Source organism: Streptomyces sp. NPDC046203, from assembly GCF_040646255.1.
Classification (GTDB): Bacteria; Actinomycetota; Actinomycetes; order Streptomycetales; family Streptomycetaceae; genus Streptomyces.
The window spans coordinates 57,465-114,781 of sequence record NZ_JBEYZX010000001.1 but is presented as its reverse complement, the minus strand read 5'-3'; the positions used below and the strand labels follow the sequence as shown (position 1 = coordinate 114,781).

Below are 57,317 nucleotides of genomic sequence, written 5' to 3'. Positions count from 1 at the left end.
GGCGCGCAGCTGGCTGCGCATCAGGGAGCGCACATAGGTGTGACCGAGGGTGGTCTGCTCGCTGATCTCGGAACGGGCGGGCGGATGCTGCGGCCGGGGGCGGGGCCGGGGCTGGGGTTGAGGTTGTACGGGTCCGGCGCCGACGGCCGAGGCGTAGGTGACGGTCTCGCGGCGGGGCCGGCGCGGGACGTGGTGCTCGGACATCGGCGTCCGCTCCCTCACGGTCGGGTGGGCCCGTGGAGTCTACGCAGCGGCAGGCCGGGGCGGTAGGCATGGCAACGAGGAGGGTGCCGACGGGACTTGGGACGGGCAGCCGCAGGGCCCGCCGGGTCTAACCCGGGCCGGCGGATCCGGCCGGGTGAGCCAGGTCGGCGGCTCCGGGCGGGGCATCCGGGCCGGGCCGTCCAGAGCCGCGCCTCCGGGCCGGCGCACCAACGTCAGCCGGCGGGGCGGCGCATGAGCAGGTCCCGCAGTTCGCGGGCGTGGCGGCGGGAGACGGCGAGTTCGGCGGCGCCGACCCGGACGGAGGTCGCGCCGCTGTCGACCCGGAGTTCGTCGATCCGGCCGAGGGCGACGAGGTGGCTGCGGTGGATCCGTACGAACCCCCGGGCCGCCCAGCGCTCCTCCAGCGTGGACAGCGGGATGCGAACGAGGTGGCTGCCCTGGTCGGTGTGAAGTCGGGCGTAGTCGCCCTGGGCCTCCACGTACGCGATGTCGTCGACGGGCACGAAGCGGGTGACACCGCCGAGTTCGACGGGAATCTGCTCCGGGGTCCGGTCCGGCCGCGCGGCCCCGGCGGTCGCTGTGGGCACGGTGGGCGCGGTGGACCGGCCCGCGGCCTGGACGAGGTCGTGGACCCGGCGGATGGCCTCCGCCAGGCGTTCGCGCCGTACCGGCTTGAGGACGTAGTCGACCGCTTCCAGGTCGAATGCCTGGACGGCGAAGCCCTCGTGGGCGGTGACGAACACGATCAGCGGGGGCCGGACGGAGCCGCCGAGCAGCCGGGCCAGGTCGAGTCCGCCGAGACCGGGCATGTGGATGTCGAGAAACACGACATCCACGACGTCCACGGCAGCCGCCTCATCGCCGCCGCCCGGACCACCGTCCGGCCCTGCGCCCACCGCCCGGCCGATCCGGCGCAGCGCCTCGGCGGCGTCACTCGCGCCCTCGGCGGAGCGCACACGCGGGTCGGCCCGCAGCAGATACAGGAGTTCCCCGAGGGCCGGCGCCTCGTCGTCGACGGCCAGTACGCGCAGCATGCGCGGGATTCTATGCCGACCCGACAACGGCGCACGGGCGCGAAGGGGCGAAGGAACGGCAGGGCGAAGGGGCAGTGGGGCGGGGCTACTTCAGGAGCCGGGACATCCGGCGGTCGGTGAGCGGGCGGCCGCCGGTCTGGCAGGTGGGGCAGTACTGGAGCGAGGAGTCGCTGAAGGACACCTCGCGGATGGTGTCGCCGCAGACCGGGCAGGGCTCGCCGGTGCGGCCGTGCACACGCAGGCCGCTCTTCTTCTCGGCCTTGAGCCGGCCGGCGGCGAGACCGTGCGAGCGGGCGACGGCGTCGGTGAGCGTGGTGCGCATCGCCGTGTACAGGACTTCGGTCTCCTCCGCCGTGAGGCCGCCGGCCGGTTTGTACGGGGACATCCTGGCCGCGTGCAGGATCTCGTCGCTGTAGGCGTTGCCGATGCCGGCGATCAGGCTCTGGTCGCGCAGGGCACCCTTGATCCGGCGCCGTTCCCCGGCGAGCAGGGCGGTGAAGGCGGCGAGGTCGAAGTCCTCGGCGAGCGGATCGGGGCCGAGCCGGGCGATGCCGGGGACGTCGGCGGGGTCGCGCACCACGTACACCGCGAGGCGTTTGGTGGTGCCCGCCTCGGTGAGGTCGAAGCCGTCACCGCCGGTGAGCGCGACCCGCAGGGCGAGCGGCCCCTTGCCCGGCCGGGGCGGACCGGAGGGCAGTACGTCCTTCCACTGGAGCCAGCCCGCCCGGGCGAGATGGGTGACCAGGTGCAGCGGGCCCGCCGCGCCGTCGGTGCCGAGGTCCAGGAACTTGCCGTGCCGGGCGACGGCGGTGACGCGCGCGCCGTCCAGGATGTCCGGGGGCGGGTCGTACGTCTTGAGCACGCTGATCGCGACGGGCAGCACGCGGGCGATCTCCTTGCCCACGAGACGGCCGTCGAGGAACTCGCGCAGGGCTTCGACCTCGGGCAGCTCGGGCATGTCCCTACCCTGCCGCAACGGGCCCGGCCACGCCTGCCGGGCGACGGAGCCGGCTCAGTCCTCGGGGCGCCGGCCGGGGTCGACGGCCCGGGCGGCCTGCCCACCCTCGCCGGCCTCCTCGCCCTCGCCGCCCTCGTCGCCCCCATCGCCCGTGGCCGGTCGGGCCGCCCCCTCCGTCTCCGCGAGGTCGTCGAGATCGGCCGGGTCGAGGAACGCGGCCATCGCGGCCTCGGCGGCCTCGGCCGAGGTGGCCGACTCCCCGGCCGCCCCGGGTGGTCCGTTCCCCTCACTCCCCCCGGGCTCCCCGTCCCCGTCCCCCGGCTCCCCCGTATCTCCCGGCTCCGCCCCGCCCTCCGCCCGGGTGGCGAACTCGCACCACACACTCTTGCCGTTGCCGCGCGGCTCCACTCCCCACTGGTCGGAGATCTGCTCCACGAGCAGCAGGCCCCGGCCCGAGACCCCCGAATCACCGGCTTCGCGCCGGCGCGGCAGCACGCTGGAGCCGTCCTCGACCTCGACGCGCAGCCGCCGCTCGGAGCCGGGCAGCATCCGGAGGGTCACGATGGCCCCGCCGTCGGTGTGCATGAGGGCGTTCGTCACCAGTTCGTCGGCGACCAGCTCGATCTCGTCCGAGCGGCCCTCGGCGCCCCAGGCCCGTACGGCCGCGCGGATCATGTGCCGCGAGGAGCGCAGCGCCTCCGGGTCGTCCTGCCCGACGTGCTGCTGGAGCCGGCCCGCGGAGCCGGACTCGCGGCTGATGTCGCGGCGCAGCAGGAGGATCGCCACATCGTCGTCGCCGCCGCGTTCGTCGACGACGTCACAGAGCTGGTCGGCGAGTTCGTCGAGCTCCCGGGGACCTCGCTTGACCAGGGAGGACAGCCATTGGAGTCCTTCGTCGAGGTCGGATCCCGGCTTCTCGACGAGTCCGTCGGTATAGAGCAGCAGCGTCTCGCCGGGGTCGAGTTCGACGGTGGTGACGGGGTAGTCGAGGTGGTCGAACTCGGCGGACAGGCCGAGCGGCAGACCGCCCTCGACGGGCAGCCGGCGCGGTGTGCCGGTGGGGTCCTGGACGAGCGGGTCGACATGCCCCGCGCGGACGATCTGCACGAGCCCGGTGGCCGGGTCGGCCTCAGCGTACGTACAGGTGGCGAAGCGGTCGGTGTCGAGTTCGTGGAGGAAGACGGAGGCGCGGGCCATCACCGTGGCGGGGGTGTGCCCCTCGGCGGCGTACGCGCGCAGCACGATCCGCAGTTGCCCCATCACGGCCGCGGCCTGGGTGTCGTGCCCCTGTACATCGCCGATGACCGCGCCGACCCGGTCGCCGGGCAGCTGGACGACGTCGTACCAGTCGCCGCCGATGTCCCGGCCGAGCCGGGCCGCGCGGTAGCGGACCGCTATCTGCGCGCCGGGAATCTCGGGGATACGGCGGGGCAGCATCGCCTGCTGGAGCCCCTCGGCCAGGTCGTGCTCCTGCTCGTAGAGCATGGCCCGCTGGAGGCTCTGGGCGATGGAGCTGCCCAGGGCGACGAGCAGATTGCGCTCGTCGGCGCTGAAGCCGGTCCGGTCGCGGTAGAGCAGGCCGAGGGCGCCGATGGGGCGGGCCTGGGCGATCAGCGGGAGATAGGCGGCGGAGGAGATGCCGAGGTCGGAGACGTGCGGCCACAGGACCGGATACTCGGCGGCGAACTCCTCGGCGGTGTCGATGAAACGGGGCCGCAGGGTACGGATGACCTCGCCCATCGGGTACGGCTCGTCCACCCGGGTGTAGCGGGTGCCGGGGACGAAGGTCCCGGTGGGCCCCTCGGCCACCAGGTGGATGCGGCCGCCCTCCATCAGGCCCATGACGAGGCTGGCGGCACCGAAGTACTCCAGGCCCTGGGCGTCGCCGAGCATGTCGGTGATGTCCTGGATGGTCCGGGCGTGGGCGAGGGCGGCGGTGGTGGCCTCGACGACGCTGGTGCGATCGCGGCGGCCCTCGTCGAGGCCGAGCCGGGTGGCGGACTCGGAGAGCTCCTCGGAGGCGTCGCGGACGACGCCGAGGATCCTGACCGGCCGGCCGGTCGCGTCCCGGCGGACCAGGCCCTGGGTGTGGGTCCAGCGCTGTGTGCCGGACCGGTCGCGGAGCCGGAAGTAGGCGCCGTAGCGGTCGTTGCCCTCCTTGAGGGCCTGGGCGACCAGGGCGTCGAGACGGCGGGCCTCGTCGGCGAGGACCCGCACGCCGAGCGACTCGGGGACGCCGTCGTACTCGCCGGGGGCCATGTCGAAGACGGCGAGCGCGGTGTCGTCCATCTCCAGACGGCCGGTGACCAGGTCCCAGTCGAAACTGCCCATCCGGAACTCCCGGCCCAGCTCCTGGAAGAAGCAGTCGGCCGGTTCGGACGATCCCGTCGCGCGGCGGCACCAGCCGGCCGCCGCGGCATCGCCGCCCCCGCTGCCCGCACTCATGGGGCCACGCTAAGCACAGCGCGGCGGGAGCGCACGGCGGGAAGCCGAGGGGCCGCGCCAGGGGCCTGAACAGGCGGTACGCCGCCCGGCCCGGCGGGCCCCCGCACCCGCGCCCGTACCGCCACTCTTGGGGCTCACCCGTGATCGGGGGCGGGGGCGGGGGCGGACGCGGGGTCGGATCCGGGCTCGGATCCGATCTCGGGCTGCCACACCGTGTCGCCGCCGGGGGACGTGCTGTCGGGGGACGTCGGACCGTCGGGCGCGCCCGGGCCGTCCGGGAGGCCGGGCCCGCCGGGGGCGACACGTACATCCGGGCTGTCCATCCCGCCGGGTGCCGCGCCGTCCGGCAGCGCGGGACCGTCGGGTACGCCGGGTACGCCGGGTACGCCGGGCAGGCCGGATCCGGCTCCGGGCCCTGCCTCCGCACCCTCCGCGCCCGGTCCGTCGGGCATCGGGACGTCCGGCATCGGGACGTCGGACGCGGCCCCGCCGGATGTCCCGGGCCCCTCCGGAGCGGGCGGAGGCCCGGGGACGGAGGAACCGGTGGACCCGGTGGGCCCGGTCGGGCCGGTGGACCCCGCCCCGGCCGTGGAATCGGCGGGGTCCGCCGGGGACACCGGCGGACCTCCCGAGTCCGGCGGGGGCGCGGGCGGCGCGTCGAGAAGGTCGCAGCCGGCCGGGTCGCACGAGGGGGGCGTGTCCGGGCTGCGGTCCGCCTCGCCGCCGCTGCCGGTGGGCCGTTCGATCCAGGTGTTGCCGGCGCTGTCCGCCAGGATCAGGCTGCGTACGACGGCGCTGGTCGGGGTGATCGCGACGACCCGGTCGGGGCGGTAGCCCGGCCACGGCCGGCCCTTGTGCGGGACACCGGGCGCGGGGGCCGGGGAGCGCAGCGGGTTTCCGCCGGCGCAGCGGACGCGCGGGGTCGCGTACTCGTCCACGAGGACGGCGGTGCCCGTCTGGAGGACGGACTGGAAGGGCGTGGCGCGGCCGTCCTTGAGGCCGTGACTGGTGACCCGGGCGTCGGCGCGCAGCAGGACGGGGGTGAGGCCGCGCAGCCAGTCGGCGAGGCGGGCCTCGGGGATCCCGGCGGCCTCGGCGAAGGCACGGGCCCGGACGGGTTCGCCGGTGAGCTGGGCGACCTGTTGTTCGATGTTGCAGCTGGCGGTGGAGCGGGTGCCGCCGTAGAGGCCGGGAGTGGCGCCGGTGAGCGCGCGGCCGGCCGGGGCAGCGGTGCCGGTGGCGCCGCCGGGCGCCGATCCGGCGGGGCCCGCCGCGGGGGCGCCGTCCGATGGGGCGGGGGCGCCTTCCTGCACGGTGGACGGGCCGAACGGCGTGGGCCCCTGGGCGTCGGCCGGTTCGAGCAGCACCTCGCGGGCGACGGTGGCGGCATTCCGTTGGACGCCGGGCCCGACCTCGGTGTTCCGGGAACAGCCCGTGATCAGCAGGGCGGGGGCCAGCGCGGCGACCGCCCAGATCCCGGTGCGCACGGCCGCCCGGCCGCCGGGCGCGCCACCGGACCCCGTACCAGCGGGTCCGAAGGCCGATCCCATGGCCGGCAACACGGCCGGTCCGCCGGGCACGGTGTCGAGCGGAGGACCGTCCGGGACGCGGGGCCGGCCGGGCCGGGTGCCGGACGGCGGCGTGCCGGGGCGTGAGAGCCGTCGTCTGGATGCGTCGCGCACTGGGTCTCCCGCTGGTTCGGCCCGGATCGTTCCCTCCTGTCTGCCGCAGCGCCGGGGTGGCCGCAATCCGGGTACGGCCATCCGCCGCGGGGCCCCCGTGCGCCCGGGTCCCTCGACGCCCCCTCGACGCTCCGGGCGGGGGCCGGCCGGCGGGTCCGCCGGGGCGTCCGGCCCGGGCGGCGGGGTTACGCTCCTTGTGTACTCATCCGCACGCTCCGAGGAGGCGGCCATGAGTCAGTACGACGAGTACACCAGCCCCTCGCAGGCCGAGGGCGAACGCCTCGACGAGGACATGGACGCGGCGCAGAAGCGCGAGCGGCACCCGATGCCGACCCGTGCCACCCCGTCGCAGGCGGAGGGCGAGCGGACCGCGAACGACGGCACCGACGCCGCCGCCGAAGCGAAGCACCCCGGCGGAGGCACCACGGGCACGCGCTGACCGGCCCGGCCCCGGCCCTGACCGGATCGTGAACCGGATCCCGTACCGGACCTCGGCCCGGACCTCGAACCGGAACTTGAACCGGAACTTGAACCGGAACTTGAACCGATGCAGTGGTTCACCGCACCCGACTACTGGCTGAGCCGGATCGTCTTCCAGCGCGGGCTCGCCGCGCTGTACGTGGTCGCCTTCGTGTCGGCGGCCCTCCAGTTCCGCGCGCTCATCGGCGAGCGCGGCATGCTGCCCGTACCCGCGTTCGTACGCCGGGTCCCGGCCCGCCGCGCGCCGAGCCTCTTCCAGTGGCGCTACTCCGACCGGCTGTTCGCGGGCGTCGCCTGGGGCGGCGCCGGGCTCGCCCTCGCGCTGGTGGCGGGCGCCGGGGACGCGGTGCCGCTGCCCGTGTCGATGCTGCTGTGGCTGCTGCTGTGGGCGCTGTATCTGTCGATCGTGAACGTGGGGCAGACCTGGTACTCCTTCGGCTGGGAGTCCCTGCTCCTCGAGACGGGTTTCCTCGCCGTCCTGCTCGGCAACGCCGACACCGGGCCGCCGGTGCTCGTGCTGTTCCTGCTGCGCTGGCTGCTGTTCCGGGTGGAGTTCGGCGCCGGGCTGATCAAGATCCGCGGCGATCCGTGCTGGCGGAACCTGACCTGTCTCTACCACCATCACGAGACCCAGCCGATGCCCGGCCCGCTGAGCTGGTTCTTCCACCGGCTGCCGAAGCCGCTGCACAAGGCCGAGTGCGCCGCCAACCATGTCGTCCAGCTCGGCGTTCCGGTGCTGCTGTTCGCGCCGCAGCCGGTGGCGACGATCGCGGCGGGCCTGATGGTGGCGACCCAGCTGTGGCTGGTGCTCTCGGGCAACTTCGCCTGGCTGAACTGGCTCACCATCCTGCTCGGGCTGTCCGCGATGGACGGCTCGCCGCTGCCCGGCGGGCAGGATCACCCGCGGCCCGGCGCGCCGCTCTGGTACGTGGTCGTGGTGTGCGCGGCCACAGCGCTGATCCTCGTCCAGAGCCGCCACCCGGTGCGCAATCTGCTCTCGCGGCGGCAGGCGATGAACCGCTCGTTCGATCCGCTGCACCTGGTCAACACGTACGGCGCGTTCGGCAGTGTCAGCCGGGTCCGGGACGAGATCGTGATCGAGGGCACCGACGATCCGGCGCCGGGTCCGGACACGGTGTGGCGGGAGTACGGCTTCCGCGGCAAACCGGGCGATCCGCGGCGGCTGCCGCGCCAGTTCGCCCCGTACCATCTGCGGCTCGACTGGCTGATGTGGTTCGCGGCGCTCTCCCCCGGTTACGCCGAAGACTGGTTCGGGCCGTTCGTGGAGCGCCTGCTCGCCGGGGACCGGGACACCCTGCGGCTGCTGCGCCACAACCCGTTCCCGAACGCGCCGCCGGCCCGGGTGCGGGCGCTGCTCTACCGCTATCGGTTCACCACCTGGCGCGAGTTGCGGGAGACGGGGGCGTGGTGGCACCGCACGCTGGTGCGGGAGTACCTGCCGCCGGTACGGCTGCGCGAGCCGGCCGACCGTACCCCGTGACCGGCGCCGACGTCGGCGCCGACGCCGCCCGGGCCCCGCCTGTCGCCACGTACCTCCCCGAAGCCTCCGAAGGCTCTCCGAAGCCGCCCGGACCTGTCGGGGCACCCCTGGAATCCCGCCCCCGGACGCACCGGTGCCCCCGGCCGGGAGAAGTGGCCGGGGGCACGCGGCGAAGCGCTGCTTGCGGTTCGGTTCAGTCGATGCCGGGCAGGATGTGGGGCTCCGCGAGGTCGTCCTCGTATCCGGCGAGCCGGATCGGGGCCGAGCGGGCCCAGACTTCGAGGTTGCCCAGCTCTCCGGGCCGACGGCGGGTCGGCTCGATCGTGCCGATCGGGGCGATCGGCTCAGCGGGGCGCTGCTTCTCCTGCGTGGTCGATTCCGGTGTCACCGCGCACTCCTTCGTGTCGCGTATCAGGGGGACAGGGGCCGTCCGGTCGCGGTGGCGCCGTTCTGGGGGCGGGACCGCGGCCATTCGGTGACAGGCCAGCCCCCGGCCGGGATGGGGAGGTTCGGTGAAACCTCTGTCGCCCGGCCGTGTACACCAGATTAACCAAATGAGCGCGCCTGCGCTCTATGGGGCACGAAATTGTGACGCGTTCGAGTGAACTCGACTCAATATCCGTACCCCGCCCCTGTCACCCGTTTACCACTTGCCCGGCGCGTAGTCCTTCAGGAAGACGCCGTACACGTCCTCGCCGTGCTCGCCGAGCACGATCGGGTCGTAGACCCGGGCCGCGCCGTCGACCAGGTCGAGCGGGGCGTGGAAACCCTCCTCCGCGAGCCGCAGCTTGTCGAAGTGCGGGCGCTCGTCGGTGATCCAGCCGGTGTCGACCGAGGTCATGAGGATGCCGTCGGCGTCGAACATCTCCTGGGCGCTGGTCCGCGTCACCATGTTCATGGCGGCCTTGGCGGCGTTGGTGTTCGGGTGCCCGGCGCCCTTGTAGCCGCGGCCGAAGACGCCCTCCATGGCGGAGACGTTGACGACGTACGCGCGCTTGCTCGAGGCCAGCGCCGCGGCCCGGGCCATCGCCGGGCGCAGCTTGCTGATCAGGATGAAGGGCGAGGTGTAGTTGCAGAGCTGGGTCTCCAGCAGCTCCACCGGGGAGATCTGCTCGATGGTCTGGACCCAGGTGTTGCTCTCGACGACGTCCGGCACCAGGCCGCCCGCGTCGATGGCGGTGCCGTCGAGGTGCCGGGCGACGCTGGCGTTGCCGGCGACCAGGGCGAGGTCGGCGACCTTCTGGGCGTCGAGCCCGCTGACGCCGACGGGCAGCGCGGCGAGGCCGTCGACCGCGCCGGAGTTGAAGGCGCCGATGACGTGGTGGGCGGGCAGCTCGCCGGCCGGCAGCGGGGCGGTCTCGCCCTCGACGAGCGCGGCGTACGCGGAGGGCAGCCGGCGCACGGTCTGCGTCGCGTTGTTCACCAGGATGTCCAGCGGGCCGGCCTCGGAGACCTGGTCGGCGAGGGCGACGGCCTGGGCCGGGTCGCGCAGGTCGATGCCGACGACCTCCAGGCGGTGCAGCCAGTCCGCGGAGTCCTCCATCGCCTTGAAGCGGCGGATGGCGTCCTTGGGGAAGCGGGTGGTGACGGTGGTGTGGGCGCCGTCGCGCAGCAGCCGCAGCGCGATGTACATGCCGATCTTGGCCCGGCCGCCGGTGAGCAGCGCGCGCTTGCCGGTGAGGTCGGCGCGGGCGTCGCGCTTGGCCCGGTTCAGGCCGGCGCACTCCGGGCAGAGCTGGTGGTAGAAGTAGTCGACCTCGACGTACCGCGTCTTGCAGGTGTAGCAGGAGCGGGGGCGCTGGAGTATGCCCGCGATCCGGCCGGCCTCGGTGACCGAGGAGGGCAGGATGCCCTCGGTCTCGTCGTCGATGCGCTGCGCGGAGCCGGTGGCGGTGGCCTCGGTGACGGCCTTGTCGTGGGCGGTCTTGGCGGCCCGGCGCTCCTGGCGGCGGCGCTGCTTCACGGTCCGGTAGACGCCGGCGGTGGCCCGGCGGACGGCGACCGCGTCGGGGTGGTCGACCTCCAGCTCGTCCAGCTCGTCGAGCACCGCCAGGCAGACGGCCAGGCGCTCGGGGTCGATGCCCGGCCCGTACTCCTGGATTTCTTCAGTCACCGTCATGGCCTTGGCCGTCCTCGATCGCTCGTGCCGTCGTCGCTCGTCGCCGCTGGTCACCGCCCACCGTCACCGGTGGTCACCGGTAAGTCGCTGGTCGACGGCGCGTTTCAGGGCCTCGAAGAGGCAACTTTACGGAGCCGGGGGCCGCCGCTCCAAACCCGTACGGGGTGGGTGGTCGAACACACAGTCGCCGCACAGCCCTCCGGCCGGACAGCGGTAGTAGAGGCAGCAGGTGGTACGGCGCAGGGCGGGGCCGCGGACGGTGCCGGCCAGGTCGGGGTGGTCGAGCAGGCCCTGGACGAGCGTGACCGCGCGGGCGGCGGCCTCGGGGCGGTGGTGGGCGCGGGCCCAGCGCACGAGTTCGCGCAGCGCGCCGGCGAGCGCGGAGCCCGCGTTGCCCCACAGCAGCCTCGGGGAGATCCGGCCGTCCCGGACGAAGGCCGCGTGCAGCGGGACGAGGTGGGCCTCGTGGACGGCGGCGCGCAGCGCGTCGACGGTGGCGGGGCGGGTGGCCGTGCCGGACCACCACAGGTCGTCGGGCGCGCCGAGGGTGCCGTCCCAGTGGAGGGTGGCGGGCGTGAGGTCGGGGAAGCGGCCATGCAGGGCGGCCGGGCCGAGGGTGGTGGACCAGAGCCGGGCGGCGAGGCCCAGATGGGCCGCCGAGGCGGCGACGCGGCGCTCGCGCGCGCCGAGCCCGGTGGCGACCCGGTCGACACGGACGGTGAGCGGGGAGTCGTCGCGGCCCGCGTACAGCTCGGCGAGCGGGCGGTGCCCGCCTCGGCGAGCGGCGTCGGCACCGGCGCCGGTGGGGCATGTGCCGGTGGCGCCTGTGCCGATGATACCCGTGCCGGTGGGGCCGGGCCCTGGCGGCGGGGCGGTGCGCAGCACGAAGAAGCCGCCCACCCGCGCGGCGCTCACGTCGCCGCCGTCGCGGGCGTGGGAGCGGCCGGGCCGGTTGTCGTCGCTGCCGTCGGGTTCCGTCTGGGGGTCCACCGGTGCATCCTGCCATCGGTCGCGGCCCGGGCGGTCCGGAGCGGGAAATTTCGGGGTCTTCGACCGGGGGTGTCCGCTTCGGAGTGGCGGCGGGCCGGGTCCCGTGCTTCCGGCCGTCACCTGCGCGGGCTACGCCGCGAGGTGTACGGGGCCGCCTCGTACTCCATTCGCGGTACGACGGATCGGGTTCCCTGGGACGACGACGTGAACGTCCGGAAGCGGGATCGTGGAGGTATGAGTTCCCTCGCGCTGTCCGTACTCCTCGCGCTGGTCTCCGCGGTCGCCTACGCGGCCGCGGCGATCGTGCAGGAGCGGGTGGCGGCCTCGGCCGCCGTTCCCCGCTACGCGCCGCTGCGCCGCCCGGCCTGGTGGGGCGCGGTCCTGCTCAACGGGGTGGGCGCGGCCCTGCACGTGGCGGCCCTGGCGTTGGGGCCGCTGAGTCTGGTCCAGCCGATGGGCGCGCTGACGATCGTCTTCGCGCTGCCGCTGGCGGCGCTGTTCGTGGGCCGCCGGGCGGGCCGGACGGCCTGGCGGGGCGCGCTGATGGCGACGGTGGGTCTGGCCGGGCTGCTGAGTCTTGCCGGGGGCACGGCGGAGCAGCCGCTGGCGAGCGGCGAGCGGCGGCTCCTCGCCCTCGTCACGTTCGGCGCGGTGGCGGCGCTGTTCACCGTCGCGCATCTGGTGCGGCGCCCCGCGCTGCGCAGCATGGCCCTGGCCGCTGCGGCGGGCGTGGCCTTCGGTATCGCCTCGGTCTTCACGAAGACGGTGGCGATGGACTTCCGCTTCGCCGCGCCGCTCGCCGAGTGGGCGAGTCTGCTGGTGCTGTCCGCGCTGGCGGTGACGGGGCTGCTGCTGTCCCAGGCCGCGTACCGGGGTGCCGGGCTCGCCGCGCCGCTGGCGATGGTGACGGTGGTGAATCCGGTGATCGCGGCGACCGTCGGGCTGACCCTGTTCGGGGAGTCGTTCCGGTACGGGGCGGCCGGCGGGGCCGGGGCGCTGGCCTGCGGCGCGGTGACGGCGGGCGGGCTGGTCCTGCTCACCCTGGAGCGGCTGGGCACCGGGGCGGTGGTCGTGGACACCCAGGACGCACCGGAGGCATCGGACGCACCGGAGACGGCGGAGGGGCCCGGTGGGCGGCCGGTCGGGCGGAGAGACGGGCAGAGGGACGCGGGCGGGCGCGGGGTGCCGGACGCGCGCGAGACGTCGGACCGGCGCGGGAGGTCGGCAGAGCCGGAGTCCCCGGCCCTGCCGGACTCGTCCGGGGGATCAGATGGAGACGCCCCGGGCGCGCAGGTACGCGAGGGGGTCGATGTCCGACCCGTACCCGGGACCCGTACGCATCTCGAAGTGAAGATGCGGTCCCGACACGTTGCCGGTCGCTCCTGAGCGTCCGATCCGCTGGCCGGTGCCGACCCGCTGGCCCTCGCGGACGGCGAGGGCGGACAGGTGCGCGTACTGGCTGTAGCGGCCGTCTCCGTGGCGGATGACGACCTGGTAGCCGTAGGCGCCGCCCCAGCCCGCCGAGACGACCCGGCCCTCGGCCACGGCCCGCACGGAGGTGCCGGTGGGGACGGGGAAGTCGATCCCGGTGTGGTAGCCGCTGGACCAGGACGAGCCCGGGGTGCGGTAGCGGGTGCCGATGTCCGTGTCGGCGACCGGCGAGGTGAAGTGGCGGGTGACCGGCGCGGGCTTGTGGGCGGCGGGCTTCTGGGCCGCCGGCTTGTGGGGCGCGGGCTGGTGGGACGGCTTGGGCGCGGGCTTGGCCGGGGCGTGGGCGACCGGTTTCGAGGCGGGCTTCGTCGCGGGAGTGGCGGGAGCCGGCTTGGGCTTGGTCTGGGGCTTCGGCTTGGCCTCCGGCCGCGAGTGCGGCTTCGTCTGCGGCTTGGCGGGCGCCGCGGGCGCGGTCATCCGCAGGGTGAGCCGCTGGCCGGGCACTATCAGATCGGGGTCGTCGCCGACGACCTCGCGGTTGGCCTCGTACAGCCTCGGCCAGCCGCCCCGGACGGCCTTCTCGCGCGCGATCTGCGACAGGGAGTCGCCGGCTTCGACGGTGTACATCTTCCGGACGGTCGGCACCGTGGTCGGGCTCGCGGGCGCGGCGGCGGGCGTGGCGGTATGCGTCCGGGTGCGCTGCGCGGGCAGTGCCGCCTTCGCCGCCAGCGGCCGGGTGCGCTCGGTCTGCGTGCCGGCGCCGCCCGTGGATCCGGGCTCGGCGTCGCCCCGCTGGAGTCCCGCGCGCGGCCCGCAGGCGGGCCAGGCGCCGGGTCCCTGGCTCTCCAGGGCGCGCTCGGCGACGGCGATCTGCTGGTCCTTGGAGGCGAGGTCGGCGCGGGGCGCGAAACGCGTTCCGCCGTACCGCTCCCAGGTGGACTGGCTGAACTGGAGTCCGCCGAAGTAGCCGTTGCCGGTGTTGATCTGCCAGTGGGAGGTGGACTCGCAGGCGGCGAGCTTCTCCCAGACGTCCAGCGAGGCGGCCTGCGCCGTGCCGGCTCCGATCAGCGGCAGGGCCATGCCGGCGCCGCCGGCGGTGACGGTGAGCGAGGCACGGTTGATCCGGCTCGGCTGCTGACGGCGGTGCTTCCCGCGTGTCCCGCGTACGGCCATGAGCCCCCCTTGAACGCGTCGGCAGTCGCCCACGGTAGGGGCAGGCAACCGTACGTGACAAGGGGTTCCGACCGGATCCCCGCCCCTTCCGCCACATTCGGGCCGGACGGCCCTCCGTCACCGTCCGGCGGGACCCGGCTGGGGCTGCGGCTCGGGTTCGGGCACCGGCATGGGGCCGGGGGGCGACGGAACCGGGTTGGGCGGCGGCATGGGCGGGGGTCCCGGGGGCGGTGCGGGCGAGGGCATCGGGTCGGGGATGGGGGGCTGGGTCATGGCGTCCTCCGGAAGTACGGGTAGGGGGTAGGGGGTTCAGGGTTCGGGAGCATGGAGCGGGACCGCTCCAGCCTCTCCCGATCCGGCTGCCCGCGCTCGCCCAGGCCATGCCTTCGGGCGACATCCCGGATCCCGGCGCGGCGCCGGAGGCCGCCCCGCCACTCCTGCGCCGTCCGGTGAGCGACCCGGCGGCCCGACGGCCCGACGACTCTGCGCCCCTGCGACCCGGACGGCGATGGAAGGTCTCGACGGGCGGCGCCGGGCTCGTCGTGGTGCCACCCGGCCGCCGGCCTGCCGCCACAACCCCCGGACGGGCACACGATCCGGGACCCTTCCGCCTCAAGTCCCCCTTTCCGTAACGCGGTCGGGACGCGGTCCGGCAGTGTTACGTTCTACGGGACTGTAGAAGCAAGCGGCTTGCCAAGGGCCGTGAAGGGGAAGGGATCAGGGGATGGAGATCTCCGGAATCATCAGCGCGATCGTGATCGGCATCGTCATCGGAACGCTCGGACGGCTGGTCCTGCCGGGCCGGCAGCGGATCGGTGTGCTGTGGACCATCGTCGTCGGCATCGTGGCCGCGTTCGTCGGCACGGCCGTCGCGAAGGTCCTGGGCGTCGCCGACACCCGGGGCATCGACTGGATCGAGTGGATCATCCAGATCGCCCTCGCCGCGGTGGGCGTGACCGCCCTGGAGCGCGCCAAGGCCCGTGACTGACCGCTGGATTGACTGCGGGGCCCCGCCCCGCGAAGTGAAAGAATGATCACGCAATCGGGCCGGCCCCTCGGGGCGCCCCGCGCCGTGCGCGGCACGGTGAACGACAGGCACAGGGGGAGACATCGGTGACGCGCGGAAGACTGCGGACCCGTTTCCGGTATTGGTTCGACGGCACCATGGACCGGGGCACACCCGCTCTGATCACCTGGCTGGCCCTGGCCTCGCTGGTGCTGATAGCTCTCGCCTCCACCCTGGTGGTCCTGTTCACGAACACCGACGCCGAGGAGAACGGCGGTTGGTACGGCGTGGCGTGGATGAGCCTGCTGCGCACGCTCGACCCCGGCACCATGGGCGGGGACACCGGCGGGCCGGTGTTCCTCGGTCTCATGCTGGCCGTGACCATCGGCGGCATCTTCATCGTCAGCGCCCTCATCGGTGTGCTGACGACCGGCCTCAACGAGAAGATCCAGGAACTGCGCAAGGGACGCTCGCGGTTGATCGAGCGAGGGCACACGGTCGTCCTCGGCTGGTCGGACCAGATCTTCACCGTGCTCGCCGAACTCGTCGAGGCCAATCAGAGTGAACGGCGCTCGTGCGTGGTGATCCTCGCGGACCGCGACAAGGTCTCGATGGAGGACGCGATCCGGGCCCGGATCCCCGACACGGGCAAGACCCGGGTGATCTGCCGCTCTGGCAATCCCCTGGTGCGCCAGGACCTGGAATTGGTCAGCCCCGACACGGCGAAGTCCATGATGGTCCTGCCGTCCACCGGCCACGACCGGGACGTCGCGGTCATCAAGGTGCTGCTGTTGCTTAACAGCCGTACCTGGCAAGGGACTCGGCCCCATATCGTGGCCGCCGTCCACGACTCGGAGAACCTCGCCGCGGCCCGGCTCGCCGCGGGCGAAGGCGCGCTGGTCATCGACGCCGAGGACATCGCCGTACGCCTCATCGCCCAGGCGCACCGGCAGACCGGACTGTCCGAGGTCTTCAACGAACTCCTCAGCTTCGTCGGCAACGAGTTCTACCTCCGCGAGGAGCCGCGCCTGGTGGGCTCGACGTACGGCGAGGCGCTGCACGCGTACGAGGCCGGGATGACGTCCGGGCTGCAGCGGCGCGACGGAGCGATCCTGCTCAATCCCCCCATGGACACCGAGATCCGCGCAGGCGACCGGATCCTCGTGCTCGCGGAGGACGATCTGCTGATCCGGCCGGCCGCCCGCCGTCCCGCGATCGTCGAGGACGCGATCACCTCGGCGCCCGCCCAACCGCCCGCCCTCGACCGCACCCTGCTCATCGGGGAGAACTCCCGTACGGCGAAACTGGTTTCGCTGCTCGACAGCTTCGTCCAGCCCGGCTCCACCCTGGACATCGCGGCCCCGCAGCGCCCGGAGGCCGCCCTGCGGCGGCCCGTCACCAATCTGTCCCTGAGCTACAAGGCGTGTGTCCCGACCCGGCGTTCCTCGCTGGAGGCCCTGGATCTGGGGGAATACGAACACATCGTGGTCCTCTCGGACGACTCCGTCGCCCCCGGCCCGGCCGACGACCGGACCCTTGTCACCCTGCTCCATCTGCGGGACATCGAGGGCGCGCTGAACAGCCCGTACTCGATCGTCACGGAGATGAACGACGACGCCAACCGCGAGGTGGCGCAGGTGACCAAGGCCGACGACTTCATCGTCAGCACCAAGGTGATCAGTCTCATCCTGACCCAACTCACCGAGAACCACGCCCTGATCGACGTGTTCTCCGACCTCTTCGACCCGGAGGGCTCGGAGATCTACCTCAAGCCGGCGTGCAACTACCTGGACCCTGGCGCGGAGGCCACCTTCGCCACGGTCGTCGAGGCGGCCCGGCGCACCGGCGAGACCGCTCTCGGCTACCGGCTGGCCCGCCACAGCGACGAAGCGCCCCGGTTCGGCGTCTTCCTCAACCCGCCGAAGAACGCGCCGCTCATCCTCGGCCCAGAGGACTCCGTCATCGTCCTCGCCGAGCAGTAGGACGCTTCCTTCGCGCCTTCGCCGGTGCCGACATCAGCACCGGCACCGGCACCGGCACCGGACCAGCGGGGCGCGGAGCATGCTGCCCCCGCTCCCCGCTCCCCCGTTCCCTGGTGTCTCCGGTGTCTCCGGTGCGTCCAGTGCCCGGCGCCTCGCGAGGCGTCCCCCGCGCGGTGCCGGCACCACCCACCGGCTCAGCTCAGCTCAGCCGGGTGGCGGCGTAGACCTCGATCGCGTCGTGCTGGTACGCGGCCAGCCCCGGCGCGATCGCCTCGTACGCGGCGTGCCAGGTGTCGTTGTCGACACACGCGCGCCCGATGGCCCGGTACTCCTCGGCGGAGACGGCCCGCAGCCCGGCCAGCGCCCGGTACTGGGCGTCGATCTCGGCCTGGACCGGCTCCGCGCCGGCCGGGTGGCCCTCGGCCATGAGTTCGGCCAGCCGGATCATCTGCGCGGTGCGCGCACGGTGCGCGGCATCGGCGTCGGCCTGGCTCATCCCGGCGGCGCGCCGCCCGAGCTCCTCGGCGAGCCCGGGGAACTCGCGCATGTTCTCCTCGTACTGCGAGGGCTCGACGCCCTCGAACAGGTTCTCCGGTCGGTTGATGGTCATGGGTCGTCCGTCCTTCCTGGACTGTTCCAGTGCGGCGATCGCGCGGAAGACGGATCCGGCGAGGGTGTCGAGCCGGTCCCGTTCGGCGAGCAGCCGTCTGCGGTGGCTCCGCAGCGCCGCCACCTCGTCGACCTGCTCGGTCAGGATCCGGCCGATCTCCGGCAGCCCGACTCCCAGCGCCCGCAGCACGAGGATCTGCTGTAGCCGAACAATCTGCCGCTCCTCGTAGTAGCGGTGCCCGCCGGCACCGATACGGCTCGGAGTCAGCAGACCGGTCTCGTCGTAGTGACGCAGGGTCCGGGCGGTCACGCCCGACATCCGCGCCACCTCGGAAATGGGCCATTCCATCGCCACCACTCCCGTGTGTCCGTATCGCCAGGCCGGTCTTTCCGGCCTGGTCACGACGGTAGAAGCTGCCGCAGCGGCAACTACAACCCCGAGCCGCCCGCGCTTCGGAGACGGTCCGGGCGACGGGTGCCGACCGCCCGGCGGGCGGGCCGGAACCACCGTGACATGATCCCCTCGGCCGGGCGCGCGGGGTGTCCGCCACGAACGAAGGACCAAGGCTTGTGACCGAGGACGAGTGGCTCGACCGCCATGGTCTGCACCCGGCCGGTGCGGATCTCGACGAGGTGCGCCGGCTGCTCGTGGAACGGACCCGGCTGGAGGAAGAGGAGCAGGGGGACGGCGACACCCGGCTGGTGAAGCTGTGCTGCGTCCAGCTCTTCCACGCCGGGATGCTCGACGACGTCCCGCTCATCTGGGAGGCCAAGACCGCGAGTATGGACGCCGGTTGCTCGATCGACGTCCAGCTGCTGTGCGGCGGCGGACTGGAGGCGACCAAGCGGTACTTGCGGTCCCGGTGCGCGCCCGGGGCCGGCACGCCCGGGGCCGAGGCGTCAACGGACGAAGTGTCCGCGGGCAGTGCGTCCGCGGCCGATGCCGAGCACGCGCTGGAGCGGCTGCTCGACTGCGAACGGGCCGGAGACTTCCAGGACTTCACCGTCGAGGGACGCTCCGCCTGGTACACCGCCTCCTACGCCTCGTGACCGGCGCGCCCCGGTGCCCGGTGCGCCCGCGCTTGACCCTCACGTGACGTCAGGCACCAGGCTCGGGGACGTGGGAGAGCATCTGACCGTGGGGCGCGTGGCCGGACTGGCCGGGGTCAGCGTCCGCACGCTGCACCACTACGACGAGATCGGCCTGGTCCGGCCGTCGGCGCGGACCCCGGCCGGTTACCGGGTCTACGCGGCGGGCGACGTGGAGCGGCTGCGGGAGGTGCTCGCCTACCGGCGGCTGGGCTTCGGGCTGCGCGAGATCGCGGATCTCGTCGACGACCCGGCCACCGACGCGGTCGCGCACCTGCACCGGCTGCGCGGTCTGCTGCTGGAGCAGCGCGACCGGGCAGCCGCCATGGTGACGGCCATCGACACCGAACTGGAGGCACGGGCCATGGGGATCAGGACGACCTCGGAGGACCAACTGAAGGCGTTCGGGGCGCGGTTGTACGAGACCATCGGGTCGGCGTACCCGGCGACCCGGCGTACCGAGCCACGGATCGCCGCCCAGGTCCAAGCCGCGCTCGGGGACGCGCGGACCGTCCTGAACGTCGGGGCCGGCACCGGTTCCTACGAGCCCCCGGACCGCGAGGTGACCTCGGTCGAGCCGTCGGCCGTCATGCGGGCCCTGCGTCCGGCGGACGCGGCACCGTGCGTGGCCGCCGAGGCGGAGAGCCTTCCGTTCGCGGACGGGTCCTTCGACGCCGCGATGGCCTTCAGCACCGTCCATCACTGGCACGACCCGATCGCCGGGCTGCGCGAGATGCGGCGGGTGGCCCGCCGTGTGGTGGTGTTCACGCACGACTCCAGCGACGTGGGCTGGCGCCGGCGGTTCTGGCTCAGCCGCGACTACCTGCCCGAGGTCGCCGGGCTCGTCGTCGGCCGCCCCTCGATCAACGAGCTGGCCGACGCGATCGGCGCCCGCATCGAGCCGGTCCTCATCCCCTGGGACTGCGCCGACGGCTTCTTCGAAGCCTATTGGCGCAGGCCCGAGGCATACCTGGAGGAGCACGTCCGCCGCGCGGTGTCGGTCTGGACCAGGGTCAGCCCGGAGGCGGAGCGGCGGGCGGTGGACCGGCTCCGCGACGATCTCGCCTCGGGCCGGTGGGCCGAACGCAACCGCGATCTGGCCGGTCTCGACGCGGCGGAGCTGGGCCTCCGGCTGCTGGTGGTCTGAGCCGTCGTACCGGAGGGTCGCAGAGAAGGCGCGCCGAGGAGGAGCTTCGAGGAGGAGCTTCGCGGAAGGTCGCACCGTGGCCGCCCCGCGCGCTACGCGACCGGCGCGAAGGGGAAGTCCGCCGACGCGCGCGCCTCGCCGTCCGCCGTGACGGTCAGCAAGGCGTACCCGGGCAGCGCGGCGATCCACCGATGGGCCTCGCGCTCCCCCAGTACCACCGCCGCCGTCGCGTACACATCGGCCCACAGCAGTTCCGGCCCCGTCACCGTCACCGCGAGCAGTCCGGCGGCCGGGGCCCCGGTGCGCGGGTCGGTGATGTGGGCGCCGCGTTCCGTCGTCCCCGAGGTGGCGACCGCGTGGTCCCGCCCCGCCACGACCGCGAGGAGCCGCCCGGGCCTGCGGGGGTCGGCGATCCCGGTGCGCCAGACGCCCCCGGGGCCGGGCGCGCCGCCGACTCGCACGTCCCCGCCCGCGTTCACACAGGTGTCGCCGGCACCCGCCGCGCGCAGCACCCGCCAGGCCCGTTCGGCGGCCCACCCCTTGACCAGGCCACAGGGATCGACCGGACCGGCCGCCCAGGCGTCGAAGGCGCCCCGGGTGCGGCTGTGCGCCAGCTCGCACAGTTCCAGCACCCGCCGTACCCGCGCCGGGGCGTCCGCCCGGCCCAGCTCGCCGCGCCGCATCCGGCTCGTCGCGCTGTCCGGAAGGAACGGGGAGAACTCCCGGTCGGCCTCGTGCAGCAACGCCACCGCCCGGTCCAGGGCCGCCCGCAGCGCGGGCGTCGGCCGGTGCCGCAGCGTGAAGGACACGACGGTGCCCATCACCGGCTCGGCGTGCCGCCACGGCGCACCGGTGACGGGGTCCGCCGCGACGCCGGCCATGGGCCTGGACCGGCCGTCAGCCATGGGTCCGAGTCCGGGTCCGGGTCCGGGCCTGGTCCAGCGCGCTCTGCAGGGACCGCGTGTAGCCCTCGCTGGTGTACGTGGCCCCCGACACCGCGTCGATGCTCGCGCTCTGCGCGGCCAGCGTCTCGCTGGTGAGCACCGGTACCGCGTACCCGGCCGTCTCCCGGTCGCGTTCGTTCGCGAAGGGCGTCCTGACCGCGGTGGCCTCGGTGATCCGCCCGCCGCTGACGGTGATCCGTACCTGCACCGGTCCGTACCGGGTCTCCACGCTCTCCCCGGTGTACGTGCCGGAGGCCGGGGTGCCGGACCCGGACCCGGAGCCGGATCCGATGACGGGTCGTACGGCCGGCTGGTGCGGTTTGAGGGCGAGCAGAGTGCAGACCCCGGCCGCGGTCACGGCGGCGGAGAGCAGCGTACGGCGCATCGAGGGCCCTTCCTGGGACGTCCGGCGACGAGCGGACCGAAAGCGAAGACGGGGGCGGGAACGGAAACGGGAGCGGAAGCGGAAGCGGGAAAGCAACCGGGAGCGGGACCCCTGGTCCGGGCACGCGGACGCGGACGCCTACGCGGACCGGAGCCGAGTCGGGCTCAGGGTCGGGCTCGGGGTCAGAAGGCGAAGGACTCGTGGTGGATCCGGCGGGCGGGCACGCCCGCCGCGCGCAGGGCCGCCTCGGCCGCCGCCGTCCAGCCGGGCGGGCCGCACAGAAAGCAGACCCGGCGCGCGAGGTCGGGCACCAGCTCGTGCAGGGTGCGGGCGTCCAGCGGCAGCCGGTGGCCTTCCGGCCGGGTCACCGAGTAGTACGCGCGGGCACCGCGCCATGCCGCGATGGCGTCGATCTCGTGCCGCAGCACCAGGTCCTCCGGCCGCCGGGCCCAGTGGACGAGCACCGGATCGCCCGGAAGCGTCTCGAACAGCGTCCGCAGCGGGGTGATGCCCACCCCGGCCGCCAGCAGCAGCGCGGGCCGGCCCGCCGCCCGGTCGCCGGTGAGGGCCCCGTACGGCCCCTCGGCCCACACCCGGGTGCCGGGGCGCAGCGCGGCGAGCGCCGCGCTGTGGCCGCCCACCGCCTTCACCGTGATCCGCAGGCCCCGCCCGTCGGGGACGGCGGAGACGGAGTACGGCGACGCCGTCCACCACAGTCCCGGGGCCAGGAACCGCCAGCGGAAGAACTGGCCGGGGCGGACGGCGAGTTCCGCCAGGCGTTCGCCGGTGACCAGGACCGACACCACGCCCGGCGCCTCCGGCCGGACCTCCGCGACCCGCGGCCGGTGCCGCCGGTACAGGCGCAACGGTACGAGGAGCCGGAACCAGACGATCAGCGCGGCGGCCGACCCGTACAGCGCGTACCAGGCCGCCTCCGCCGCCGGCCGGCCGAGGTCGGCGCCGTTCCCGATCTGGTGCCCGAAGCCGAGGAAGACCGCGGCGTAGGTGAGCAGATGCAGGTGGTACCAGGTCTCGTGGCTCAGCCGGCGCCGGGCCGCGCGTGCCGAGACCACCGCCGTGAGGAGCAGGAACAGCAGCGCGGCGGTCGCCGCGAGCATGTCGGGATAGTGCAGGACCACCCGCGCGGTCTCGGTGAACGGGTCCGTCCGCACGGTCAGCGCGTACCCCTCGATGATCAGCACCACATGGGCGAGCATCAGTCCGACGGTGTAGCGGCCCGCGGCGGCGTGCCAGCGGGCCAGCCGGTCGGTGCCCAGCGTGCGGTCGAGCAGCGGCACCCGGGCCATCAGGATCACCAGCACCGCGCAGGCGTACCCGGCGAGCAGACCGGTGATCCGGCCCGCGCCGGTGAACCAGCCGACCGGTCCCACCACCGAAGGGGTGTCGGCCCACCACAAGGCGAGCACCGCCGCCGCCCCGGTCCAGATCAGCGTCTGGAACGCGACCGTCACGGCCGGTGCCGCGTCGGCGCCCGGGCCGGTACGGTGCCGGCCGGACCGGCGCCCGGTCGGGGCGACTTCCGTGATCACGTCCACTCCCTCGCGGTGTCGTCGGGTGTCGTCGGGTGTCGTCGTGTGCCGCCCGGTGTCGAACACCGGGGGGCTCCCCCACTGTGGGGCGCGAACCTCTGAGGATCTTCTGAAGGGTTCGACGAGGGGGTCTGATCCGGCACAGAGGCCTCCGGAGGGGGCTTCCGAGGGCGGGCGCGGAGGTTCCGGTCCGGGGCCCGTCCGGCGCCGCGCGGGCAGGAGGCTCCGGCCGGCTCCGGCCGCGCGTGTCGATCGTGTCGATTCAGAGGAGACTCAGAGGCACCGTGCCGCTCACGCGCCCGGCGCCATCGGGCATGCTGGGAGCACCATGAACCACCCGCCGATACGCACCGAGGTCCCGCTCCGCCCCGACGGCACCCGGCCCCGTGTGCTGGTCGTCGACGACGAGCCGGACCTCCGCGAAGTCCTGGCCGCCGCTCTGCTCGCCGAGGGCTGGGAGGTGCGCACCGCCGGCACGGCCGCCGAGGCCGCCTCGGCCGGGGCGGACTTCGGGCCCGACGCCGTGGTCCTCGACTGGATGCTCCCCGACCACGACGGCCCGTACGTGCTGGCCGGACTGCGGGCGGCCCGGCCGGGGGTGTGCGTGCTGTTCCTGACCGCGCGGGACGCCGTCGAGGACCGGATCGCCGGGATCACGGCGGGCGCCGACGACTACGTCACCAAGCCGTTCAGCCTCGAAGAGGTGCTGGCCCGGCTGCGCGGGCTGCTCCGCCGGGCCGGGCTCGCCGGTACGGGCACCGGGACCGCCACGGGCGCCGACGAGGCCCAGGGGAGCGGGCCGCGGCTGGCGATCGCCGACCTCGTCATGGACGAGGAAGGCCGCGAGGTCACCCGGGGCGGCCGGCCCGTCGAGCTGACCCGTACCGAGTTCGAGCTGCTGCGCTTCCTTCTGCTCAACCAGCGCCGGGTGCTGTCCAAGGGACAGATCCTGGAACACGTCTGGCAGTACGACTTCGGAGGACGCGCCCACGTCGTCGAGCTGTACGTCAGCTATCTGCGCAAGAAGATCGACGCCGGCCGCTCCCCGCTCATCCACACCGTGCGCGGGGTCGGCTACGTGCTGCGCCCCGAACGGCGATGACGCCCGCGCCGCCGGCACCAGCGGGTCGGCCGTCCCGGCTCCGGGACCGATTCCGGTTCCGGTCCTGGTTCCGGTTCCGGCTCCGGTCCCGTCCTCCGCTCCGGTCCTGGTTCCGGTTCCGGCCGCCGCGCTCGCTGCGCGCCCGGCTCACCGCCGGTCTCGTCGTCCTCCTCGCCCTGGCCTGCGGTGTGGTCGGCCTGGTCACGGCGGTCGCCCTGCGGAGCTTCCTGATCAGCCGGCTCGACCAGCAGGTCGTGGCGGGCGGCGGGCGGTTCGCGGTCAGCCTCGAACACGAGCACCGGCCCGATGCCGACAACGCGAACACCCTCGGTGACACCCGGGGCCAGGCCGACGGGACCTTCGGCGCCCGGGTGCTGGGCGATCGGGTCGACCGGGCCGCCGTGGTACGCGGTGCGAGCGACGTCACGGTGCCGCTGGCCGCCGCCGACACGCGGGCGCTCACCGCCCTGCCCCCGGACGCCCGGCCCCGCACCCTGCGCCTCGGCCACCTCGGCGCGTACCGGGTGGCCGCGTGGAACGGCGACGACGGTGACGTCCTGCTGTCGGGGCTGCCGCTGCACCCCGTCGAGGAGACGGTGGACCGGCTCGTGGCGGTGGAGACGGCCGTGTTCGCGATCGTCCTCACGGCCGCCGGAGTGACGGCCGCCGCGTGGACCCGTCTCTCGCTGCGTCCTCTCGAACGCCTGGCCGCCACCGCCGACGAGGTGACCCGGCTGCCGCTGGCAGCGGGACAGGTCGCCATGCCGGCGCCACTGCCCGAGACCCGGACGGGGACCGAGACGGGCCGGCTGACCGGGGCGTTCAACCGGATGCTCGGCCATGTCGGCGACGCCCTGGACCGCCGCCATGTGGTCGAGGAGCGGCTGCGCACCTTCGCCGCCGACGCGGGGCACGAGCTGCGGACCCCCGTGGCCACCGTGCGCGCCCGGGCCGAACTCGTCCTGCGCGGCCACGGCGACACCCTGCCCGACGACGTCCGGCACTCGCTGGAACGCATCGAGGCCGAGTCGCGCCGGATGAGCCTGCTGGTGGACGAACTGCTCCTGCTCGCCCGGCTGGACGCGGGCCGCGGCCTGCGGCGGGACGACGTGGACCTGACCCGGGTGGTCCTCGACACAGTGGCGGACGCCATGGCCCGGCACCCCGGGCACCAGTGGGAACTCGAACTCCCCGAGGAACCCGTCCATGTCGCCGGCGACGAGGACCGTCTCCACCAGGTACTCGCCAACCTGCTCGCGAACGCCGGTCTGCACACGCCGGCGGGGACCCGGGTCACCGTCGCCCTCGGTGCCGGTGCCGGTGCCGGTGCCGAGGGCGGTGCCGGTGCCGAGGGCGGCTCGGAGGACGGTACGGAGGCCGGTACGGCGGGTGTCGTCCTGACCGTGACCGACGACGGCCCGGGCATCCCGGCCGAGTTGCTGCCCGGGGTCTTCCGCCGGTTCACCCGGGGTGACTCCCCGCGCTCGCGCGCGAGCGGCTCGACCGGCCTCGGCCTCGCGCTCGTGGACGCGGTGGTCCGCGCCCACGGCGGACGGGCGACGGTCACCAGCCTGCCGGGCCGTACAAGCTTCACCCTCCGGCTGCCCTCGCCGGACGCGGCCCGGGTGCCGGCTTCGGTACCCCCGCACGTCTGAGAGTTCCCCGTACAACTGCGGGAGACGGCCCCCACGTCCGGACGGCCGACGGCACGGGACCGGTCGGATGACGTAGGGGCTCGAGGTCCGGTCCTGGCTCCGGGGTCCGGTGCCGGGGTCCGGTCCCTTCCGGTCCCTTCGGCCGGCATGAGACCGTCCGACCATGCCGAAGACAACGAGTGGGTTCGACGCGGCCCTGGCCGAGGCTTCGTCTCCTTCCTGGGAGCGCCGGGCGCACGCCGGGCGTACCCTCGCCGCCTTCGCCGATGTCCCCGAGGCCGCCGACGCGCTGGTGCGGCTCCTGCTGGACGCCGAGGACACGGCCGTGACCCGCGAGACGGCCAGAGCCCTGGCCGGGACGGGGACCAAGGCCGCCGTCGGGCTCGTCGCCCTCGCGTTCGCCGAGGCCGACGACGACCAGGCGGACTGGCTCGCGACCGGGGTGCACGACGCGCTCGTGGACGGCGGGCCCGAGGTCGCGGCGGTCTGCGGACGGCTCGTCGAGGACCGGGAGGAAGCCGTCCGGCGGGACGCCTGAGAGATCCCTGCTCGGAGGGGGCACCAGGTATCGCCCCGCGTCGGATCACCTGCGGATACGCGCTGTGGCCACGGCCGGCCAGGTTGCGCATCGGGCGCTGATCAGGCCGCTGCGGCCGGGCGGGGCGGCCGGGCCTCGACGGCTGCCGCACCGCCGAGGTGTGCGATGCCCTCGTCCAGGGCGGCTTCCAGGTGGTCCATGACACCCGTCGTCAGGAAGATCATCACTCCGCCCTGGACTCCGGCCAGCAGAGCCGCCGCCGCGCGATCGGCGTCCAGTTCGGGCCTGATCTCGCCGATGTCCTGCATAGAGCGGATGCCCGCGGCCAGTTGGGACTGCCACTGGCCGATCAGCTCACCCGCCACCGTCTGCGCGGCGTCCGTGGTCGCCCGCAACTGTGACAGCGCCACGTGCAGCGGGCAGTCCCCGCCCTGCGCGCGGTAGCGGGCGACGACCTTGTCCCGCCACTCCCACCAGGCGGTCCAGGAGACGAGCGAGCCCAGTTCCGGCTGCTGGTCGTCGATCACCCGGGCCGCCTCGTACCGAGCCACCTCCAGCAGCAACTCGTCCTTTCCACCGGGGAAGTAGTGGAACAGCTGGCTCTTGCTGGTCGATGTGCGGCCCATGACGTCCTCGAGCCGCAGGCTGAACACCCCCTGGCTGCGGATCTCCAGGGCAGCTCCTTCGACGATGCGCCTCTTGGTCTCGACGCCCTTCCGGGTCAACTGCACGGCACTTCCTCCCTGGAGGGCGCCCTCACCGCCGGTCGGCGGACGGCGGGGCCGTCGCGATCGGCGTACGCGGGCGTCCGGTGACGAGCGTGGAATCAAGGAACGGGTGGAGCCGCTCGGCGGTTCCCCAGCCGGTCTCGGAGGGCCGGGGGCCGGGGGCCGGGAGGGGTCGAGGGGGCCGACCGCCGCCCGCCGACCGCCGGCCGCCGAGGGCCCGGGGCCGGCCGCCGAGGGCCGCGAGCGCCGTCAGGGAAGGAGCAGCAGCTTCCCGGTGGTCCTGCGCGACTCGATGTCCCGGTGCGCCCGCGCCGCGTCCGCCAGGGGGTAGCGACCCCCGATCCGTACGGTCAGCTTCCCGTCGAGGAGCATGTCGAACACCTCTCCGGTGTGGCGGACCAACGCCTCACGGGTCGGTACATGGTGCTGGACCACGGGGTAGGTGAGCAGGATGCTCTGGGGCAGGTCGGTGGGCCTGATCTCCGGCACACCCATGAAGGGGCCGTAGTAGGCGTGCACCCCATGCGTGCGCAGCGACAGTTGCGAGGAACGAAAGGTCGCGCTGCCACCGCCGTCGTAGACGACGTGCGCGCCCTGGCCGCCGGTCAGTTCCCGTACCTCGTCCTCGAACCCGCCGCCCGACCGGACCAGGACGTGATCGACTCCCGCCTCCTTGGCGATGGCGGCCTTCTCCTCGCGGGAGACCAGGCCGATCACCGTACCGCCGCGCGCCTTGATCATCTGGGTGAGCAGCAGGCCCACCCCGCCGGCCGCCGCGTGCACCACGGCCGTGTCGCCGGGGCGGACGGCGTACGAAGCGGTGGTGAAGTGATGGGCGGTGAGGCCCTGGAGCATCACGGCCGCCGCGGTCTCGTCCGCGATGCCGTCGGGCACCTTCACCAGGGAGTCCACGGGGACGGCGAGGAGTTCCGCGTAGCTTCCCGGGTGGTAGTACCAGGCGACCCGGTCTCCGACCGCGAGGCTGTCGACCCCCTCCCCGAGGGCGACGACGTACCCCATTCCCTCGGCTCCCAGGACCAGCGGGGCGACCCAGCCGGGGGTGCCCTGCTCGCGGGCTCCCGTGTCCATGAAGTTCACGCCCGCCGCCCCGAGCCGGACCAGCGCCTCACCGGGGCCGGCCACCGGGTCGGGCAGCTCGGTCCACCGCATCACCTCGGGACCGCCGTGCTCTTCGATGCGGATCGCGTGCATGATTCGTACCTCTCTCTGTGCGGAGAAACATGGGTCCGAGCGCTCTGACGAGGACTGTAGGCAGCGGCGATTGGACCCGCGAGTCCAAAGAGCGGGGCGGTCGTCCGCGTGCGGGCGGGGCCGCCCCGCGAACGGACCATGCGGCCCGCGCCGGGCCCACCGGGCAGGCGGCGGCGCGGCCGGGCACCGCGCCGGGCGGCCCTCCCCGGCCGTGATCCGGCGGAGCAGGCCCTAGACTGGGGGCTTTCGGGCCGGGCAGGGGAGAGGTGAGCCGTGGTGGCGGCAGACGCGGGCGGCTACGCGGATCCTCCCGCCGAGGTACTGGCGGAGGCCGCCGCCGCGTTCGGACTCCTGTCGTCCCCCGCGCGGTTGCACATCGTATGGGCGCTGGCGCAGGGCGAGAGCGACGTCACCGGGCTCGCGGAGCGGGTGGGCGGCGCGCTGCCCGCCGTCAGCCAGCATCTGACCAAACTGAAGCTGGCGGGCCTGGTGCGCTCGCGGCGCGAGGGCCGGCGGCAGGTCTACTACGTGGACGACCCCGACGTGGTGACGGTGGTGCGGGTGATGGTGGGTCAGCTCAGCGCCCGCACGCTGGTGCGGCTTCGTGGCACCGGTGCCTGAGGCGACCGTTCCCGACCCCGCCGTCACCGGTCCCGGCCCCGGTCCCGCCGCCGACCCCGACCCCGGCCTCGGTCCGGGCCCGGGTCACGGCGCGGGCCCCGGCGCGAGGTCCGGCACGAGGTCCGTTCCGGACGGCCCGGCGGCCGGGTCCGGCACCGGACCGGCCGGCGACGAGGCGCTCACCGTGCACCGGCTGCTGCGCCGGCTGGACAGCGGACCGCGCGGGCTGACCGACGAGGAGGCGGCGCGACGGCTGGCCCGGTACGGGGAGAACATCCTGCCCGCCTGGCGGCCGGTGTCCCGGCCGCGCCGCTTCGCGCGCAGCCTGCGCGACCCCTTCACCGCCGTCCTGCTCTGCCTCGGCCTGATCTCCACGGCCGTCGCCGCCTGGAGCACGGGAGGGGTGATCCTCACCCTGGTCGTGGTCAGCTGTCTGCTGCGGTCGGGCGGCGAGCACCGGGCCGACCGGGCCATGGCCGCGCTGCGCGCGTCGGTGGCGACGACCGCGACCGTGCTGCGCCGTCCCGGGCCCGACGGGCCGGCTCCGGCGCCCCGGGAGATCCCGTCCGCGGAGCTGGTGCCGGGCGACATCGTCCGGCTGGGCCCCGGGGATCTGGTGCCGGCCGACGTACGGCTGCTGCGCGCCGGCGGGCTGCGCGTCCACGAGGCGGCGCTCACCGGCGAGTCGGCGCCGGTCGCCAAACGCCCGCTCGACACCCCGGACCGCACGGACCTGGTGCCCTTCGCCGAGCCGCACCTGTGCTTCCTCGGCACCAGCGTGGCGTACGGGAGCGCGACCGCCGTGGTCGTGGCGACGGGTGCCCGTACCCGCTACGCCTCGGCCCACCGGGACCGGGCGGCCGCCCGGCGCCGGGACAGCGCCTTCGACCAGGCGGTCCACGGCATCTCCTGGACCCTGGTCCGGTTCATGCTGCTCACCCCGCCGCTCGTCCTCCTGGCCGGCGCGGCGCTGCACGGCCGCGGTCTGGAGACCCTGCCGTTCGCCGTCGCGGTGGCGGTCGGGCTGACTCCGGAGATGCTGCCCGTCGTGGTGACGACGGTGCTGGCCCGCGGCGCCGCCCGGCTGGCGCGCGGCCACAAGGTGATCGTGAAACAGCTGCCGGCGCTGCACGACCTGGGCGCCGTCGACGTCCTGTGTCTGGACAAGACGGGCACCCTCACCCAGGACCGGCCCGTCGTCGCGCGCAGCGTGAACGCGCGCGGGGAGGACGATCCCGAGGTCCTGCACTGGGCCGCCGTCAACGCCTGGTGGACGCTCCAGCTCGCCGAACTGCCCTCCCCCGACGCCCTCGACGAGGCGGTCCTGGACGCCGCCGGCACCGACGTCCCCCTGCTCGACTGCGACGGTGTGGCCGCGCTGCCCTTCGACGCGGTACGCCGTCTCGCGACCGCGGTCGTACGCCGTCCCGGCCGGCTCGGCACCCACACCCTGGTGGTCAAGGGCGCCGTGGAGAACGTTCTCGAACGGTGCGCGCTGGACGACGACACCCGCGAGCGTCTCCTCGGGCTCGCCGGGCAGGAGGCGGCCACCGGCGCCCGGCTGCTCGCCGTGGCCCTCGCCGAACGCCCGGCCCGGCACCGGGACTACACCCCGGCCGACGAACGGGGCCTCGCCTTCCTCGGGTTCGTCGTCCTGCGCGACGCGCTCGCCCCGACCGCGGCCGAGGCCCTCGGCAGTCTGGCCCGGCGCGGGGTGGCGGTGCGGATCCTGACGGGCGACCACCCTGGCACCGCCGCCCACACCTGCCGCGAGCTCGGCCTCGATCCGGGCGTGGTGCGCACCGCCGAGGATCTCGGGCGGCTCGACGACGCCGCACTCGCCGAGGCGGTGCGGCACACCACGGTCTTCGCGCGCTGCGCGCCCGAGCACAAGGCCCGCATCGTCACCGCCCTGCGTGCGCAGGGACTGGTCACCGGGTTCCTCGGCGACGGCGCCAACGACGTGCCCGCCCTGCGCGCGGCGGACGTCGGCATCTGTCCGCAGGGGGCGGTGGACGTCGTACGGGAGACGGCCGACGTGGTCCTCGCCGAGAAGGATCTGGCGGCGGTCGAGCACGCGGTCACGGCGGGCCGGCTGTGCGGCGGGACGATCGGCGGCTATCTGCACATCACCCTGTCCTCGAACGTCGGCAACGTCCTCGCGATGCTCGCCGCGGCGCTCCTGCTGCCCTTCCTGCCGATGCTCCCGGCCCAGGTCCTGGTGCAGAACCTGTGCTTCGACGCGGCCCAGCTGGCCTTCGCCTACGACCGCCCCTCCCCGGTGGCGCTCCGGCGCCCGGCCCGGCTGCGGCCGCGTGGATTCCTCCGTTTCCTCACCGGTTTCGGGCTGCTCAACGCGACCGCGGACGTGGCCACGTTCGCCATCCTGTTCCTGAGCACCCGGTCGGCGGACGACCTCCAGGACGTCTTCCACTCGGGCTGGTTCACCGAGAATCTGCTCACCCAGGCCCTGGTGATGGTCCTGCTGCGCGGAGTCCCCGGCGCGCGCGGCGCCTCCGGCCCGGTGCGCCGCGCGGCCGCGGCCCTCGCCCTGGTCGGGGTGCTGCTGCCGCTGACGCCGCTGGGGCCGATGCTCGCCATGACCCCGCCGCCCGCGCTGTACTACCTGCTGCTGGGCATCGTCCTCTGCCTGTACGCGACGGCGCTGCGCCTCGCCCGGGCACGCTACGACCGGAAGCGGTGCTGAGGGCGGTCACGGGGGGCTTCACCGGGTTCGAGAGTGGTGAGGGCCGGGAGAACGATTCACGCGCCGGGCGTGGGAGGATCGCGCCATGACCGTTCATCTGCACGAATTCGATGGCGAGCGTTCGCTCACATTGAACACCGGTGGCCTGGCTGTCGATGCCGCGGTGACTGCCGCTGGTCACGAGCCGAACGGGTACTTCTGGGAAGGTCTCGTACGATTCGCCTGGCCGGATATCGCCGAGCGCCTCGACTTCGACAGCGAGGCCGGCATGTTCTGCGCGGTCGGGGGTTCGAGCGATCTCGCGCAGCTCAAGGCAGCCGTCGAATCCGTCATCACGAACCCCGCGGCGGTCCGCGACATCATCGCCCGCGCAAAGACCGCGGGATTCGAGTTCGACGAATAGGCAGTGTCTTCGCATGATCGCGTGGAAGTCTCCGCACGATCCGGCTTCGAGCGTGTGGCCCCCCACGGACGGAGCCACCCCGCCGGACACCGGCGCGGCGCCGGAAGGGGTGGCGCCGCGCCGGTCCGGGTGGTTCAGGTGGAGCGGGTGGGTCAGCGGTCGAAGCTGATCGAGCTGGCCTGGTCGTTCATGGCGTCGCCGACGTAGGGGACGGCGCCCCGGTAGGTCTGGCTGAAGCCGAGGAAGCCCGCGTGCTGGAAGAGGGTGACGTCGCACTGGCCGGAGTTGGTGGAGCTGATCGAGTCGTTCCAGCCGTCGTACAGGTTGCCGAACTCGGGGTAGCGCACGCAGCCGAGGCTGCCCACCAGGCTGAGCGAGTTGCCGCCGAAGTCCTTGTCGCTGTAGATGGTGCCGAGGAGCCGCGTCGTGGCCTGCACGCCGGCCTCGGAGTTCTTGGCGAGCCGGAGACCGTGTTCACCGCGCGGACCGCTCAGGCGCTCCTGGAGCTTCTTGTCGTGTGCGGCGGCCCGGGTGTCGTCGGGGGCGTCGGTGACGCGGCCCTGGGTCGCGAACGCGATGGCCTCCCGGTAGGTGGGGAAGCAGGACCTGGTGCCGTTGTCGACGTCGGCCACGCAGTGCCGCCCGGGCGTGGTGGGCACGTACGTGGGCTCCTGGGCGACGGCGGGCGAGGCGACGGCGGCCACGGTGGCCAGGGTGCCCAGACCGAGGGCGACGAGGGTACGAACGGGCTGCATGGAAGTTCCTCCTGAGACGGTGTGCGGGGCAGCTCCTGCTGCGTCACAGAGACTGCCGGGCCGCGTTCACCGGTCGATAAACGGTGCTGTCGCCCCCGCGTTCAGCAGCCCGCGGATCTGCTCGACGTCCTGCTCGGACCGCAGCCCCTCGAAGATTTCCAGGGCGGCCCGCAGACAGGCGCCGGCGCGGGCCCGCTGCCCGAGGTGGAGCAGGCTGCGGCCGAGCGTCCGGAGCAGGCCGCCCTCCAGCATCGCGCTGACCTTGCGGGCCAGCGGCAGGAACGTCTCGGCGGTCCGCGCCGCGAGCGCGTACCGCTCCTGGTCGGCGTGGAGTTCGGCGATCAGGTTGCCGGACGCCGCCTCGAAGGAGGAGACGTTGAGGGTGCGGAAGAGTGCCAGGCCGGCCTCGGCCCGGCGCAGGGCCTCGTCCGGGTCCCCGCACAACCGTAGGACCCGGGCCAGGTAGTACAGACCGATGGCCTTGGACACCGATTCCCGGCCGCCGAGCAGTTCCACTCCGCGCTCGGCCGCCGCTCTGGCCTCGGAAAGGCGTTCCTGCCGGGCGTAGTTGAAGGCCAGCTCGCCCAGCGCGGTGCCCTCGGCGGTCGCCGCGCCCAGCGTCCGGAAGAGCCGCACCGACGCCTCCCCGTGGGCGACCGCCTCGTCGAAGCGGCCGCGTACCCGGGCGTGGGCGCACAGCGTGAGGTGTGCCGAGGCGCGCAGCCTCAAGTCGGTGTCGGGGGCGCACAGTTCCAGGCTGCGGTGGAGTTCGGCCTCCGCTTCGGGGAAGGAGTTGGCGTGCCACAGGGCGTTGCCCCGGACGTAACGGGCCAGTGCCTCGGACGGCCGGTCGCCTCGCCGCGCGGCGACCTCGGCGACGTGCCGGGCCTGTTCCGACACCTCCGTGAGGTGGGTGATGCCGGAGAGCACGGTGTTGAGCCGGTCCACGAGATCGGCGGCCTGGGGCAGCGACAGGCCCTCGTCGACGCACGCGCGGGCGATCAGCGCCCGCTGCAGGGCGGTCTCCTCCCGCATCCAGTCGGTGGCCTCCTGGGCGGTGGCGAAGGACAGGCCCGGGGAGGCCGGTGCGATATCGATGAGCGTGCGCTCGTCCGGTTCGGCGGAGTGCGCGACCGCGTCGGCGTTGCGGGCGGTGGCGAGGCAGAAGTCCAGCAGGCCGGCGAGGGCGCGGGTCGTCGTGCCGGTGGAGTCCCAGCGGGCGCACTGGGCCCGGGCGAAGGCGCGGACGAGGTCGTGGAACTGGTAGCGGCCCAGGTGGTGCGACTCCAGCAGATTGAGTTCGACGAGGGATTCCAGGAGTTCCTCGGCCTCGTCGGTGCCGAGCCCCAGCAGGGCGGCCGCGCTCGGCAGGGCGAGGTCGGGGATCTCGGGTACGGACAACAGCCGGAAAGTGCGGGCCTGTTCGGGAGTGAGGGTGGTGTACGAGAGCTCGAAGGCGGCGTCCACGGCGGCGTCGCCGGTGCGCAGTTCGTCGAGGCGTCCGCGTTCGTCCGCGAGCCGCCGGACCATGTCCGCGAGCGGCATGCCGGGTTCGGCCGCCAGCCGGGAGGCGATGATCCGCAGGGCGAGCGGCAGATGTCCGCAGGCGGCCACGAGCGCGACGGCGGCCTCCGGTTCGGCGTCCACGGCGTGATCGCCGACGGTCCGCCGCAGCAGGCCGAGGGCGTCCTCGGGCGGCATGACGTCCAGCCGCAGATGGTGTGCCCCGGCCAGTCCGGTGAGCCAGGAGCGGCTGGTCACCAGGACGGCGCAGTCAGCGTTGCCGGGGATCAGCGGTCGGAGCTGTTCGCAGGAGGCCGCGTTGTCCAGCAGCAGGAGCATCCGGCGGTCGGCCATCACCGTGCGGTAGAGCGCGACGCGTTCGTCCGGGTCCTCGGGGACGTCGTCGTCCGCGGTGCCCAACTCCCGGAGAAATCCCTCCAGTACGTGGTGCGGGTGCAGGGGTTCGGCGTCGGCGCCGCGCAGATCCACGTACAGACGTCCCTCCGGGAAGGCACTTCCGTCGATCCCGTGGGCACTCTGCACGGCGAGCGCGGTCTTCCCGACGCCCGCCATGCCGTTGACCGCCGAGAGGACGACGGCCGAGGCGGCCGGCCGGGCCAGCAGCGCGGTGAGCTCGCGGAGTTGCTCGTCGCGCCCGGTGAAGCCGGGGACGGGTGAGGGGAAGGAACCGTCGGAGCGCGGTGCGCGGGGTCCGGGGCCGGTGGTGTCGGGAAGGCGCAGGGTGGGGTCGGAGCGCAGGATCCGCAGGTGCAGCGCGGTCAGTTCGGCACCGGGCGCGGTGCCCAGATACCGCCGGGTGTCCTCGAGGACGCCCAGCGCTTCCGCTTGGCGGCCGGAGCGGTACAGCGCCAGCATCTGCACCGCGCGCAGCGGCTCGCTGGCCGGGAACTCCATGACGCAGGTGCCCGCTTCGGCGGCGAGCTGGGGCCGGTCGCCGAGTTCGGCGTCGAGACCGAGCCGGGCCTCCAGCAGGGACCGCCGTACCTCTTGAAGGCGGACGCGCAGGTTGCGGGCGTGGGGTCCGTGGAGTCCGGCCAGCGGCTCGCCCGTCCACAGATCCAGTGCTCCCGCGAGGATGTCGCGGGCCTGCCCCGCGGTGCCGCCGTCGTTCCGTACCTCCTCGGCCCGCGCCTGGGCGCGCTCGAAGGTCCAGAGGTCCACGGCACAGGCGGCGGCGCGCAGCGCGTAGCCGTCGCCGACGGTGACGAGCACCGCTTCGGCGGTGTGCCGGGCCAGGGCCCGGCGCAGCCGCCACACATGGGTACGGACCGAGTGCGCGGCGCGGGCCGGCCGGTCGCCCTCGTCCCATACGGCCTCCACGAGCAGCGGCAGCGACACCGCCCGGCCGGCGGCGGCGAGCAGTACCGCGAGCACTTCGTGCGAGCGAGGCTGTCCGAGGCCGACCGGCGCGCCGTCGTACCAGGCCCGCACCGGGCCCAGCAGGGCGAATCCCAGTCCCGGGGCGGGGTCGTTCACCGGGCGGAGGCGCCGCAGGGGAACTGGGGGCCGTAGGACGCCGACCAGAGCGGGACCAGGTAGGGGGCCTCGCTGTCGGTCCCCGACAGGATGTACATGCCGCCGTCGGACCGGAGAGCGAGTTTGGTCCACGGCAGGTGCGGGCAGTCCGCGTTGCCGGTCCGGCTCTGCCAGAGCGCACCGCCGTTCGGGGCGGTGACGACGAGGTTGCCGTCGGTGCGCAGCTCGGCCTTGTTGCCCGCGCCGGTGGTCCCGGAGTGCCAACGCAACTGCGGGCTGGTGCCGTTGGCGCCGGTGGTGAAGAGGGCGAGGTCGCCGTCCTGCTGCATGACGAGGCGGGTGTTGCCGGAGGAGAGGGCCGCGCCGGGGGCCAGGGTGCCGCCGTTGACGAGGGCGTCGGAGGGTGCGGCGGGGGTGGCGGCGCGGGCCGTGACGTGGGTGGCCAGCAACCCCGCGGCGGCCAGGAGCGTGGCGACCGCGGTGCGGGTGACAAGCGAGCGATTCGTTCTCGGCGACATCGCGAGACCTTTCCGGTGGGAGGGAATGTCCTTTGCGGACGGTCTCGACTGTCGAGGATGTCACTGCATAAACGATCAACAGCCCGTAAACGAGCAATCGAGGCAGGCGGGTTGGGGCGGGGCGGCGATCTTCCGGCCGTACGTGCCACCCCTCGCCCACCGGCGGCGGGCATGGAGCGTGACCCACGTGCCGTCATACCCGGGCGCACCCCGCCGGGCCGCCCCGGCGCGGAACTCCGTCCGGACGGCGCTCCTTTCCGGACTCGGACACGGGCACGGGAACGGTTACGGGAACGACCACCGACACCAGCGCAGACACGGAAACGGACACGCCCCAGGGGCGGATCAGCCGTACGAGAGATCGGCGCACGGGTCGTCGGCCGCGGAGCGGGTGTCCTCGGGCGGCACCGTCGTCGCCGGGGCCCCCGACGGGGCGGGATCGGCGGGGGCGTCGGGGTTGTCGGCGTAGGACCGGCCGAGGGTGACGGTGATGCCCGCCGTGTCGACGGGCCGCAGTTCGGCGGTGGCGAAGTGCCGGGCGACCGCCTTGGCTTCGGCTTCGCGGCCGGGCCCGTACTCGACGACGGTGAGGGGATGGTTCTGGGTCACCGCGGTGGCCGTCCGGGTGACGGTGTATCCGGCGGAGCGGAGCATCTCGGCCGCGTGGGCGGCGAGTCCGGTCGTGCGGGTGCCGTTGAGGACGGCGACGGCGACCCCCCGGCCGGACACCGGCGCGGGGGCCAAGGTGTCCGGGGCGGCGGGGCGACCGCCGTCCGCACCACCGGCGGCCTTTCCGCCGCTGCCATTGCCGTTGCCGTTGCCGTTGCCGTTGAGGGGGCGGTCGGCCCTGAGGGCGGCCCAGAGCGCGTCGGCCTCCGATCGGACGATCGCGACGCGCGCACCCTGGTAGCGCCAGGGAAGCGTGACGAACGTGGTGTCGCGCAGGTCGATGCCCTTCATCGACATCGCGAAGTCGATGAGCTTCTCCGCCGAACCGAGTCCAGGGTCGACGGTCAGCGCCCCCGTCGCCGCCTCGGCGAGCGGAAGCAGCTTGGTCGGGGTGAGGCCGTCGCTCTTGATCTTCTTCAACAGGGCTGCGACAAAGGCTTGTTGACGCTTGATGCGACCGATGTCGGAGCCGTCGCCGATGCCGTGCCGCAGACGCACGTAGTCCAGGGCCCGCCGGCCCGAGACGGTCTGCTCCCCCTTGGCGAACACCAGCGCGCCCGGCGCCGTCAGGTGCGGGTCGAGGTCCCTCTGGTGGACGTCGACGGGCAGGCACACCCGGACGCCGCCGACGACCTCGGTCAGGGCCGCGAAGCCCTTGAAGTCGACGACGACGGTGTGGTCCACCCGCAGACCGGTGAGCTTCTCGACGGTGTTCTGCGTACAGGCGGGGTTGCCGGTGGCGGTCTGCCCCACGGTGAAGGCCGAGTTGAACATGGCCTCGGCCCGCGGCGGTGTCCAGGTGCCGTCGGGGAGCCGGCACGGCGGGATGTCGACGAGGGTGTCGCGGGGGAAGGACACGGCCACGGCGTGCCGCTGGTCCGCGTACACATGGAGCAGGAACGTGGTGTCGGAGCGGCCGATGTCGGCCCGGTTGCCGCCGCCGAACGCGCTGTTCCCGTCGGTCCGCGCGTCCGATCCGATGACGAGGACGTTCTGCCCCTGGGCGCCGGCGGAGGGACGGTCGCCGGAGATCCCGTCGGAACCGAACGTGGCGATGTCGCCGGTGACTTGAAGGTAGATCCAGCCCATGCCGGAGACCGCGAGCACCAGCAGGGTCGTGGCCATCGCGAGCAGCCGCCCGCCGCGCAGCCGGCCGGTCCCGTTCGACCGGGACCCGGCGGCGCGACGCCTCTGCGGGGGATGGTGCTTGCCAGTCATCGGTACGCCTTCACTCGTCCGGCCGATACAGAAGGGGACGAGTGGTTCGTCCATATGGTTTCCCCATGGTGTGTCTTGGCAAGGTTAGGCCACATGGGGGTGGACGTGTCCGCTTACGGGCTGGCCGGGTCGTATCCGTAACGGGGCGGGGCGTCCGCGCCTCCCGGGTTCAACCGGTAGACGTGCAGGGCCTCGACACGTACTCCGGCTCCCCCCTCCGCGGCTCCGCTCTCGTCGACCTCACAGGGATACGTCACCTGCAGGATGGGCGGCCGACCGGTCACCGTCACGCACAGGCCGTGCGCGGGGCCACCGAAGAGCAGCGCTTTCTCCTGGTCCGTCATGTACTCCCCCTCCGAGATTACTTCACGGTTTGCGCAACCATTGAACTAAGGACGGGCCCAACGCGCCACCCCATGTCACCCCCAGGAGCATCCATCCGGGCCGCGCCAAAGGCCATCACGGCGAGTTCCCCGCACCCTCGCCGGCCTGGCGTAGTGCCCTCACACTTCACTGATTGCGCAGGTCGGGGAACTGTGACGGTAGCCTCTGCGTTGCAGCAGTTGACAGGCCGAATCCGGCATGAATCCGACAACGGAGGAAGAACAGTGGGCGTTACCCTGGCCAAGGGCGGCAACGTATCCCTCAGCAAGCAGGCCCCCGGCCTGACCGCCGTCGTGGTGGGCCTGGGCTGGGACGTGCGGACGACCACCGGCGCCGCGTACGACCTGGACGCGTCCGCCCTGCTGTGCGACGCCTCCGGGAAGGTCCTCTCGGACCGTCACTTCGTCTTCTACAACAACCTCACCAGCCCGGACGGCTCCGTCGAGCACACCGGTGACAACCTCACCGGCGAGGGCGAGGGCGACGACGAGTCGGTCAAGGTGAACCTCGCCACCGTCTCCCCCGACATCACCAAGATCGTCTTCCCGGTGTCGATCCACGAGGCCGAGAGCCGGGGCCAGAGCTTCGGCCAGGTCCGCAACGCCTACATCCGCGTCGTCAACCAGACGGACGGCCAGGAGATCGCCCGCTACGACCTGTCGGAGGACGCCTCGACGGAGACCGCGATGGTCTTCGGTGAGCTGTACCGGCACGGCACCGAGTGGAAGTTCCGCGCGGTCGGCCAGGGTTACGCCTCCGGTCTGCGCGGAATCGCCATGGACTTCGGCGTCAACGTCTGATCCCGCCTCCTCATCACGCGCTCGGCGTCGGCCACCGGTCATCCACCGGGGCCGGCGCCGTCCGCGTCGCCCGCCGTAACCAACCGGCGGCCGGCCGCCCGGCTTTGCCGGGCGGCGCACCACCACCCCCATCCCCCTCACCGGAAGGAAGCTCGCCACGTGTTCGACAATCTGAAGGGCCTCAAGGACAAGGCGCTGGAGTTCGCCGCCGAGCACGGCGAACTCGTCTCCCAGGGGCTGGAGAAGGCTGCCGACGTCGTCGACGAGAAGACCGACGGCAAGTACAGCGACAAGATCGACACCGGCGTGGAGAAGGCCAAGGACTTCATCGAGGGCCTTGGCGACCAGCGCTCCTCGGACTGATTTTCGGTCGGTGACAAGCGAGTGATCACCGCGATACGCGGGTATCTCGGGGGGCCTCGGACCCGGCTGTGATCCGCCCGGCCGTGATCCGCCCGGCAGGGCTCACTAGGCTCCCTCCGCAACACGACGCGAGAGGGAGCTCAGTGGCGCGAGTCGCGGTGATCGGCGGAGGAATCAGCGGGCTGGGAACGGCCCTTCTGCTCGGACGGCGGGGCCACGCGGTCACGTTGTTCGAGCAGGACACCCGACAGGCCGCGAAGGACCCGGACGGGGACTTCTTCGACTGGCACCGGCCCCGTGTCCCCCAAGCGGTCCAGCCGCACTCGCTCCTCGCCCCGGTCCGCACCGTGCTGCTCGACGAGGCCCCCGACGTCTACGCGGACCTGCTGGCCCGGGGAGCCCGCGAGTACCACGACTTCGACTGGTTCGACGCCCATCCGCCGTACCGGCCCGGCGACGAGGACCTGGTGACCCTGCGGACCCGCCGGATCGTGCTGGAGGCCGCCCTGACCTCGGCCGTACGACGGGAGCCGGGCGTCGAGGTACGGCGGGGCCTCCGGGTCGACGCCCTCGCCTTCGACTCCGCGCCCACTCCCGCGTCCGCACCGACGCCGACGCCCGCTCCCGATCCCGATCCCGATCCCGCTCCCACGCCCGCTCCCGGGAGGGACGGCGTTCCCCGGGTCATCGGTGTCCGCGTCGGTACAAAGACCCATCGGGCGGACCTCGTCGTCGACACCTCCGGCCGCCGCTCCCCCGTACCCCGCTGGCTGACCGCCGCCGGCTGCCGCCCGCCCGTGGTCGAGAGCCACCGCACCGGGATCGCGTATCTGTGCCGGTGGTACCGGCTGCGGCCGGACGGCCCGCGCGATCCGGGGCGGGTGAAGACCGGCTCGACCGCGGCGTTCGCGCTCGGCGGCGTCTTCCCGTCCGACAACGACACCTTCGCCGTGAGCATGGTGCTGGCCACGGGGGATCCGTCCCGCGGCGCGCTCACCGACCCCGCCGTCTTCGAGGCCGCCGCCCGCCGCTTCCCCGCCTGCGCCGCCTGGCTCGACCTGGATCCCGAGCCCTGCTCGGACGTCCTCGCGATGGCCGGACTGGACAATCGCTGGACGTCGCTCGCCGACGACGCCGGGCCGGTCGTCACCGGTCTGATCAACGCCGGGGACAGCATCGTCCACACCAACCCCACCTTCGGCCACGGCGTGGCCCTCGGCCTGCTCGCCGCCCGGCAGGTGGCCCTGCACGCCGACGAGATCGCGGCCGATCCGGCCGGCTACCACGCGTGGACGGTCCAGGCCCTCCGCCCTTGGTTCGACACGCAGGTGACGTCCGATCGGACGTCCGGCCTGCGCCTTGCCGACAGCGCGCCGCTCTCCGACCGGCGGGCCGCCGCCCTCGCCGCCTGCGCGTTCGACGATCCGGTCGTCATGCGGGCCCGGGCCCAGGCCCGTCATCTCGTATGCCCGCCCAAGGATGCCTACGGCACCGACGAGATCGAGCGGCACCTCACCGCCTGGCTCGCCGACCGCCCGGACTTCGAGCCCCGGTACGACGGCCCGACCCGGGAGCAGTGGGACGCGCTCCTGCCCGCCTGAGGTCCGCCGGGCCCGTTCCCTCCCGAGCCCCCGCGATCGGGCCCCGGCCCTGATCGCCCCGGGGAGGAACCGGCCGCTAGGGTCCCGCTCATGACGCGTCTGAAGATCGAGATATCCGTCCCCGCGAGCCATGTGGAGGCCGTGGCCGACGCCCTGCACACGGCCGGAGCGGGCCGGGTCGGGGCCTACGCGCGCTGTTCCAGCGGGTGGCGGGTGACCGGCAGCTGGCAGCCGCTGCCCGGGGCCCTGCCGTACGACGGCGAGGTGGGCGTCGTCCAGTACGCGGAGGAACGCCGTATCGAGTCGGTCTGCGACACGGAGCAGGCCCGCGCGGTCCTGGAGGCCGTCCGGGCGGCGCACCCGTACGAGGAACCGGTGATCCACTTCCTGCCGCTGTACGAACCGGCGGAGTCGGAGGAGCCTCAGGAGGCGCAGGAGCCGTACGAGTGGTAAGGCCCTCAGGGACCGGGCGAACGGCACGAACGGCACGAACGGCACGATCCGCGAAGGCACGGGAACCGGGGGAACCCCACCCCAGGGGCGCCGGCGCGCGTGGCGCGCGTGCGGGTTTTTCCCTCACGCGGCCCAATGTCCGGCGCGCCCGATCCGCCGGAGCAGGCCCGGGCGGCAGGGTCGGCACCGTGGCCGCCGCCGGGGGCGGCCCGGCAGGCGGAGGACGCCTGGAGTGGCGGAGCGTCAGGAGTCGGCATGTCCCTTCGCAGGCACCGGACCCGCTGGAACGACCGCGCCAAGGAGGCCGCCGTCCGCGGCTACGCCGCCGCCGACGGCCGGCTCCCGATCAGCGAGATCGCCCGTGCCGCGCTGCGCAAGGCATTCCCGGACCACTGGTCGTTCCTGCTGGGCGAGATCGCCCTGTACGCGTTCCTGGTGCTCCTGCTCACCGGCGTCTATCTCACCCTGTTCTTCGACCCGAGCATGGTGGAGACCGTCTACGCCGGCCCCTACCGGCCGCTCCAGGGGCAGCCGATGACCCAGGCGTACACGACGACCCTGCGGCTGAGCTTCGAGGTGCGCGGCGGGCTGCTGATCCGTCAGGTGCACCACTGGGCGGCGCTGGTGTTCGTCGCCGCGATCGCCACGCACATGCTGCGGGTCTTCTTCACCGGCGCGTTCCGCAAGCCCCGTGAGGCGAACTGGACACTCGGCGTCACCTTGTTCATCCTCGCGATGCTGGAGGGATTCGCCGGCTACTCGCTGCCGGACGACCTGCTCTCGGGGACCGGCCTGCGCACCGCGGCCACCATCGTGGGGTCGATCCCGGTGGTCGGCACGTATCTCGAAATGATGCTGTTCGGCGGCCAGTTCCCGGGGCAGGTGGTCATCCCGAGGCTGTACATGCTCCACGTGCTGCTCGTACCGGCCCTGCTCGTCGCCGTCGTCACGGCCCATGTCCTGCTGGTCTTCTATCTCAAGCACACCCACTGGGCGCTGCCCGGGCACACCAACCGCAACGCGGTGGGGCGGCCGATGGTCCCGCACTTCGCGGCGAAGTCCACCGGCCTGTTCCTGCTGGTGTTCGCGGTGCTCACGGGCATGGCCGCGGTGGCCCAGATCAACCCCGTGTGGCATTACGGGCCGTACCGGCCGGACCAGGTGTCGGCCGGTTCGCAGCCCGACTGGTACGTGGGGTTCCTGGAGGGCGCGCTGCGGCTGATGCCGCCGTGGAACACCGTGATCGCGGGGCACACGATCATGTGGAACGTGTTCGTGCCCGCCCTGCTCCTGCCGGGCCTGCTGTTCACCGGGCTGCTCTGCTATCCGCTGATCGAGAAGTGGGCGACGGGCGACCGTGCCGAGCACCATCTGTGCGACCGGCCGCGCAACCGCCCGGTGCGCACCGGGATCGGCGTCGCGGGCATCGTCTTCTACGCGGTGCTGCTGCTGGCGGGCGGCAACGACCTCCTCGCTCTCGTCTTCGACGTCGAGATCGAGGCGGTGACCTGGGTGCTGCGGGTGGCGCTGGTCCTCGCGCCGCTGCTGGCGTTCGCCGTCACCCGTCGGCTGTGTCTCGCCCTGCAGGCAGCGGACAAGCGGCGGCTGGCCGAGGGCGACAAGACCCGGGAGGTACGGCAGGCGGTGCACGGCGAGTTGTCGGGGCGGCATCGTGCCCTCCCGCCCGCCGAGCGGTACCGGCTGCTGGTGCGGGAGACGCAGGAGCCGGTGACGCTGCCGGAGCAGGGCCCGGTGCCCCGGCGGCTGCGGCTGCGGGCCGCGCTGAGCCGGTTCCTGCTCACCGACCGGGTGGAGTTGCCGGCCCAGGAGCGGGAGCGGGCGGCCGTGGCGGAGCGGACGGCGCCGCCGCGCTGGGACGACTCCCGGGGAATCGAGGGGCGCGGGGGATCCGGGGGATCCGGGGGATCCGGGGGATCCGGGGGATCCGGGGGTACGGAGCCCGGCGAGGGCGACCGTACGCCGGTACGCACCGACTGAGCCCCGCGCCACCGGGCCCGTTCAGGTCTCGTCCAGGTCTCGCTCCGGTCCGCCGCGCGCCACCCCGGTCAGTGCTGGTCGCCCTCGGTGGCGTACTGGAACACGAGACCTCCCACCCCCGACGCGAAGACGCCCAGACCGAGCAGGGCCAGCCACAGCCCGAACACCAGGCCGAGCGCGAGGATCATCGCGCCCAGGGCCGTGAGCACCGGCCAGCCGCTGCCGGGCGAGAAGGGAGCGAGCCGGCCGGCCCGCTCCTGGACCTCGCCGTCGGGGCGGTCCTCGGGGCGCAGCCCGATGGCCCGGTGGGTGCGGGCGAAGAAGAAGCTGATCAGAGACGCCATGAGGAACGCGATCGTGAGCGCCGCCGTCCCGGCGGGCTCGCGCGACCACACCGCGTACAGCACGTCCACCGCGAGGAAGAAGCAGGCCGTGCCGGCGAACACCAGCGCCTCGGTTCTCATGATCGCTCCTCTCGCGGCGCCGGTCCGCCGGCGGACGGGTCGATGGGCGGACTGGCGGACGGGTCGATGGGCGGACTGGCGGACGGGTCGGTGGGCGGGCCGGCGGGCGGGCTGGGCAGCTCGGTCGGGCCCGCGGGGCCGGACGGGTGGTGCAGGTCGAAGGCGGGCGAGTCGGACCGTACGCGGGGCAGGGCGACGAAGTTGTGCCGGGGCGGCGGGCAGGAGGTGGCCCACTCCAGCGACCGGCCGTACCCCCAGGGGTCGTCGACAGTGGCCTCGGCGCCGTGCGTACGGCTCCGCCAGACGTTGTAGAGGAACGGCAGGGTCGACGCCCCCAGCAGAAAGGCGCCGATGGAGGAGAAGGTGTTGAGCGCGGTGAAGCCGTCGGCCGGCAGATAGTCGGCGTAGCGCCGGGGCATGCCCTTCTCGCCGAGCCAGTGCTGGACCAGGAAGGTCGCCTGGAACCCGGTGAAGAGCGTCCAGAAGTGGACGCGGCCCAGGCGTTCGTCGAGCAGATGGCCCGTCCACTTGGGCCACCAGAAGTAGAAGCCCGCGAAGGTGGCGAAGACGACGGTGCCGAAGAGGACGTAGTGCAGGTGCGCCACGATGAACGCGGAGTCGGTGAGGTGGAAGTCGAGCGGGGGCGAAGCGATGAGGACGCCGCTGAGCCCGCCGAGCAGGAAGGTGACGAGGAAGCCGATCGAGAACAGCATGGGTGTCTCGAAGGACAGGCTGCCGTGCCACATGGTGCCGATCCAGTTGAAGAACTTCACCCCGGTGGGGATGGCGATCAGGAACGACATGATCGAGAAGAAGGGCAGCAGGACGGCACCGGTCGCGAACATGTGGTGGGCCCACACGACGGCGGACAGCATGGTGATGCCGATGGTGGCGCCCACCATCCCGAGATAGCCGAACACGGGTTTGCGGCTGAAGACCGGGATGATCTCGGAGATGATCCCGAAGAACGGCAGCGCGACGATGTAGACCTCGGGATGGCCGAAGAACCAGAAGAGGTGCTGCCACAGCAGCGCGCCGCCGGACGCGGAGTCGTAGGTGTGGGCACCGAGTCTGCGGTCGGCGACGAGCGCCAGCAGGGCGGCGGTGAGGACGGGGAAGGCCAGCAGCACCAGGACCGAGGTGAGAAGGACGTTCCAGGTGAAGATCGGCATCCGGAACATGGTCATCCCGGGGGCCCGCAGACACATGACCGTGGTGATGAAGTTGACGCCGGTCAGGGTGGTGCCGACACCGGAGAGGACCAGGCCGAGAGCCCACAGATCGCCGCTGACGCCCGGGGAGAAGACGGCGTTGTTGAGGGGCGCGTAGGCGAACCAGCCGAAGGAGGCGGCGCCGCCGGGGAGCAGGAAGCCGGAGACCACCAGCAGTCCGCCGAACAGGAACAGCCAGTAGCTGAGGGCGTTGAGCCGGGGGAAGGCGACGTCCGGGGCGCCGATCTGGAGGGGCATGACGGCGTTGGCGAAGCCCGCGAACATGGGGGTGGCGAAGAGCAGCATCATCACCGTGCCGTGGACGGTGAAGAGCTGGTTGTACTGCTCGGCGCTGACCAGCTGGAGTCCGGGCCGGGCGAGTTCGGCGCGCATCAGCATCGCCAGCAGGCCGGCGAAGAGGAAGAACCCGAACGAGGTGGTCATGTAGAGGTAGCCCACCACCTTGTGGTCGGTGGTGGTGAGGATCCCGAGGAAGCGGGAACCGGACCGCACCCGTCGCTCCGTGGCCGTCCGGGGCCGGGTCTGCGCGGTCTCCGCCTCCGCTTCGGCCTCTGTCCCCGGGGTTCCTGTCGCCGGGGTTCCTGTCGCCGCCGTGCCCTTGGCCGCCGTGTTGTCCCGCCACATGTCGTCGTGCACCCCGGTGTGTGTCGCTGGCAAGGCCCGTGCGGTGATCCTTCCGCCGTGGCCGTCGGCACGGCGGGCACGGGGCGGCGACGCGCCCGGAATTCACCGGTTCACCACCGTGGGGACGCGGGGCGGCGGCGCGCGGCGAAACCGGCGGGCGGGGGTGCGTGTGAAACGGGCCGGGCGGGGCACCCGCCCCGATGGGTGTGCGCACCCGAAAAGCCGCCGCCTGGTTTCCCCCCCTCCGGGCGGCGGCGCGGCGGCGTCACGACTCGGGTGACCCCCGTAGGGCCCCGGTGGTACCGGTGGTACCGGTGGCCGGGCGATGCGGCGGTTCGACGGCCGAGAGGCGCGACCGGGGCGAGGAGCAGCGTGGCGAGGCGGGCCGGGCCGGGGGCTCAGAGGATCGGCGGGCGGCCGAGTCGGGTCATACGCCACGCCGTACGCCAGCGCATGGCCCGGCGCGGACCGCAGGGCCTCCGTACCCCCTCCGCGAATCCGCCCCACCAGGCCGCCAGACCGCCCAGGGACCGCATACGCGCCATGGCGAGCAGGATCCACACGCCGAGGTAGACCGGGATCAGCGGCACCGGGAGGCGGCGCTTGGCCAGCCACACACGGTTGCGTGCCGTGTTGCGGTAGTAGACGGCGTGGCGGGCCGGGGACGTCCTCGGGTGCTGGAGGACGAGCCCGGGCTCGTAGAGGATCGTCCAGCCCGCGTCGAGCGCGCGCCAGGCCAGGTCGGTCTCCTCATGGGTGAAGAAGAACTCGGCGGGCCACAAGCCGGTCTCGCGGAGCATCGGCAGGGAGAAGGCGTGTCCGCCGCCGAGGAACGCGGTCACCGGCCCGCCCCGCATCGGGTCGTCGGCCCGCAGCCGGGGCACCCAGCGGCGTTCGGTGTGGCCGTGCTCGTCGGCGACCCGGAATCCGACGATGCCGAGCCCCGGATCCGCCGCGAACATCTGCCCGACCTTACGGAAGACGTCCGGGTGGATCAGCAGGCCGTCGTCGTCGAGTTCGACGGCGATGTCGACGTCCCCGGAGTCGCGCAGCATCGCCAGACCGACGTTCCGGCCGCCGGGACAGCCCAGGTTCTCGGGCAGCGGCACCTTGGTCACGTTCGGTGCCACGACCACGCCGGTGAGCGGGGTCGCGTTGCCGACCAGGATCACGCGGGCCGCCGGAACGTCCTGCCATTCCACCGAGGCGAGCAGCGCCGCCAGCTCCTTCGGACGGGTACCCATCGTCACGATGACGACTCCGATACGCGGGGATGACATGGCGCGGAACTCCTGAGGTCGGCGAGGGGCCGATCGTAACCGGGCCCGCGCCGGACCTCTGCGCCACGCGTCCCGTCGCCGGGGGTCCTATTGCCACACGTCCCATCGCCAGGTGCCCCGCCGTACGATCAGCGGGTGCGCAGGCTGGGGAACCCGGTCGGCAGCGGCCCGCGTTCGTCGGTCTCCTCCGCGGCGACCCAGGCGCGGTCGGCCACGGTGACGGCGGGCCGGGATCCGTGCGCTCCGGTCTGCCGGGTGAGCGGGACGCAGAGGTACGCGTCGCCGTTCGGTACAGGCAGCCGCAGCGCCTCGGCCATCGCCCGGCCCCGCGCGTTCCCCGCCAGCAACAGCAGTCCCTCGGACCGTAGTACGCCACCCGCGAGCCGCACGATCCGCTCGCGCGCCCGCTCCCAGTCGCGCTCGCCGATCAGCGGGCGCAGCGCGACACCGTGGACGATGTGCCCCTGGACGAGGCGGAAGAACGCGGCGACGCGGGCGACCGGATCGGCCTCGGCGAGGACCGCCTCGCGCTCCTCCACGCCCAGGGAGAGAAGAAGGTTCTCGGGGAGCGGCATGTCCCGGTGCAGCCACAGCACGCTGCCGAACCAAGGCCGGCCCTCGCCGCCCCGGACGAGCCCGGCCGACCAGCGGGACCGTTCCTCGTCGGCCTGTACGAGGAGGTGGATCCGGCCGGCCTCATACCCGTCCGGGTTCATATACGGTCCGTGCAGGCTCACTTCGACGCCCAGGGGCACGGCGCGGCCGGGCCGGTCCCAGGCGAGCGCGGCGGCACTGCCGAGGCGGAAGGGGAAGGTCTGCCGGCTCAGCCGCTTCGCCAGCTCACCGCTCACGCCCTCGCGCTCCGCGGCCTCGGCTTCCGCGCCGTGCGGCTGGGCGAAGCCGGCCTGTCGCAGTTCGGCGTCCATGGCCTCGCGCAAGGCTCCGGCCAGCCGGTCGCCATGAGGATCGAGCTCGGTGAACACCCGGGCGAGAGCCAGGAGTTCGTCGTCCCACGAGGCCAGATCGACCCTCGGGGTCAGGATCACACAGACCACCGCGCCGTCCTCGGTGCGGACTTCGCGCGGGACGAAGCGGATGTTCAGCTCGGAATCGGAGGCGTCCTCGGACAACATCTCGTGCACCTCCGGCGAGACGCACAGAGTGGTGTCGTCCGGATAGTTCTCCGAGGTCCGGACGAATTCGACGGCCCGCAGCATCGCCCGCGTGTACGCGACGGCATCGTCCTCGGCGGGCACTTCGCGCACCGGCCCCCGATGGACCGCGATCCGGGTCGCGGGCAGCCACTCGACGAGGTCCCGGAGCAGCGGGGCGATCGGCACGGTCCCGTCGACGAGCAACAGGACACAGTCCTCGAAGACATGGCTGGCGAAGCGGCCGTGGCCGACGGCCGGCAGGTCGGCGAGCACACCGGCGACCGTCGCGGCGGTGCCCCGCCGGGCCGTGGTCAGGCTCCGGAGGGTGATGAGCACGCGGGCGGGATCGGCGGCGGCACGAAGGAGACGGTCGACTTCCGCACGGTCGGCGGCGGCCGGCGGCTCCAGCGCCGGGTGCAGCACGTCCTGGACCTCGCGGGCCCGGCCGTTGCGGAGCAGGGTCGCCGCGAGGCGGAGCCGCGCTCTCCACTCCATGTCGGGCAGCCGCAGGCCGATACCGCACTGGAGCAACCGCTCCTGGATCCAGATGAGTTCCTCGCGCTCGTCGCTCGCGGCGAAGGCTTCTTCGAGGCTCCGCAGCACGTCGGCCATCTCCGGGGACTGCTCGTCGGTGGCGTTCCAGGCCGTCATGGCCCAGGCGAGCGCCGTCCGCGCCCCGTCGGCGGCACGGCGGGCGAGCGCGATCCGGGCGAGGAGGAGAGCGGCGTCGGGGAAGGTGACCTCGTCTTCGCGCAGCTGGTCGGGACCGACCTCGTGGAGGGTGCCCCAGGCTTCCTCGTGCTGGCCGAGTGCGTGTTGGGCGAGGGCGAGGGCGAGGGCGGCGCGGGCGCGCCCCGGCACACCGTGCTCCGACTCCCGTGTCATCCAGTACCGGGCAACCGTGGCGAACGTCTCCCGGTACGGCGGCATGGCTGCCGCGTCCCGGAGAAGCAGGAGCACGTCCGGCTCCGAGACGGAGACCTCCAACGCGTTGCGCAGCCACACCTCTGCGTGAGGAGCCGGCTCGGGGACCATTCGGAGGCGTTCGACCAAGTGGCTGCCGGGGTGCCGGTCTTGATGGAAGGCTGCGGCAGCTCGGCGGCGGAACTCCGCGATCTGGGCCTGGGCCACCACACGCCCCGCCTCGAACCCGGGCGTCCTCTCCACCTGGGTCCGGACGAAGCTGGGGATTACGTACCGCCCAGGCCCCTGCCGTCTCAAAAGCCCGTGCCGCGCAAGCGCGTTGATGCGCTCAACGGCGGCATGAGGATCGCGCCCGAGGACCGCTGTTGCCTCCTCTCGGGTGAACTCGGCTGCCGTCACCGCGGCAAGCTGGGCCAGGGCAATACCGTGCCCGTCGTCGAGCTCGTCGAGCCAATAACGGACCGTCTCACGCGGGGACAGGCGCCCGCGCGCCTCGGTGACAATCCGGACGGCCTTGGCGGAGACCCCGGGGTCGGCCGAGACGGCCGCAGCACCCAGAACACGAAGGGTGAACGGCCACCACTGCCCGCGTTCGACCTCTTGGGGGCGGGGCGATCCAGCGGCTCTGAAGAGGCGGACCGCTTCGGATCCGGCGAGGGGAGACACACTGATCTCCCACGCGTTCGGCAGTCCCCGGACCTCGGGATAGGTGGCGAGAACAGAGCACCCCTCAGGCGGCGTCCAGGCAAAGGCGTGGGCAATGTCACCCTCAGGAAGGTCGTCCAGAACCAGCAGGACCCGTCGCCCGTCGAGCGCTTTCCTCAACGAGTCGGCCAGAATGCCTGGTTCGGGGTAGGAGTCCGGGAATTCCTCAGCGGGGAGACCGAGTCGGCGCAGCAGATGGTCCATCGCGGCTTCCGCACCGACCGGGTTGAGTGTGGATCCATGGAACGCGATGAAAGCCACCCCGTCGGGGAAGCGTTCCCGCGCGGAGTACGCCACCCGTAGTGCCAGCGTGGTCCGGCCCGCGCCAGGGACCCCGCCAACGGCGGTGATCCCCAGCACGCGGCTTCCGGTCGTCAGCCTGTCGACCAGGGCGGCTTCCCGCATCGGGTCTCCGACGTACGGTTCCGGCAGCGGCGGCAGGTCCGGATCCTCCTCCGGCTCCCCGGGCTCCGTCGAGGTCGCCCCTTCCTCCACCTCCGGCTGCGCAAGCCCCAACAGTTCCAGCGTCCGCCGCGACGCCCGCGCGAACGCCTCGCGCTCCGCCGCGAGTTCGAGCGGTCCGCTCGCGTCCTCCACCACCGACGGCAGCCGGGTACGGCCCGCACCCCGGTTCGCGAGGTGCTGGTCGAGAGCCCGGTGCAGGGCCCAGACCTGGTCGGCGGGCAGGTGCGCGCGGAGGGCTTCCTGAGTGGCGGGCGGCAGGACCAACTCGACGACGGAGCCCGCCTGTTCCACCTCGAAGACGCCGCTCGTCACGACCTCGGCGACGTCCGCGATCCCCGCCTCCGGCACCAGCTTCTCGCGGACGAGGTGGAGCAGGCGCAGGCTGAGGCGGTCGAAGGGGGCGCAGAGTACGGCGAGGCGGGCCGCGCGCGGGGAGGCGGTGCGCAGGAAGCGGCGGACGCGTTCGGCCGGGGGCAGGGGGAGGGCGCGCGGGCGGGCGGCCGCGGCGGGGAGGCGGCCGGTGGGTGGGACGAGGACGGCGGTGCAGCCCTCCGGGTCGCCGCGCATCAGGCTCTGCGACCAGCGGCCCAGGGAGTGCGGGGTGAGGGAGAGAACGGGTACGGGCAGCCACTCCCCCTCCCCCGGCCCGTCTCCCCTCCCCACACCCGCTCCCGCCCCCGCGAGCGGCGGCGGCGTCACCGGCACCCGGCTGCGCGGGCTGCCGGGGGCCGCCGGGGTGAAGCGGGTGGTGGGCAGGTCGAGGCCGCCGCGTCGCCACAGTTTGGTGGGCAGCGGGTTGAGGACGGCGGTCGGGTGGGTCCCGGCCCAGTCGCGCAGCAGGTGCCAGACCTCGGGCCGGCGCCAGGCGTCGGCCATGCAGTCGGAGATCACCACGACAAGGCGGCGGCCGTCGGAGGACCGCAGGGCGCCCGGCGCGTGGGGCGCGCCGGACGCGTCGAAGGTGAGGTCGGCGATCTGGAGCGTACGGAAGGCGCCGAGCCGGTCGAGGACGGCGGCGAAGTCGGTGACGGTCTCGTTCCAGACCCGCATGCCGGGTGACCGGTCGACGACCAGGACCAGGTCGAACCAGCGCTCGGGTGCGGGCTTGAACACCGGGATGAGTTCGCCGCTGCGGGCGTAGCCCTCGACGGTGGCGTCGGTGTCGAGTTCGCCCTGGCGGCCCTGGGGCCAGCGGCGTTTCCAGGGGCGCAGGGCGCGGGTGAGTTCCAGGGCGCGGGGCAGACCGGTGCCCTGGGGTGCGGCGACGGCGTGGCCGCGCAGGGTGGCGGCGCTGCCGGGAAGGCGTTCGTGGAGGGGCTTGGTGGGGGCGCCGTCCCCGTTCCGCGCGTCGTCGGTGCGGGGCGGCCGGGTCCGGTCGGGGTGGTCGGCGGGGGCCGGCTCGTTCCCGGGGCCGGTGGGGCGTTCGGGTGCGGCGCCCGAGGGCCGTACGCCCGGCTCGGACCGTCCTCCTCCCCCTTCCCGTCCACCGTCCCGCTCGCCGTCGCCGCCCATGTGGGCGGCGAGCCACAGCGCCTCCGCCAGCGCGGTGCCGTCCAGTTCGGGGGCGGCGGTGCGCAGGGCGGAGAGCAGCCGCGGCAGCGGGTCAGGCATGGGACAGCTCGCGCAGGATCAGGTCCTCGACGGCCTGGCGGCGGGCCTCGTCGGGGGCGTCGGTCCCGGCGAGGAGGTGGACGGCGTTGAGGAGCTGGTCGACGGCGAGGCTCTCGCCCGCGCTGAGGCGTTCGAGGAAGGTCGCGACGAGTTTTCCGGCGGTGGAGGTGGCCGCGGCGGGGGCGCCCATGTGGGCCTCGACGATCCGGAGCAGGGTCTCGGGGGTGGGCAGGGGCATGGTGAAGCGGACGCAGCGGCGCAGGAAGGCGGCGGGGAAGTCGCGTTCGCCGTTGCTGGTCATGACGATGAACGGGAACTCGGTGCACTGCACCCGGCCGCGCCGGATGTCGTGGTGCCGGTCGCCCTGCCATTCCCGTACGGCGACGGTGTCGGTTCCGTAGCGGGCGAGTTCGGGGATCTCGAACTCGCCGCGTTCGAGGACGTCCAGGAGGTCGCTGGGCAGGTCGAGGTCGCTCTTGTCGATCTCGTCGATGAGCAGGGCGCGGGGCCGTTCGGTGGGCAGCAGGGCGGTGCCGAGCGGGCCCATGCGGAGGAAGGGCGCGATGTCGTCGCCGCCCGCCGGGGCGCCGGAGGGGGTCTGGAGGCGCTGGGCGTGGATGCGGCCGAGGGCGTCGTAGCGGTAGAGGGCGTCGGCGAGGCTGCTGCGCGAGGTGATGTGCCAGCGCAGGACGGTGCCGAGGCCGAGTTCGGCGGCGACCTGTTCGATGACGGTGGACTTGCCGGAGCCGGCCGGTCCGGTGACGAGGAGCGGGCGGCGCAGGGCGAGTGCGGCGTTGACGGCCTCGACCAGGCCGGCCGGGGGTACGAACTGCCGGTGCAGGGAGCGGCGCGGGAACTCGCGCCACGGCGGGGCGGGTGGGAGGACGACGCCGTCGTCGGGTCCGGCGGGCGGGGTGCCGTGGCCGGCGTAATAGGGCTGCCAGGTCATGCGGGTCGTTCCCCCTCCGTCGGACACCCTTCGCTGGCGAAGAGGTCCCTGCCGGTGTACGCGCTGTCGGTGTGGTCGGTGTCGAACAAGGTGCAGAAGTCCAGCCATTCGGGGCCGTCCCAGACGGTCCTCAGCCGGGCGAGATGGTGCGGGCGGCCGGTGTGGGCGGCCGGGTCGGCGGCCTGCTTCCACTTGCTGCGGTAGGCGTGGCTGAACTCGCCCGGCAGCAGGTGCCAGTACGTGTCGACGAAGCGCCGTACATGATCGGGCACGGTCCCGTACGCGTGCCCGGAGCCATGCCCGGACTCGCGCCCGGACTCGGCCCCGGACCCGTACTCGCCCCCGCTTCCGGCTCCGCTGTCGGGTCCGCCTCCGAGCCCGGCAGCGGGCTCCATGGTCCGGTCCGCCGGGGTGTCCGCCCCCTCCTCGGGCCACAGCACGATCGGGGAGGAGGAGAGCAGTGTCTCCATCAGTTCCTTGAGGTGCACGGGATGGTGGGCGAGGGCCACGGCGCGGGTGCGGGGAGCGCTTTCGAGCCGCTCGCGCAGTTCGGCCACGCGGCGGGTGTCGGCCTCGCCGAACCAGTCGACGCGGTCGCCGTCGGCGTTCTTCTCGATGGCCCTGAGGGTGTCGCGGGCCTCGTCGTTGATCCACCACAGGTGCTCGGGCGGATGGATCCGGTCGCTCCAGCGCAGCACCACGTCGTAGCGTGAGCCGAGGCGCACGCCGACGTGGGTCTCCTCGGGTCGCCAGACGGCGAGCAGCGGGGCGGGGGCGGCGATCTCCACCCGGCGCAGACGCGTGCCGAGGGAGCGGGCGAGGGGCGCGGCCCAGCGCATCACCTGGCCGAGCGCGCGCTCGGTCCCGCCGCGGTCCTGGGCGGGACAGGCGAACTCCTCGTGGTGGCGTACGTCGCCGCCGTCGAGCAGCCAGGCGGCGAGCGATTCGGGCCATTCGTCGCCGACGGCGGCGTGCAGGCTGACGACGAGCCGCAGCCGTGTCTCCTCGGTGCGTTCGGTGAGGGTGGCGAACGCGTCGTTGAGGTCGATCACGGCACCGGTCTCCGCCGCCCAGGCCCGCAGGTCGGCGTGGTGCCGGTCGACTCCGGTGTCGCGGGCGAGGCGGGCGAGGAAGGCGGCGACCGGGGCCGTACGGCTGCGGCCGGCGCGGGGGGAGCGCAGCAGCAAGTGTTCGACGGTGTCGCGGAGCAGCTCGGTGCCGGTGGTCTCGGGCAGTGCGGCGAGCGGGGCGCCGTCGGCGGCGGTGGCGGCGAGGGTGCGGCGCAACAGGGGGCTGGTGAGCGCGTCGCCGGGCCAGCCGGTGAGCAGGCGCAGGGTGCGGGCCGCGTCGCGCAGCGCGTCGAGGACGCCGTACGCCCATTCGCGTTCGGCGGCGGGCAGCCGGGCGCAGCGCTCGCGCAGGGCGGCGAACTCCGAGGGCTGGAGGGGGACTTCGGGGTCCGGCGGGCCACCGAGCGGGGCCAGGGCCTGGTCGAGCGCGGCGCGGCCGGCGGGGCCGAGGGGGGAGCCGTGACGAGGGGCGGTGTGCCGGGCGTTGCGGGCGAGCCAGAGCGGGCCGGTGGTGAACTGGGCGCCGTCGTACGCGGCGTGCTGGACGGCCTGGCCGATCACACCGCCGTCCGCGCGCACGGCACGGACGACGGTCTCGCCGGTGAGGGCCTCGCCCGCGTCGGCGACGCCGTCCCGCAGGATCTTCGCCACGGTGGTACTGAAGTGGAGGCCGTACGCGTCGTCGTCGGCGGCGGCGGCCATGAGGAGACTGAGCCGGGTCTCGCCGCGCCGGATGCCGGTGGCGAGCGAGGGCAGATCGGGCACGGCCCGGCCGGCGTGGCAGGTGTCGACGAGGGCGACGAGGCCGTCGAGCCCGGGGGTGTCCGCGAGGTCGCCGAGCAGGGCGCTCACATTGACCGCGGTCAGGGGCTGTTCGGCCTGCGAGTCGCCGGCCATGAAGTACAGCTCGGTGCCGGCGGCCATGCCGTGGCCGAGGAGGGCGAGAACGAGCACCGCGCCGGCCTCGGCGGCGGCCCGGCCGGCGGTACGCACGGCCGACTCGACGTCATGGCGGGTGAGTTCGCGACCGTAGAGAAGGGTGACACCGGGCGGGGTGGCCGGGGCGCAGGCACCGGCCCAGGGGGCGGCGAGGGTGTCGTGGAGCGTGCGGGCGGCCCCTTCGAGGGCGTCGAGCAGGCCGAGTCCGGGGCACTGGGCCCCGATCACGAGCAGATGGCGTGGTCCGGTCATCGCCCCGCGTGGGTGGTGAGCGCTTCGACGAGCGGACCGGCGACGGCGGGCTGGGCGAGGTACTTGGCGGCCGGATGCACCCAGGCGCCGTCGGAGTCGACGCGCCGACTGCGCGGGACGACGGCGCCGGCGTTGGGGCGGACGAAGTCCTCCAGGAGGGGGCGGGCGGCGACGAGGTCGTCGCGGTCCCAGAAGTTGAGCCAGCGGCCGACGGACTCCGGGGTGCCGAGGGGGTGCGGACGGACCCGGGGGTGGACGGCGGTGCGGATGCCGAGGGGCGAGCCGAGGGTGACGAACAGCGGTACGTCGAGGGCGCCGCGGTGTTCGTGGAGGGTCTCCAGGGCGACGACGGTGCCGAGGGAGTGGGCGACGACGATGGTGGGGCCGTCGAGAGCGAGGCTCTCGGCGACGCGGGCGCGGATGCGCTGATCGAGGGTGGTGGTGCCGTCGGACTCGGCGCGGTTGAGATAGCGGGCGACCTGGCCGAGCATGCCGGCCGTGGCGCGGGCGGTGAGCCAGCCGCCGGCGGTCCGCAGTCCGGGGACGGCGAGCAGACTGGTGACGGCGCCGACGACGCGCCGGGCGGGCGCGCCCACGCCCTGGGCGGCGGGGGGCGGTTCGAGGCGGGTACGGGCGTGCCGCAGGGCGGCGGCCTCGGCCGCGGGGAGGTCCGGGTCGGCGAGGCGGGCCTCGACGGCCTCCAGGAGGAGCGCGGCGAGGAGTTCGTCGTCCTGGTCGGCGGCCCCGCCCGGGGCCGCCGCGCCGGCCGGTCCGCCCTGGGCGCCGGCGGCGTGGAACAGGTCGCCGTAGTAGGCGAAGCGGGCGTCGGCCGCCCAGCCGCCGGTCAGGGCGGAGATCCGGTCGCCGTGGCCGGCGGCGCGGGCGCCCTCGGCTACGGCGCGCAGCCACTCGTCCAGGTCGGCGGCGGCGTCCCGGGGGCCGCCGATGCCGTGGACGAAGACCAGGCGAGGCTTCATGTTCCCCCGATTCGGCGAGTGCGGCGTACTGCTCGGCCGATCCTCGCGGGTGTGGCGGGATCGGAGCAAGCCACACGTGAGCGAGCGTCGATTTTCAGCCAATGGGTGAGGCGGACCGGCTGAATTCAGGCCACACTCTCGAACTGGTCGACCGGCTCTCCTCCGTCACCCAGCCGGGCCCGTCACCACCCGGCGCCGCCCACTGCCACCCACCCGGGTGCGGCGGCACGGGGCCGGGCGCCTGGGCGGGTGGCATCACGGTCAGCGGGCGGAGTCGGGGGCGGGGGCGGGGGTCGAGGCGGTCCGTGCCAGGGTGTCGAAGGTGGCCAGCGCGTCGTGGTCCGCGTACTGCCGGGCGAGCCGGGCGGCGCGCTCGCGGTGGGCGAGGTTGCCGAGGACGGTGGCCACGGCCGCGCGCAACTCCTCGTCGGTGGGGGTGTCGGTGCGGAGGTTGACCCCGGTGCCGGTCCACTCGACCCGGGCGGCGACCTCCGGCTTGTCCTCGCTGGCGCCGGCGACGACGAGCGGGACGCCGTGCGCGAGGGCCGCCTGGGTTCCGCCGTAACCGCCGTTGGTGATCAGCACGTCGGTGTACGGAAGAAGGTCGGCGAAGGGCACGAACCCGGCGACGACGGCGTTGCCGGGGAGCTCGGGCAGCGTGGCGGCGACCCGGGCCGCCGCGTCCGGGCGGCCGGTGGCGGCCACGACGAGGACGTCGTCACGGTCGGCGAGGGCCCGCAGGGCGGGGACGACCAGCCTGGACAGGTCGTCGTTGGCGAGGGTGCCCTGGGTGGCGACGACGATCCGCCGCCCCTGCTCGCGGGCCCGGAGCAACTCCGGCCACCAGGACGGGTGTTCCCGTCCGTCACCCGCCGGGATCGGGATGATCCCGGCGAAGCGGATGTTGGCCGGCTGGTCGCCGCGCGGGTATTCGAAGCCGGGAACGGTGAGCTGCACGAACACGTCGGCGGCTTCGGTGAACACCCGACCGAGCGGCCCCTCGGGCAGGGTGGCACCGGCGGCGGCGAAGCACTCGCGCAGATGGTCGACCAGGGGCTTGCGCTGCTCCTCCCCGTGAGCGGCCAGGGCCGCGTACCGCTCGCGTTCGGCGTCGTCCGCGGGCGGCAGCAGACCGGATCCGGGCGGCGCGGTGTCCCGGCTCTCCACGATGAGCGGGGTGATCCCGACACTGAACA

Annotated in this window: 46 protein-coding genes (2 of these 46 cut by a window edge); 18 read left to right on the top strand and 28 right to left on the bottom strand. The window is 73.7% G+C overall.

The window, feature by feature from the left end; genetic code table 11:
* The 5 genes from ABZ990_RS00470 to ABZ990_RS00450 all read right to left on the bottom strand — a co-directional run.
* Window positions 1-204 carry the 5' portion of a hypothetical protein gene (locus ABZ990_RS00470; RefSeq protein WP_361222921.1) on the bottom strand. It extends 195 nt beyond the left edge of the window, so the window shows 204 of its 399 coding nt (coding positions 1-204); its start codon is at window positions 202-204; the stop codon falls past the left edge of the window.
* A 233-nt stretch (window positions 205-437) separates the two neighbouring features.
* Window positions 438-1,259, bottom strand: coding sequence for a LytTR family DNA-binding domain-containing protein (locus ABZ990_RS00465; RefSeq protein ID WP_361222919.1), 822 nt, complete (start codon window positions 1,257-1,259; stop codon window positions 438-440).
* Between the two features lie 85 nt (window positions 1,260-1,344).
* On the bottom strand, window positions 1,345-2,217 hold the full coding sequence (locus ABZ990_RS00460; protein ID WP_361222916.1) for a DNA-formamidopyrimidine glycosylase family protein: 873 nt from the start codon (window positions 2,215-2,217) through the stop codon (window positions 1,345-1,347).
* 54 nt (window positions 2,218-2,271) lie between these two features.
* A complete protein-coding gene (locus tag ABZ990_RS00455; protein ID WP_361223669.1) occupies window positions 2,272-4,548 on the bottom strand; it encodes a SpoIIE family protein phosphatase in 2,277 nt (758 codons plus the stop codon).
* Between the two features lie 248 nt (window positions 4,549-4,796).
* Window positions 4,797-6,212, bottom strand: a complete 1,416-nt coding sequence (locus ABZ990_RS00450; RefSeq protein ID WP_361222913.1) for a DUF6777 domain-containing protein — start codon at window positions 6,210-6,212, stop codon at window positions 4,797-4,799.
* A 361-nt stretch (window positions 6,213-6,573) separates the two neighbouring features.
* Here ABZ990_RS00450 and ABZ990_RS00445 point away from each other — a divergent pair, with 361 nt between their 5' ends.
* Together ABZ990_RS00445 and ABZ990_RS00440 are read left to right on the top strand one after the other, a co-directional pair.
* Complete coding sequence (locus ABZ990_RS00445) at window positions 6,574-6,783, top strand: hypothetical protein (protein ID WP_361222910.1); 210 nt, start codon at window positions 6,574-6,576, stop codon at window positions 6,781-6,783.
* A 108-nt stretch (window positions 6,784-6,891) separates the two neighbouring features.
* Window positions 6,892-8,325: a lipase maturation factor family protein gene (locus ABZ990_RS00440; protein ID WP_361222907.1), complete on the top strand. Its 1,434-nt coding sequence runs from the start codon at window positions 6,892-6,894 to the stop codon at window positions 8,323-8,325.
* Window positions 8,326-8,518: 193 nt separating this feature from the next.
* Here the strand turns inward: ABZ990_RS00440 and ABZ990_RS00435 are convergent, their stop codons facing one another.
* The 3 genes from ABZ990_RS00435 to ABZ990_RS00425 form a co-directional block, all read right to left on the bottom strand.
* Complete coding sequence (locus ABZ990_RS00435) at window positions 8,519-8,713, bottom strand: hypothetical protein (protein ID WP_361223710.1); 195 nt, start codon at window positions 8,711-8,713, stop codon at window positions 8,519-8,521.
* Window positions 8,714-8,968: 255 nt separating this feature from the next.
* Window positions 8,969-10,444 (bottom strand): SDR family NAD(P)-dependent oxidoreductase, encoded by a 1,476-nt coding sequence (locus ABZ990_RS00430; protein ID WP_361222904.1) that lies wholly within the window; start codon window positions 10,442-10,444, stop codon window positions 8,969-8,971.
* A 126-nt stretch (window positions 10,445-10,570) separates the two neighbouring features.
* Window positions 10,571-11,278 carry a (2Fe-2S)-binding protein gene (locus tag ABZ990_RS00425; RefSeq protein WP_361223666.1) on the bottom strand — a complete coding sequence of 236 codons (708 nt, stop codon included), beginning with the start codon at window positions 11,276-11,278 and terminating at the stop codon, window positions 10,571-10,573.
* Window positions 11,279-11,668: 390 nt separating this feature from the next.
* On the opposite strand from ABZ990_RS00425, the gene ABZ990_RS00420 reads away from it, so the two are divergent.
* Window positions 11,669-12,820, top strand: a complete 1,152-nt coding sequence (locus ABZ990_RS00420; protein WP_361222901.1) for a DMT family transporter — start codon at window positions 11,669-11,671, stop codon at window positions 12,818-12,820.
* Here the strand turns inward: ABZ990_RS00420 and ABZ990_RS00415 are convergent.
* Complete coding sequence (locus ABZ990_RS00415) at window positions 12,701-14,038, bottom strand: transglycosylase family protein (protein ID WP_361222898.1); 1,338 nt, start codon at window positions 14,036-14,038, stop codon at window positions 12,701-12,703. The genes ABZ990_RS00420 and ABZ990_RS00415 overlap by 120 nt on opposite strands.
* A gap of 724 nt (window positions 14,039-14,762) precedes the next feature.
* Between ABZ990_RS00415 and ABZ990_RS00410 the strand changes: the two genes are divergently transcribed.
* On the top strand, window positions 14,763-15,026 hold the full coding sequence (locus tag ABZ990_RS00410) for a GlsB/YeaQ/YmgE family stress response membrane protein (protein WP_361222896.1): 264 nt from the start codon (window positions 14,763-14,765) through the stop codon (window positions 15,024-15,026).
* 125 nt (window positions 15,027-15,151) lie between these two features.
* A complete protein-coding gene (locus ABZ990_RS00405) occupies window positions 15,152-17,026 on the top strand; it encodes a potassium transporter TrkA (RefSeq protein WP_361222893.1) in 1,875 nt (624 codons plus the stop codon).
* Between the two features lie 199 nt (window positions 17,027-17,225).
* On the opposite strand, the gene ABZ990_RS00400 is transcribed toward ABZ990_RS00405, so the two are convergent.
* Window positions 17,226-17,984, bottom strand: coding sequence for a MerR family transcriptional regulator (locus tag ABZ990_RS00400; RefSeq protein WP_361222890.1), 759 nt, complete (start codon window positions 17,982-17,984; stop codon window positions 17,226-17,228).
* Between the two features lie 221 nt (window positions 17,985-18,205).
* On the opposite strand from ABZ990_RS00400, the gene ABZ990_RS00395 reads away from it, so the two are divergent.
* Together ABZ990_RS00395 and ABZ990_RS00390 are read left to right on the top strand one after the other, a co-directional pair.
* The gene (locus ABZ990_RS00395) at window positions 18,206-18,685 is read left to right on the top strand and encodes a hypothetical protein (protein ID WP_361222887.1); all 480 of its coding nucleotides are present in this window, start codon (window positions 18,206-18,208) and stop codon (window positions 18,683-18,685) included.
* Between the two features lie 97 nt (window positions 18,686-18,782).
* Window positions 18,783-19,871 (top strand): MerR family transcriptional regulator, encoded by a 1,089-nt coding sequence (locus ABZ990_RS00390; protein ID WP_361223663.1) that lies wholly within the window; start codon window positions 18,783-18,785, stop codon window positions 19,869-19,871.
* Between the two features lie 92 nt (window positions 19,872-19,963).
* Here ABZ990_RS00390 and ABZ990_RS00385 read toward each other — a convergent pair whose 3' ends face one another.
* The 3 genes from ABZ990_RS00385 to ABZ990_RS00375 all read right to left on the bottom strand — a co-directional run bounded on the left by ABZ990_RS00385 (window position 19,964) and on the right by ABZ990_RS00375 (window position 22,750).
* Window positions 19,964-20,776, bottom strand: coding sequence for an FAD:protein FMN transferase (locus ABZ990_RS00385; protein WP_361222884.1), 813 nt, complete (start codon window positions 20,774-20,776; stop codon window positions 19,964-19,966).
* Window positions 20,769-21,200, bottom strand: coding sequence for an FMN-binding protein (locus tag ABZ990_RS00380; RefSeq protein WP_361222881.1), 432 nt, complete (start codon window positions 21,198-21,200; stop codon window positions 20,769-20,771). Before ABZ990_RS00380 ends, ABZ990_RS00385 begins: the two co-directional genes overlap by 8 nt.
* 182 nt (window positions 21,201-21,382) lie before the next feature.
* On the bottom strand, window positions 21,383-22,750 hold the full coding sequence (locus ABZ990_RS00375; protein WP_361222878.1) for a ferredoxin reductase family protein: 1,368 nt from the start codon (window positions 22,748-22,750) through the stop codon (window positions 21,383-21,385).
* 328 nt (window positions 22,751-23,078) lie between these two features.
* Between ABZ990_RS00375 and ABZ990_RS00370 the strand changes: the two genes are divergently transcribed.
* The 3 genes from ABZ990_RS00370 (at window position 23,079) to ABZ990_RS00360 (ending at window position 26,045) form a co-directional block, all read left to right on the top strand.
* Window positions 23,079-23,852 carry a response regulator transcription factor gene (locus ABZ990_RS00370; protein WP_361222876.1) on the top strand — a complete coding sequence of 258 codons (774 nt, stop codon included), beginning with the start codon at window positions 23,079-23,081 and terminating at the stop codon, window positions 23,850-23,852.
* Window positions 23,849-25,507 carry a HAMP domain-containing sensor histidine kinase gene (locus ABZ990_RS00365; RefSeq protein WP_361222873.1) on the top strand — a complete coding sequence of 553 codons (1,659 nt, stop codon included), beginning with the start codon at window positions 23,849-23,851 and terminating at the stop codon, window positions 25,505-25,507. The genes ABZ990_RS00370 and ABZ990_RS00365 overlap by 4 nt, the downstream gene beginning before the upstream one ends.
* Before the next feature lie 163 nt (window positions 25,508-25,670).
* Window positions 25,671-26,045 (top strand): HEAT repeat domain-containing protein, encoded by a 375-nt coding sequence (locus tag ABZ990_RS00360; RefSeq protein WP_361222869.1) that lies wholly within the window; start codon window positions 25,671-25,673, stop codon window positions 26,043-26,045.
* A gap of 101 nt (window positions 26,046-26,146) precedes the next feature.
* Here the strand turns inward: ABZ990_RS00360 and ABZ990_RS00355 are convergent, their stop codons facing one another.
* Window positions 26,147-26,776, bottom strand: coding sequence for a TetR/AcrR family transcriptional regulator (locus tag ABZ990_RS00355; protein WP_361222866.1), 630 nt, complete (start codon window positions 26,774-26,776; stop codon window positions 26,147-26,149).
* Between the two features lie 246 nt (window positions 26,777-27,022).
* Window positions 27,023-27,985 carry a quinone oxidoreductase gene (locus tag ABZ990_RS00350; RefSeq protein ID WP_361222863.1) on the bottom strand — a complete coding sequence of 321 codons (963 nt, stop codon included), beginning with the start codon at window positions 27,983-27,985 and terminating at the stop codon, window positions 27,023-27,025.
* A 276-nt stretch (window positions 27,986-28,261) separates the two neighbouring features.
* On the opposite strand from ABZ990_RS00350, the gene ABZ990_RS00345 reads away from it, so the two are divergent.
* The 3 genes from ABZ990_RS00345 (at window position 28,262) to ABZ990_RS00335 (ending at window position 31,716) form a co-directional block, all read left to right on the top strand.
* Window positions 28,262-28,606, top strand: coding sequence for a metalloregulator ArsR/SmtB family transcription factor (locus ABZ990_RS00345; RefSeq protein WP_361222860.1), 345 nt, complete (start codon window positions 28,262-28,264; stop codon window positions 28,604-28,606).
* The gene (mgtA, locus tag ABZ990_RS00340; protein ID WP_361223660.1) at window positions 28,599-31,313 is read left to right on the top strand and encodes a magnesium-translocating P-type ATPase; all 2,715 of its coding nucleotides are present in this window, start codon (window positions 28,599-28,601) and stop codon (window positions 31,311-31,313) included. Before ABZ990_RS00345 ends, mgtA begins: the two co-directional genes overlap by 8 nt.
* Before the next feature lie 85 nt (window positions 31,314-31,398).
* Window positions 31,399-31,716, top strand: coding sequence for an Imm51 family immunity protein (locus ABZ990_RS00335; protein WP_361222857.1), 318 nt, complete (start codon window positions 31,399-31,401; stop codon window positions 31,714-31,716).
* 152 nt (window positions 31,717-31,868) lie between these two features.
* Here ABZ990_RS00335 and ABZ990_RS00330 read toward each other — a convergent pair whose 3' ends face one another.
* The 5 genes from ABZ990_RS00330 to ABZ990_RS00310 all read right to left on the bottom strand — a co-directional run bounded on the left by ABZ990_RS00330 (window position 31,869) and on the right by ABZ990_RS00310 (window position 38,220).
* Window positions 31,869-32,471 carry a hypothetical protein gene (locus tag ABZ990_RS00330; RefSeq protein WP_361222854.1) on the bottom strand — a complete coding sequence of 201 codons (603 nt, stop codon included), beginning with the start codon at window positions 32,469-32,471 and terminating at the stop codon, window positions 31,869-31,871.
* A 66-nt stretch (window positions 32,472-32,537) separates the two neighbouring features.
* On the bottom strand, window positions 32,538-35,471 hold the full coding sequence (locus ABZ990_RS00325; protein WP_361222852.1) for a BTAD domain-containing putative transcriptional regulator: 2,934 nt from the start codon (window positions 35,469-35,471) through the stop codon (window positions 32,538-32,540).
* Complete coding sequence (locus tag ABZ990_RS00320) at window positions 35,468-35,989, bottom strand: hypothetical protein (RefSeq protein WP_361222849.1); 522 nt, start codon at window positions 35,987-35,989, stop codon at window positions 35,468-35,470. Before ABZ990_RS00320 ends, ABZ990_RS00325 begins: the two co-directional genes overlap by 4 nt.
* Before the next feature lie 345 nt (window positions 35,990-36,334).
* On the bottom strand, window positions 36,335-37,783 hold the full coding sequence (locus tag ABZ990_RS00315; protein ID WP_361223656.1) for an LCP family protein: 1,449 nt from the start codon (window positions 37,781-37,783) through the stop codon (window positions 36,335-36,337).
* A gap of 206 nt (window positions 37,784-37,989) precedes the next feature.
* Window positions 37,990-38,220, bottom strand: coding sequence for a hypothetical protein (locus ABZ990_RS00310; protein ID WP_361222846.1), 231 nt, complete (start codon window positions 38,218-38,220; stop codon window positions 37,990-37,992).
* Between the two features lie 264 nt (window positions 38,221-38,484).
* On the opposite strand from ABZ990_RS00310, the gene ABZ990_RS00305 reads away from it, so the two are divergent.
* The 5 genes from ABZ990_RS00305 to ABZ990_RS00285 all read left to right on the top strand — a co-directional run bounded on the left by ABZ990_RS00305 (window position 38,485) and on the right by ABZ990_RS00285 (window position 43,475).
* Complete coding sequence (locus tag ABZ990_RS00305; RefSeq protein WP_361222844.1) at window positions 38,485-39,060, top strand: TerD family protein; 576 nt, start codon at window positions 38,485-38,487, stop codon at window positions 39,058-39,060.
* Window positions 39,061-39,219: 159 nt separating this feature from the next.
* Window positions 39,220-39,423: an antitoxin gene (locus tag ABZ990_RS00300; RefSeq protein WP_361222841.1), complete on the top strand. Its 204-nt coding sequence runs from the start codon at window positions 39,220-39,222 to the stop codon at window positions 39,421-39,423.
* 143 nt (window positions 39,424-39,566) lie between these two features.
* On the top strand, window positions 39,567-41,024 hold the full coding sequence (locus ABZ990_RS00295; protein ID WP_361222838.1) for an FAD-dependent oxidoreductase: 1,458 nt from the start codon (window positions 39,567-39,569) through the stop codon (window positions 41,022-41,024).
* A 90-nt stretch (window positions 41,025-41,114) separates the two neighbouring features.
* Window positions 41,115-41,477 carry a hypothetical protein gene (locus ABZ990_RS00290; protein WP_361222835.1) on the top strand — a complete coding sequence of 121 codons (363 nt, stop codon included), beginning with the start codon at window positions 41,115-41,117 and terminating at the stop codon, window positions 41,475-41,477.
* Window positions 41,478-41,732: 255 nt separating this feature from the next.
* Window positions 41,733-43,475 carry a ubiquinol-cytochrome c reductase cytochrome b subunit gene (locus tag ABZ990_RS00285; RefSeq protein WP_361222833.1) on the top strand — a complete coding sequence of 581 codons (1,743 nt, stop codon included), beginning with the start codon at window positions 41,733-41,735 and terminating at the stop codon, window positions 43,473-43,475.
* Window positions 43,476-43,543: 68 nt separating this feature from the next.
* On the opposite strand, the gene ABZ990_RS00280 is transcribed toward ABZ990_RS00285, so the two are convergent.
* The 8 genes from ABZ990_RS00280 to ABZ990_RS00245 form a co-directional block, all read right to left on the bottom strand.
* Window positions 43,544-43,939, bottom strand: a complete 396-nt coding sequence (locus ABZ990_RS00280) for a cytochrome c oxidase subunit 4 (protein ID WP_361222830.1) — start codon at window positions 43,937-43,939, stop codon at window positions 43,544-43,546.
* Window positions 43,936-45,828: a cytochrome c oxidase subunit I gene (gene ctaD / locus ABZ990_RS00275; RefSeq protein WP_361222828.1), complete on the bottom strand. Its 1,893-nt coding sequence runs from the start codon at window positions 45,826-45,828 to the stop codon at window positions 43,936-43,938. The genes ABZ990_RS00280 and ctaD overlap by 4 nt, the downstream gene beginning before the upstream one ends.
* 365 nt (window positions 45,829-46,193) lie before the next feature.
* The gene (locus ABZ990_RS00270) at window positions 46,194-47,075 is read right to left on the bottom strand and encodes a glycosyltransferase (protein WP_361222825.1); all 882 of its coding nucleotides are present in this window, start codon (window positions 47,073-47,075) and stop codon (window positions 46,194-46,196) included.
* A 128-nt stretch (window positions 47,076-47,203) separates the two neighbouring features.
* Window positions 47,204-51,934: a NaeI family type II restriction endonuclease gene (locus tag ABZ990_RS00265; protein WP_361222822.1), complete on the bottom strand. Its 4,731-nt coding sequence runs from the start codon at window positions 51,932-51,934 to the stop codon at window positions 47,204-47,206.
* Window positions 51,927-52,883, bottom strand: a complete 957-nt coding sequence (locus ABZ990_RS00260; RefSeq protein WP_361222819.1) for a MoxR family ATPase — start codon at window positions 52,881-52,883, stop codon at window positions 51,927-51,929. Before ABZ990_RS00260 ends, ABZ990_RS00265 begins: the two co-directional genes overlap by 8 nt.
* A complete protein-coding gene (locus tag ABZ990_RS00255) occupies window positions 52,880-55,144 on the bottom strand; it encodes a hypothetical protein (protein ID WP_361222815.1) in 2,265 nt (754 codons plus the stop codon). Before ABZ990_RS00255 ends, ABZ990_RS00260 begins: the two co-directional genes overlap by 4 nt.
* Window positions 55,141-56,121, bottom strand: coding sequence for an alpha/beta hydrolase (locus ABZ990_RS00250; RefSeq protein ID WP_361222812.1), 981 nt, complete (start codon window positions 56,119-56,121; stop codon window positions 55,141-55,143). The genes ABZ990_RS00255 and ABZ990_RS00250 overlap by 4 nt, the downstream gene beginning before the upstream one ends.
* A gap of 261 nt (window positions 56,122-56,382) precedes the next feature.
* Window positions 56,383-57,317, bottom strand: partial view of a nucleotide disphospho-sugar-binding domain-containing protein gene (locus ABZ990_RS00245; protein WP_361222810.1) — the 3' portion only. 409 nt of this gene lie beyond the right edge of the window; only the last 935 of its 1,344 coding nucleotides appear in the window; its start codon lies off the right edge, out of view; its stop codon occupies window positions 56,383-56,385.

Coding starts and splice junctions, on each gene's coding strand:
- ABZ990_RS00315 (WP_361223656.1), bottom strand. CDS start 37,783: ATGGCCACGACCCTGCTGGTGCTCGCGGTCTCCGGCATGGGCTGGATC.
- ABZ990_RS00415 (WP_361222898.1), bottom strand. CDS start 14,038: ATGGCCGTACGCGGGACACGCGGGAAGCACCGCCGTCAGCAGCCGAGC.
- ABZ990_RS00380 (WP_361222881.1), bottom strand. CDS start 21,200: ATGCGCCGTACGCTGCTCTCCGCCGCCGTGACCGCGGCCGGGGTCTGC.
- ABZ990_RS00310 (WP_361222846.1), bottom strand. CDS start 38,220: ATGACGGACCAGGAGAAAGCGCTGCTCTTCGGTGGCCCCGCGCACGGC.
- ABZ990_RS00460 (WP_361222916.1), bottom strand. CDS start 2,217: ATGCCCGAGCTGCCCGAGGTCGAAGCCCTGCGCGAGTTCCTCGACGGC.
- ABZ990_RS00410 (WP_361222896.1), top strand. CDS start 14,763: ATGGAGATCTCCGGAATCATCAGCGCGATCGTGATCGGCATCGTCATC.
- ABZ990_RS00450 (WP_361222913.1), bottom strand. CDS start 6,212: ATGGGATCGGCCTTCGGACCCGCTGGTACGGGGTCCGGTGGCGCGCCC.
- ABZ990_RS00255 (WP_361222815.1), bottom strand. CDS start 55,144: ATGACCGGACCACGCCATCTGCTCGTGATCGGGGCCCAGTGCCCCGGA.
- ABZ990_RS00270 (WP_361222825.1), bottom strand. CDS start 47,075: ATGTCATCCCCGCGTATCGGAGTCGTCATCGTGACGATGGGTACCCGT.
- ABZ990_RS00445 (WP_361222910.1), top strand. CDS start 6,574: ATGAGTCAGTACGACGAGTACACCAGCCCCTCGCAGGCCGAGGGCGAA.
- ABZ990_RS00250 (WP_361222812.1), bottom strand. CDS start 56,121: ATGAAGCCTCGCCTGGTCTTCGTCCACGGCATCGGCGGCCCCCGGGAC.
- ABZ990_RS00420 (WP_361222901.1), top strand. CDS start 11,669: ATGAGTTCCCTCGCGCTGTCCGTACTCCTCGCGCTGGTCTCCGCGGTC.
- ABZ990_RS00290 (WP_361222835.1), top strand. CDS start 41,115: ATGACGCGTCTGAAGATCGAGATATCCGTCCCCGCGAGCCATGTGGAG.
- ABZ990_RS00335 (WP_361222857.1), top strand. CDS start 31,399: ATGACCGTTCATCTGCACGAATTCGATGGCGAGCGTTCGCTCACATTG.
- ABZ990_RS00265 (WP_361222822.1), bottom strand. CDS start 51,934: ATGCCTGACCCGCTGCCGCGGCTGCTCTCCGCCCTGCGCACCGCCGCC.
- ABZ990_RS00360 (WP_361222869.1), top strand. CDS start 25,671: ATGCCGAAGACAACGAGTGGGTTCGACGCGGCCCTGGCCGAGGCTTCG.
- ABZ990_RS00440 (WP_361222907.1), top strand. CDS start 6,892: ATGCAGTGGTTCACCGCACCCGACTACTGGCTGAGCCGGATCGTCTTC.
- ABZ990_RS00280 (WP_361222830.1), bottom strand. CDS start 43,939: ATGAGAACCGAGGCGCTGGTGTTCGCCGGCACGGCCTGCTTCTTCCTC.
- ABZ990_RS00455 (WP_361223669.1), bottom strand. CDS start 4,548: ATGGGCAGTTTCGACTGGGACCTGGTCACCGGCCGTCTGGAGATGGAC.
- ABZ990_RS00285 (WP_361222833.1), top strand. CDS start 41,733: ATGTCCCTTCGCAGGCACCGGACCCGCTGGAACGACCGCGCCAAGGAG.
- ABZ990_RS00260 (WP_361222819.1), bottom strand. CDS start 52,883: ATGACCTGGCAGCCCTATTACGCCGGCCACGGCACCCCGCCCGCCGGA.
- ABZ990_RS00350 (WP_361222863.1), bottom strand. CDS start 27,985: ATGCACGCGATCCGCATCGAAGAGCACGGCGGTCCCGAGGTGATGCGG.
- ABZ990_RS00320 (WP_361222849.1), bottom strand. CDS start 35,989: ATGTCGCCGAGAACGAATCGCTCGCTTGTCACCCGCACCGCGGTCGCC.
- ABZ990_RS00400 (WP_361222890.1), bottom strand. CDS start 17,984: ATGGAATGGCCCATTTCCGAGGTGGCGCGGATGTCGGGCGTGACCGCC.
- ABZ990_RS00465 (WP_361222919.1), bottom strand. CDS start 1,259: ATGCTGCGCGTACTGGCCGTCGACGACGAGGCGCCGGCCCTCGGGGAA.
- ABZ990_RS00330 (WP_361222854.1), bottom strand. CDS start 32,471: ATGCAGCCCGTTCGTACCCTCGTCGCCCTCGGTCTGGGCACCCTGGCC.
- ABZ990_RS00370 (WP_361222876.1), top strand. CDS start 23,079: ATGAACCACCCGCCGATACGCACCGAGGTCCCGCTCCGCCCCGACGGC.
- ABZ990_RS00365 (WP_361222873.1), top strand. CDS start 23,849: ATGACGCCCGCGCCGCCGGCACCAGCGGGTCGGCCGTCCCGGCTCCGG.
- ABZ990_RS00430 (WP_361222904.1), bottom strand. CDS start 10,444: ATGACGGTGACTGAAGAAATCCAGGAGTACGGGCCGGGCATCGACCCC.
- ABZ990_RS00385 (WP_361222884.1), bottom strand. CDS start 20,776: ATGGCTGACGGCCGGTCCAGGCCCATGGCCGGCGTCGCGGCGGACCCC.